This is a genomic window from Amycolatopsis sp. NPDC102389, assembly GCF_044765885.1.
Classification (GTDB): Bacteria; Actinomycetota; Actinomycetes; order Mycobacteriales; family Pseudonocardiaceae; genus Amycolatopsis.
The window spans coordinates 10,103-62,847 of sequence record NZ_JBIWKX010000013.1; the positions used below are offsets into that span (position 1 = coordinate 10,103).

General features: G+C 69.0%; 62 protein-coding genes (1 of these 62 cut by a window edge). 31 read left to right on the forward strand and 31 right to left on the reverse strand.

Going from position 1 to position 52,745, the window contains the following annotated elements; genetic code table 11:
- Positions 1–293 precede the first annotated feature (293 nt).
- On the forward strand, positions 294–779 hold the full coding sequence (locus ACIRGA_RS14160; RefSeq protein WP_400940723.1) for a pyridoxamine 5'-phosphate oxidase family protein: 486 nt from the start codon (positions 294–296) through the stop codon (positions 777–779).
- On the opposite strand, the gene ACIRGA_RS14165 is transcribed toward ACIRGA_RS14160, so the two are convergent.
- From ACIRGA_RS14165 to ACIRGA_RS14180, 4 genes are all read right to left on the reverse strand, one after another.
- Positions 766–1,122 carry a MerR family transcriptional regulator gene (locus ACIRGA_RS14165; protein ID WP_400940725.1) on the reverse strand — a complete coding sequence of 119 codons (357 nt, stop codon included), beginning with the start codon at positions 1,120–1,122 and terminating at the stop codon, positions 766–768. The genes ACIRGA_RS14160 and ACIRGA_RS14165 overlap by 14 nt on opposite strands.
- On the reverse strand, positions 1,119–2,567 hold the full coding sequence (locus ACIRGA_RS14170; RefSeq protein WP_400940728.1) for a DHA2 family efflux MFS transporter permease subunit: 1,449 nt from the start codon (positions 2,565–2,567) through the stop codon (positions 1,119–1,121). The genes ACIRGA_RS14165 and ACIRGA_RS14170 overlap by 4 nt, the downstream gene beginning before the upstream one ends.
- Positions 2,564–3,148, reverse strand: coding sequence for an NADPH-dependent FMN reductase (locus ACIRGA_RS14175; RefSeq protein WP_400940731.1), 585 nt, complete (start codon positions 3,146–3,148; stop codon positions 2,564–2,566). The genes ACIRGA_RS14170 and ACIRGA_RS14175 overlap by 4 nt, the downstream gene beginning before the upstream one ends.
- A 97-nt stretch (positions 3,149–3,245) precedes the next feature.
- On the reverse strand, positions 3,246–3,740 hold the full coding sequence (locus tag ACIRGA_RS14180; protein WP_400940733.1) for a hypothetical protein: 495 nt from the start codon (positions 3,738–3,740) through the stop codon (positions 3,246–3,248).
- Between the two features lie 63 nt (positions 3,741–3,803).
- Between ACIRGA_RS14180 and ACIRGA_RS14185 the strand changes: the two genes are divergently transcribed.
- The 4 genes from ACIRGA_RS14185 to ACIRGA_RS14200 are packed head-to-tail and all read left to right on the forward strand — an operon-like array spanning position 3,804 to position 5,432.
- Complete coding sequence (locus ACIRGA_RS14185; RefSeq protein ID WP_400940736.1) at positions 3,804–4,058, forward strand: VOC family protein; 255 nt, start codon at positions 3,804–3,806, stop codon at positions 4,056–4,058.
- Complete coding sequence (locus ACIRGA_RS14190) at positions 4,058–4,375, forward strand: metalloregulator ArsR/SmtB family transcription factor (protein ID WP_400940739.1); 318 nt, start codon at positions 4,058–4,060, stop codon at positions 4,373–4,375. Before ACIRGA_RS14185 ends, ACIRGA_RS14190 begins: the two co-directional genes overlap by 1 nt.
- Positions 4,372–4,809, forward strand: a complete 438-nt coding sequence (locus ACIRGA_RS14195; protein WP_400941084.1) for an SRPBCC domain-containing protein — start codon at positions 4,372–4,374, stop codon at positions 4,807–4,809. Before ACIRGA_RS14190 ends, ACIRGA_RS14195 begins: the two co-directional genes overlap by 4 nt.
- A gap of 50 nt (positions 4,810–4,859) precedes the next feature.
- On the forward strand, positions 4,860–5,432 hold the full coding sequence (locus ACIRGA_RS14200) for a TetR/AcrR family transcriptional regulator (protein ID WP_395878783.1): 573 nt from the start codon (positions 4,860–4,862) through the stop codon (positions 5,430–5,432).
- Here the strand turns inward: ACIRGA_RS14200 and ACIRGA_RS14205 are convergent.
- On the reverse strand, positions 5,423–6,181 hold the full coding sequence (locus ACIRGA_RS14205; protein WP_400940743.1) for an SGNH/GDSL hydrolase family protein: 759 nt from the start codon (positions 6,179–6,181) through the stop codon (positions 5,423–5,425). The two genes, ACIRGA_RS14200 and ACIRGA_RS14205, sit on opposite strands and share 10 nt — an antisense overlap.
- Positions 6,182–6,301: 120 nt before the next feature.
- Between ACIRGA_RS14205 and ACIRGA_RS14210 the strand changes: the two genes are divergently transcribed.
- The 4 genes from ACIRGA_RS14210 (at position 6,302) to ACIRGA_RS14225 (ending at position 10,301) form a co-directional block, all read left to right on the forward strand.
- On the forward strand, positions 6,302–7,780 hold the full coding sequence (locus tag ACIRGA_RS14210; protein WP_400940745.1) for an FAD-dependent oxidoreductase: 1,479 nt from the start codon (positions 6,302–6,304) through the stop codon (positions 7,778–7,780).
- Positions 7,777–8,820: a hypothetical protein gene (locus ACIRGA_RS14215; protein WP_400940747.1), complete on the forward strand. Its 1,044-nt coding sequence runs from the start codon at positions 7,777–7,779 to the stop codon at positions 8,818–8,820. Before ACIRGA_RS14210 ends, ACIRGA_RS14215 begins: the two co-directional genes overlap by 4 nt.
- A gap of 28 nt (positions 8,821–8,848) precedes the next feature.
- Positions 8,849–9,454: a TetR/AcrR family transcriptional regulator gene (locus ACIRGA_RS14220; protein WP_400940749.1), complete on the forward strand. Its 606-nt coding sequence runs from the start codon at positions 8,849–8,851 to the stop codon at positions 9,452–9,454.
- A 124-nt stretch (positions 9,455–9,578) separates the two neighbouring features.
- On the forward strand, positions 9,579–10,301 hold the full coding sequence (locus tag ACIRGA_RS14225; protein ID WP_400940751.1) for a VanZ family protein: 723 nt from the start codon (positions 9,579–9,581) through the stop codon (positions 10,299–10,301).
- Between the two features lie 10 nt (positions 10,302–10,311).
- Here the strand turns inward: ACIRGA_RS14225 and ACIRGA_RS14230 are convergent, their stop codons facing one another.
- Complete coding sequence (locus ACIRGA_RS14230) at positions 10,312–10,767, reverse strand: glycogen operon protein GlgX (RefSeq protein ID WP_400940754.1); 456 nt, start codon at positions 10,765–10,767, stop codon at positions 10,312–10,314.
- A gap of 88 nt (positions 10,768–10,855) precedes the next feature.
- Here ACIRGA_RS14230 and ACIRGA_RS14235 point away from each other — a divergent pair, with 88 nt between their 5' ends.
- From ACIRGA_RS14235 to ACIRGA_RS14250, 4 genes are all read left to right on the forward strand, one after another.
- Entirely contained in the window at positions 10,856–11,581 is a 726-nt protein-coding gene (locus tag ACIRGA_RS14235; RefSeq protein WP_400940757.1) for a TetR family transcriptional regulator, read from the forward strand.
- A 52-nt stretch (positions 11,582–11,633) separates the two neighbouring features.
- Positions 11,634–12,875: a histidine kinase gene (locus ACIRGA_RS14240; protein ID WP_400940760.1), complete on the forward strand. Its 1,242-nt coding sequence runs from the start codon at positions 11,634–11,636 to the stop codon at positions 12,873–12,875.
- The gene (locus ACIRGA_RS14245) at positions 12,872–13,534 is read left to right on the forward strand and encodes a response regulator (protein WP_400940763.1); all 663 of its coding nucleotides are present in this window, start codon (positions 12,872–12,874) and stop codon (positions 13,532–13,534) included. The genes ACIRGA_RS14240 and ACIRGA_RS14245 overlap by 4 nt, the downstream gene beginning before the upstream one ends.
- A gap of 102 nt (positions 13,535–13,636) precedes the next feature.
- Entirely contained in the window at positions 13,637–14,833 is a 1,197-nt protein-coding gene (locus tag ACIRGA_RS14250; protein ID WP_400940765.1) for a glycosyltransferase 87 family protein, read from the forward strand.
- On the opposite strand, the gene ACIRGA_RS14255 is transcribed toward ACIRGA_RS14250, so the two are convergent.
- From ACIRGA_RS14255 to ACIRGA_RS14290, 8 genes are read right to left on the reverse strand one after another with little or no spacing between them, the layout of a single operon-like run.
- Entirely contained in the window at positions 14,767–15,027 is a 261-nt protein-coding gene (locus ACIRGA_RS14255; RefSeq protein ID WP_400940768.1) for a hypothetical protein, read from the reverse strand. The genes ACIRGA_RS14250 and ACIRGA_RS14255 overlap by 67 nt on opposite strands.
- Before the next feature lie 5 nt (positions 15,028–15,032).
- Positions 15,033–16,382, reverse strand: coding sequence for a TRAP transporter large permease subunit (locus ACIRGA_RS14260; RefSeq protein WP_400940771.1), 1,350 nt, complete (start codon positions 16,380–16,382; stop codon positions 15,033–15,035).
- Positions 16,379–17,077 carry a molybdate ABC transporter substrate-binding protein gene (locus ACIRGA_RS14265; protein WP_400940774.1) on the reverse strand — a complete coding sequence of 233 codons (699 nt, stop codon included), beginning with the start codon at positions 17,075–17,077 and terminating at the stop codon, positions 16,379–16,381. The genes ACIRGA_RS14260 and ACIRGA_RS14265 overlap by 4 nt, the downstream gene beginning before the upstream one ends.
- Positions 17,074–17,721, reverse strand: a complete 648-nt coding sequence (otnC, locus tag ACIRGA_RS14270) for a 3-oxo-tetronate 4-phosphate decarboxylase (protein ID WP_400940777.1) — start codon at positions 17,719–17,721, stop codon at positions 17,074–17,076. Before otnC ends, ACIRGA_RS14265 begins: the two co-directional genes overlap by 4 nt.
- Positions 17,718–18,953, reverse strand: coding sequence for a 3-oxo-tetronate kinase (gene otnK, locus ACIRGA_RS14275; protein WP_400940780.1), 1,236 nt, complete (start codon positions 18,951–18,953; stop codon positions 17,718–17,720). Before otnK ends, otnC begins: the two co-directional genes overlap by 4 nt.
- On the reverse strand, positions 18,950–19,558 hold the full coding sequence (locus ACIRGA_RS14280; RefSeq protein WP_400940783.1) for a hypothetical protein: 609 nt from the start codon (positions 19,556–19,558) through the stop codon (positions 18,950–18,952). The genes otnK and ACIRGA_RS14280 overlap by 4 nt, the downstream gene beginning before the upstream one ends.
- Complete coding sequence (locus ACIRGA_RS14285; protein WP_400940785.1) at positions 19,555–20,352, reverse strand: hydroxypyruvate isomerase family protein; 798 nt, start codon at positions 20,350–20,352, stop codon at positions 19,555–19,557. The genes ACIRGA_RS14280 and ACIRGA_RS14285 overlap by 4 nt, the downstream gene beginning before the upstream one ends.
- Positions 20,349–21,320 (reverse strand): phosphoglycerate dehydrogenase, encoded by a 972-nt coding sequence (locus ACIRGA_RS14290; RefSeq protein WP_400940787.1) that lies wholly within the window; start codon positions 21,318–21,320, stop codon positions 20,349–20,351. Before ACIRGA_RS14290 ends, ACIRGA_RS14285 begins: the two co-directional genes overlap by 4 nt.
- 126 nt (positions 21,321–21,446) lie before the next feature.
- On the opposite strand from ACIRGA_RS14290, the gene ACIRGA_RS14295 reads away from it, so the two are divergent.
- A complete protein-coding gene (locus ACIRGA_RS14295; RefSeq protein ID WP_400940789.1) occupies positions 21,447–22,154 on the forward strand; it encodes a GntR family transcriptional regulator in 708 nt (235 codons plus the stop codon).
- Between the two features lie 51 nt (positions 22,155–22,205).
- Here ACIRGA_RS14295 and ACIRGA_RS14300 read toward each other — a convergent pair whose 3' ends face one another.
- Positions 22,206–23,288: an epoxide hydrolase family protein gene (locus ACIRGA_RS14300; RefSeq protein WP_400940791.1), complete on the reverse strand. Its 1,083-nt coding sequence runs from the start codon at positions 23,286–23,288 to the stop codon at positions 22,206–22,208.
- Between the two features lie 94 nt (positions 23,289–23,382).
- On the opposite strand from ACIRGA_RS14300, the gene ACIRGA_RS14305 reads away from it, so the two are divergent.
- Positions 23,383–23,856 (forward strand): MarR family winged helix-turn-helix transcriptional regulator, encoded by a 474-nt coding sequence (locus ACIRGA_RS14305; protein WP_400940794.1) that lies wholly within the window; start codon positions 23,383–23,385, stop codon positions 23,854–23,856.
- 767 nt (positions 23,857–24,623) lie between these two features.
- On the opposite strand, the gene ACIRGA_RS14310 is transcribed toward ACIRGA_RS14305, so the two are convergent.
- Both ACIRGA_RS14310 and ACIRGA_RS14315 read right to left on the reverse strand, forming a co-directional pair.
- Positions 24,624–25,502: a LysR family transcriptional regulator gene (locus tag ACIRGA_RS14310; RefSeq protein ID WP_400940796.1), complete on the reverse strand. Its 879-nt coding sequence runs from the start codon at positions 25,500–25,502 to the stop codon at positions 24,624–24,626.
- A 51-nt stretch (positions 25,503–25,553) separates the two neighbouring features.
- Entirely contained in the window at positions 25,554–26,309 is a 756-nt protein-coding gene (locus ACIRGA_RS14315) for an SDR family oxidoreductase (RefSeq protein WP_400940800.1), read from the reverse strand.
- A 151-nt stretch (positions 26,310–26,460) separates the two neighbouring features.
- Between ACIRGA_RS14315 and ACIRGA_RS14320 the strand changes: the two genes are divergently transcribed.
- Positions 26,461–27,681 carry a hypothetical protein gene (locus ACIRGA_RS14320; RefSeq protein WP_400940802.1) on the forward strand — a complete coding sequence of 407 codons (1,221 nt, stop codon included), beginning with the start codon at positions 26,461–26,463 and terminating at the stop codon, positions 27,679–27,681.
- Here ACIRGA_RS14320 and ACIRGA_RS14325 read toward each other — a convergent pair.
- Positions 27,678–28,190, reverse strand: a complete 513-nt coding sequence (locus tag ACIRGA_RS14325) for a CGNR zinc finger domain-containing protein (RefSeq protein WP_400940804.1) — start codon at positions 28,188–28,190, stop codon at positions 27,678–27,680. The genes ACIRGA_RS14320 and ACIRGA_RS14325 overlap by 4 nt on opposite strands.
- Before the next feature lie 25 nt (positions 28,191–28,215).
- Between ACIRGA_RS14325 and ACIRGA_RS14330 the strand changes: the two genes are divergently transcribed.
- Positions 28,216–28,404 (forward strand): hypothetical protein, encoded by a 189-nt coding sequence (locus tag ACIRGA_RS14330; RefSeq protein ID WP_400940806.1) that lies wholly within the window; start codon positions 28,216–28,218, stop codon positions 28,402–28,404.
- Positions 28,405–28,457: 53 nt separating this feature from the next.
- On the opposite strand, the gene ACIRGA_RS14335 is transcribed toward ACIRGA_RS14330, so the two are convergent.
- Positions 28,458–28,883 carry a nucleoside deaminase gene (locus tag ACIRGA_RS14335; protein WP_400940808.1) on the reverse strand — a complete coding sequence of 142 codons (426 nt, stop codon included), beginning with the start codon at positions 28,881–28,883 and terminating at the stop codon, positions 28,458–28,460.
- Positions 28,880–29,749, reverse strand: a complete 870-nt coding sequence (locus ACIRGA_RS14340; protein ID WP_400940811.1) for an LLM class flavin-dependent oxidoreductase — start codon at positions 29,747–29,749, stop codon at positions 28,880–28,882. The genes ACIRGA_RS14335 and ACIRGA_RS14340 overlap by 4 nt, the downstream gene beginning before the upstream one ends.
- A gap of 92 nt (positions 29,750–29,841) precedes the next feature.
- On the opposite strand from ACIRGA_RS14340, the gene ACIRGA_RS14345 reads away from it, so the two are divergent.
- Complete coding sequence (locus tag ACIRGA_RS14345) at positions 29,842–30,288, forward strand: Lrp/AsnC family transcriptional regulator (protein WP_400940813.1); 447 nt, start codon at positions 29,842–29,844, stop codon at positions 30,286–30,288.
- Between the two features lie 25 nt (positions 30,289–30,313).
- On the opposite strand, the gene ACIRGA_RS14350 is transcribed toward ACIRGA_RS14345, so the two are convergent.
- Positions 30,314–30,700, reverse strand: a complete 387-nt coding sequence (locus ACIRGA_RS14350; protein WP_400940816.1) for a VOC family protein — start codon at positions 30,698–30,700, stop codon at positions 30,314–30,316.
- 67 nt (positions 30,701–30,767) lie between these two features.
- Entirely contained in the window at positions 30,768–32,195 is a 1,428-nt protein-coding gene (gene rox, locus ACIRGA_RS14355; RefSeq protein ID WP_400940819.1) for a rifampin monooxygenase, read from the reverse strand.
- Positions 32,196–32,447: 252 nt separating this feature from the next.
- Here rox and ACIRGA_RS14360 point away from each other — a divergent pair, with 252 nt between their 5' ends.
- Positions 32,448–33,122 (forward strand): TetR/AcrR family transcriptional regulator, encoded by a 675-nt coding sequence (locus ACIRGA_RS14360; protein WP_400940820.1) that lies wholly within the window; start codon positions 32,448–32,450, stop codon positions 33,120–33,122.
- A complete protein-coding gene (locus ACIRGA_RS14365; RefSeq protein ID WP_400940823.1) occupies positions 33,119–34,252 on the forward strand; it encodes an FAD-dependent oxidoreductase in 1,134 nt (377 codons plus the stop codon). The genes ACIRGA_RS14360 and ACIRGA_RS14365 overlap by 4 nt, the downstream gene beginning before the upstream one ends.
- Here ACIRGA_RS14365 and ACIRGA_RS14370 read toward each other — a convergent pair.
- A complete protein-coding gene (locus ACIRGA_RS14370; RefSeq protein ID WP_400940825.1) occupies positions 34,243–34,869 on the reverse strand; it encodes a CGNR zinc finger domain-containing protein in 627 nt (208 codons plus the stop codon). The genes ACIRGA_RS14365 and ACIRGA_RS14370 overlap by 10 nt on opposite strands.
- An 89-nt stretch (positions 34,870–34,958) precedes the next feature.
- On the opposite strand from ACIRGA_RS14370, the gene ACIRGA_RS14375 reads away from it, so the two are divergent.
- The 5 genes from ACIRGA_RS14375 (at position 34,959) to ACIRGA_RS14395 (ending at position 38,793) form a co-directional block, all read left to right on the forward strand.
- Complete coding sequence (locus ACIRGA_RS14375; RefSeq protein WP_400940828.1) at positions 34,959–35,726, forward strand: MBL fold metallo-hydrolase; 768 nt, start codon at positions 34,959–34,961, stop codon at positions 35,724–35,726.
- A gap of 68 nt (positions 35,727–35,794) precedes the next feature.
- Positions 35,795–36,538: a dienelactone hydrolase family protein gene (locus tag ACIRGA_RS14380; protein ID WP_400941087.1), complete on the forward strand. Its 744-nt coding sequence runs from the start codon at positions 35,795–35,797 to the stop codon at positions 36,536–36,538.
- Between the two features lie 64 nt (positions 36,539–36,602).
- Positions 36,603–37,424, forward strand: a complete 822-nt coding sequence (locus ACIRGA_RS14385) for a helix-turn-helix domain-containing protein (RefSeq protein ID WP_400941090.1) — start codon at positions 36,603–36,605, stop codon at positions 37,422–37,424.
- Positions 37,425–37,489: 65 nt separating this feature from the next.
- Positions 37,490–38,074: a dihydrofolate reductase family protein gene (locus ACIRGA_RS14390; protein ID WP_400940831.1), complete on the forward strand. Its 585-nt coding sequence runs from the start codon at positions 37,490–37,492 to the stop codon at positions 38,072–38,074.
- An 8-nt stretch (positions 38,075–38,082) separates the two neighbouring features.
- Positions 38,083–38,793 (forward strand): class I SAM-dependent methyltransferase, encoded by a 711-nt coding sequence (locus ACIRGA_RS14395; RefSeq protein ID WP_400940833.1) that lies wholly within the window; start codon positions 38,083–38,085, stop codon positions 38,791–38,793.
- Between the two features lie 301 nt (positions 38,794–39,094).
- Here ACIRGA_RS14395 and ACIRGA_RS14400 read toward each other — a convergent pair whose 3' ends face one another.
- Positions 39,095–39,976: an SDR family oxidoreductase gene (locus ACIRGA_RS14400; protein WP_400940835.1), complete on the reverse strand. Its 882-nt coding sequence runs from the start codon at positions 39,974–39,976 to the stop codon at positions 39,095–39,097.
- Positions 39,977–40,060: 84 nt separating this feature from the next.
- On the opposite strand from ACIRGA_RS14400, the gene ACIRGA_RS14405 reads away from it, so the two are divergent.
- The gene (locus tag ACIRGA_RS14405) at positions 40,061–40,639 is read left to right on the forward strand and encodes a TetR/AcrR family transcriptional regulator (RefSeq protein WP_400940837.1); all 579 of its coding nucleotides are present in this window, start codon (positions 40,061–40,063) and stop codon (positions 40,637–40,639) included.
- A gap of 11 nt (positions 40,640–40,650) precedes the next feature.
- On the opposite strand, the gene ACIRGA_RS14410 is transcribed toward ACIRGA_RS14405, so the two are convergent.
- Positions 40,651–41,883, reverse strand: a complete 1,233-nt coding sequence (locus ACIRGA_RS14410) for a tyrosine-type recombinase/integrase (RefSeq protein WP_400940839.1) — start codon at positions 41,881–41,883, stop codon at positions 40,651–40,653.
- A 333-nt stretch (positions 41,884–42,216) separates the two neighbouring features.
- On the opposite strand from ACIRGA_RS14410, the gene ACIRGA_RS14415 reads away from it, so the two are divergent.
- Both ACIRGA_RS14415 and ACIRGA_RS14420 read left to right on the forward strand, forming a co-directional pair.
- Positions 42,217–43,347, forward strand: a complete 1,131-nt coding sequence (locus tag ACIRGA_RS14415) for a response regulator receiver protein (RefSeq protein ID WP_400940843.1) — start codon at positions 42,217–42,219, stop codon at positions 43,345–43,347.
- Positions 43,348–43,376: 29 nt separating this feature from the next.
- Positions 43,377–43,850: a hypothetical protein gene (locus ACIRGA_RS14420; protein WP_400940846.1), complete on the forward strand. Its 474-nt coding sequence runs from the start codon at positions 43,377–43,379 to the stop codon at positions 43,848–43,850.
- On the opposite strand, the gene ACIRGA_RS14425 is transcribed toward ACIRGA_RS14420, so the two are convergent.
- From ACIRGA_RS14425 to ACIRGA_RS14435, 3 genes are all read right to left on the reverse strand, one after another.
- Positions 43,847–44,680, reverse strand: coding sequence for a hypothetical protein (locus tag ACIRGA_RS14425; RefSeq protein WP_400940848.1), 834 nt, complete (start codon positions 44,678–44,680; stop codon positions 43,847–43,849). The two genes, ACIRGA_RS14420 and ACIRGA_RS14425, sit on opposite strands and share 4 nt — an antisense overlap.
- 81 nt (positions 44,681–44,761) lie before the next feature.
- Positions 44,762–46,411 (reverse strand): WXG100 family type VII secretion target, encoded by a 1,650-nt coding sequence (locus ACIRGA_RS14430; protein ID WP_400940850.1) that lies wholly within the window; start codon positions 46,409–46,411, stop codon positions 44,762–44,764.
- 79 nt (positions 46,412–46,490) lie between these two features.
- Positions 46,491–47,270 carry an SDR family NAD(P)-dependent oxidoreductase gene (locus tag ACIRGA_RS14435; protein WP_400940853.1) on the reverse strand — a complete coding sequence of 260 codons (780 nt, stop codon included), beginning with the start codon at positions 47,268–47,270 and terminating at the stop codon, positions 46,491–46,493.
- Positions 47,271–47,355: 85 nt separating this feature from the next.
- On the opposite strand from ACIRGA_RS14435, the gene ACIRGA_RS14440 reads away from it, so the two are divergent.
- Complete coding sequence (locus ACIRGA_RS14440; RefSeq protein ID WP_400940855.1) at positions 47,356–48,207, forward strand: helix-turn-helix transcriptional regulator; 852 nt, start codon at positions 47,356–47,358, stop codon at positions 48,205–48,207.
- On the opposite strand, the gene ACIRGA_RS14445 is transcribed toward ACIRGA_RS14440, so the two are convergent.
- Positions 48,120–49,388 (reverse strand): PucR family transcriptional regulator, encoded by a 1,269-nt coding sequence (locus ACIRGA_RS14445; protein ID WP_400940856.1) that lies wholly within the window; start codon positions 49,386–49,388, stop codon positions 48,120–48,122. The two genes, ACIRGA_RS14440 and ACIRGA_RS14445, sit on opposite strands and share 88 nt — an antisense overlap.
- Positions 49,389–49,534: 146 nt before the next feature.
- On the opposite strand from ACIRGA_RS14445, the gene ACIRGA_RS14450 reads away from it, so the two are divergent.
- Positions 49,535–50,365, forward strand: coding sequence for an SGNH/GDSL hydrolase family protein (locus ACIRGA_RS14450; protein ID WP_400941092.1), 831 nt, complete (start codon positions 49,535–49,537; stop codon positions 50,363–50,365).
- Between the two features lie 114 nt (positions 50,366–50,479).
- Here the strand turns inward: ACIRGA_RS14450 and ACIRGA_RS14455 are convergent, their stop codons facing one another.
- Complete coding sequence (locus tag ACIRGA_RS14455) at positions 50,480–51,619, reverse strand: S8 family peptidase (RefSeq protein ID WP_400940858.1); 1,140 nt, start codon at positions 51,617–51,619, stop codon at positions 50,480–50,482.
- 302 nt (positions 51,620–51,921) lie between these two features.
- Here ACIRGA_RS14455 and ACIRGA_RS14460 point away from each other — a divergent pair, with 302 nt between their 5' ends.
- Positions 51,922–52,725, forward strand: coding sequence for a pentapeptide repeat-containing protein (locus ACIRGA_RS14460; protein WP_400940860.1), 804 nt, complete (start codon positions 51,922–51,924; stop codon positions 52,723–52,725).
- Positions 52,726–52,729: 4 nt separating this feature from the next.
- On the opposite strand, the gene ACIRGA_RS14465 is transcribed toward ACIRGA_RS14460, so the two are convergent.
- Positions 52,730–52,745: the final stretch of a hypothetical protein gene (locus ACIRGA_RS14465; RefSeq protein ID WP_400940862.1), read on the reverse strand. The gene runs 182 nt beyond the window's last position; the window shows 16 of its 198 coding nt (coding positions 183–198); its start codon lies off the right edge, out of view; it ends in the stop codon at positions 52,730–52,732.

The window sequence follows — 52,745 nt, forward strand, 5'->3', positions numbered from 1 at the left end:
CGTTTCGGGTTAGAACCCGAAACGCCACTCACGACCCACCCGCACCGACCATGCCACGTTTGCCTTACCCCTCGGTAACCCTCATTGCCACTCACGACCCCAGGCGAAATCGCACATATAGGACATTCAGTTACCCAAGAATGTCCTTTGTGGACGCTCGAAGCGCGAATCGCCAGAAGTGGCGCTGGCCACCAGTTATACGACTCTGCCTGGGCCTGGCGTCTCGCGCAGTGAAGGCCTCTCCCCGGCGCCGAACTGGACCTCGACCGCGGTCGAGAGTGCAGGGTGAAGTCATGGACCGATCGATTCTCGCGGTACGGGATTTCCTCGACGAGCCGCGCCTGCCCGCCAGTGTCGCCACCACCACCGGCCGCGGGAACCCGGCGTTGGCGATGATGTGGTTCGTGGCGGAGGAGCGCAGGTTGTGGTTCCACACCCCGGTGCCGGACGGCTTGCCGTCACCGTTCCTGGCCGCGGCTCGCGACAATCGTGAGGTCGCGGTCATGGTCGCGACCTTCGATCCGCCCGATGACGTCCGGCAGGTGCGGATGACCGGCCCCGCGAGGCTGGAGGGCAAGGACCTGCCGCGGATCCGTCGTATCTACGAGCGCTACATCTCCGGCTGGTCGCCGGACTGGGCAGAACATGCCGCGTCGCCGGACGCGCGGTTGTGGTCGATGTCCCCGGACCGGGGTATGGCCGTGGCCTACCCCGGTCTGGAGAACCGCCCGGTGTTCCGCTGGGCGAACGCGGCGGACGGGCCGTTCAGTTCCGGATGAAATCGAGCGTCCGGTACTCGTCGACCACGGCGGCGAGTTCGGCGATCCGCGCCTGTCCGGCGTCGACGAGCCGTTGCCCGGCGCGTGACCATTGCTCGAGATCGGGGGACATCCGCGGGATCTCGGCCAGGATCTCCGCGCTTTCGGCGAGGCTGAGCCCGACGCGCTGGGCGGCGACCGCGAGCCGGATGCGGCAGATCGCGTCGACCGTGAACCGGCGTGCGTTGCCCGCGGTGCGTTCGGCGGAGATGATGCGGTAGCGCTCGTAGTACCGGACGGCGTTGGCCGAAACCCCGGCCCTGCTCGCGACCTCGCTGATGGTCAGCCGGGCATCCGTCGTCATGCTGCGCTCCGTACCGTGATGGGTTCCGCCGTCGGGGCCGGGTTGGTCCGCAGCCTGACCACCAGGGCCAGCACCATGACCGCGAGGACACCGGCGAGGGTCACACGATACGCGTCCACGACGTCCCCGATGAGCGCCGAACCCGCCGCCGGATCGCTCAACGCGGCGAGCCCTCGGCCCGCGGTGGCGGCCGCGATCAGCCCGGTGAACGCCGCGCTCACCGCCGCTGTACCGACCGCGCTCGCGATGGTGCTGGCCAAGGGGAGGATCGCGGAACCGGACGCCAGGTCCGGGCCGCGCAGGTTCCGGCCGGCACTCACGATGGTGGGCATCATGATCGCTCCGGTGCCCGCTCCCTGGAGTACTCCCAAAATCGCCAGGACCGGGTACGGCGTGTCCGGTGCGAGGACGAGCACGGTCAGAGCGGTCGAGACGACGGCCAGGCCGAGCCCAGTCCCGACGACGATCCGCGGCCCGAAGCGTTCCAGGAGGCGGGCGGCCAGCTGGATGCTGATGCCCATCCCGATCGTGCCCGGCACCATCATCACCGCGCTGATCAGGGCCGAGTCGCCGCGGATCACCTGAACATAGGCCGGCATCAGCAGCATCGAGCCGAAGTACGGTCCGGCGTACAGGACGAGGACCGCGGCGTTGCGCCCGAAGGTCCGGTCGCGCAGGAGCCGGACGTTCAGCAGCGGCGCGTGATGCCGCCACGATCGGCGCGTGAACACGGCCACGAATGCCAGTCCGGCGGCGACGATCGCCGCCCGGATCTCCAGGCCGATCGTCTCTTCGCTGAATCCGTACGCCACCGCGACCACACCGGGGACCAGCAGCAGGGCACCGGCGAAATCGATCGGAGTGCGTTCCGCCGAAGAGGTGTCGGCGGGCACCCAGCGCAGCACGCCCACGACGGCGAGCAAGGCGGGCGGAACGGTGATGAAGAACAACGCCCGCCACGACAGGCTTTCCAGCAGGAGTCCGCCGAGCATGGGGCCCAGGATCGGACCGATCAGCAGCGGAAGGCCGGTGATCGTGGTCATCCGGCTGCGGCGTTCCGGGGCCACCGCGCCGAAACCGATGGTCATCCCCAGTGGATTGATGAGACCGCCGGCGAGGCCTTGCAGCGCCCGCGCGGCGATCAGCCAGCCCAGATCACCGGCGGCTCCGGCGGCCGCGGACGCCGCCGCGAACACGAGCAGCGCGGCCAGGTACACCCGGCGCGCTCCCCATCGTTGCGCGAAGGTCGCCGCCAGCGGCATCGCCGCGACCATGCCGAGCGCGTAGGCGGTCGCGATCCACTGGATCGTGGTGAGCGACGCGGAGAAGGTGGTCATGAACCGCGGTAGCGCGACGGCGACGATCGTGGTGTCGAGAACGGCCATCAGCCCGCCGAGCGCGATCACCGCGGCGATGCGCAGTTCCCGTCCGGTCAGGCGGTTCATGCCGCACTCGCCTGAACCGCGACGCGTCCGGCGCGCAGGGTGCGGGCCCACCAGCCCAGTTCGGTCATCGTCGCGACCAGCGCGCCGCGCTCGCCTTCGGTGCCCTCGTAGCCGTTCGGGCCGAGGCGGGTCCACGGAGCGTTCAGCAGAACCGCGTCGCGGATCGTGGTGGCCCTCAGCTCGGGGAAGATCAGCCGCAGTTGCTCGATCGCCCGGATGCCACCCGATCCCGCGCCGTAGCCGACGAACGCGACGGGCTTGTACGCCCATTCGCTGAAGTGCCAGTCGATCGCGTTCTTCAGCGCCGCGGGGAAGCTGTGGTTGTACTCCGGGGTGACGACCAGGTAGGCGTCGGCCGCGTGCAGCCTGTCGCTGATCACCGTCTCGGTGCCGCCGGGCCGTGTTCCCTGAAGCGGGAGATCGATGTCGGCGAGGTCGATCGGATCGACCTCCAGCCCGTCGATCGCGGCGAGTTCGGCCAGCAGCCAGCCGGTGATGGCGTCGGCGAAGCGTTCGTGCCGGACGCTGCCGATGATCACGGCGAGGCGGATGGGGGACTGCGTGGTGGTTTCTGTGCTCATGCCGACGACGCTAAAAGTTCGTCCATAGGCGAACTCAAGCCGTTGCGGCGCTGGTCACGAACCCTGGGCCTCTATCAATGTCGAGGTTGTAGGGCGCTCAGGTGAAGGCTTCTGCCGCGGCGCGGACACGAAGTTCCTCGAGTTCCTCGATCTGCCGTCGTGCCCGATCGATGAGGTCGTCGAGCCGTCCGGTGTCGAGACGGGGATCGGTCTCGGCGCGCACCCGCAAGGTCCGCCAGCCCGCCGCCTTGCCCTCGACTCCGAGACGCATCAGTTCGAGTTCCTCGAGTGAACTCAAGGGTGATCGTGAAACGAGCCGCCCGTTCAGCTTGAGCCGGCCCGCTTTCTCGCCGGCCCAAGCCATCGCGGTCTTGTAATGACGGACCGGGACCCGCAGCGCGGTCATGCACGCCAGCAGGGCGGCGCGGTCGTCGGCGATCTCTTCGGCGAGCCTGCTCAGCACCGCTTCTCCGCGTCGACCTCGCTCGGCCGCTGCAAGCCGTTTGGCGAGTTCGGTACCGGCGGTCGCACCCGCCAGATGATCGTTGAGGTAGATGCCGAGCAGGGCGGAGTCGGGGGAGGTGTCGGCCATGACCGACGCATACCCCGCCCTCGCCGGTTGACACGTAGGAAATCGCCTACGTATTGTCGCGGGATGAACATCGACCGCATCCAGTTCCTCACCGTGCCGGTCTCCGATCTGGCCAAGGCGCGGGACTTCTACCTCGGCAAGCTCGGCTTCGACCTGCTCGTCGACGTCAGCGCCGACATCGCGGAGCTTCGCGCCCAGGGCGTCGAGGTCCCCGACGCGGAAGAGATGCCCTGGGGTCGGGTGACGTCCCTGAAGGATCCCGACGGCAACGCGATGGGGCTGCTCGAAGCTTCGGGCTACGGGAACTGGCCGCGCTAGTGCCGGTCAACGACGACGTCTTCGCCGCGCTCGCGAACCCGGCCCGCCGTGAAGTCCTGGGCATCCTCCTCGACGGCCCGCGGGCGGCGGGGGAGATCGCCGAACGTTTCGACATGCGGCGGCCCAGCCTGTCCGAACACCTTCGGGTGCTGCGGGAGGCCGGGCTGGTCAGGGAAGAGCGGAAGGGCCGCAACCGCGTCTACTCTCTCGAAGCCGCTCCGCTGCAAGAGGTCTCCGACTGGCTTTCGCCCTACGAGCGCTACTGGCGGGACAAGCTCGGCAACCTGCGCGACCTGCTGGACGAGGAGGAGTTCTGAACGACGAGGACCCGACGGCCGTTCATGTCGACCAGTTCCTGGCGCATCCGCCGCGCAAGGTGTGGCGCGCGCTGACCGAACCGCGGCTGCTGGAACGCTGGCTCCGGATGCCGAACGACATCAAACCCGTTGTGGGACACCGGTTCGAACTGATCGCGGACCCCGTGCCGGCCGCCGGGTTCGAAGGCGGCCCGGTCGCCTGCGAGGTGCTGGCCGTGGAGCCGGAACGGTTGCTGAGCATCAGCTGGGGTCCAGAGTGGACGGTCACCTGGCGGCTCGTGCCGGAAGGCCGGGGGACCAGGCTGTTCCTCAGCCACGAGGGCTTCGATCCCGACGACGAGTTCCAGCGGATGTCGCGCCGGATCATGGGCGGTGGCTGGCGCACCGGCGTCCCGAAGGCTCTGGCGCGCGTATTGGACGAGATGCCCGGCTAGACGAGCGAGCCGACGGATCCGCTCTCGACAACGGGTCTAGGATCCCCGCTGTGACGGACGAGAAACCGCTCCGAGCCGATGCCCGCCGTAACCGCACACGGGTGTTGGAGGCCGCGGAGCGCGTCTTCACGGCCAAAGGCACCAGTGCGCCGACCGAGGAAGTCGCCCGCGAAGCAGGCGTCGGCGTCGGCACGGTGTTCCGGCACTTTCCGACGAAAGAAGCGCTGCTGGAAGCGGTGCTCTTCGCTCGCCTCCACCGCTTCGTCGACGAAGCGGAGGCCACGGTGGCCGCCGACTCACCCGATCCGGGCGCCGCGTTCTTCGGCTTCCTGACCGGCTGGATCGAGATGTCCGGCGCCAAGAACGCCTACTTCGAAGCCCTGTCGGCGGCCGGCGTCAGCGTGCCGTCAGCCGGATCGGTCATCGGCGTCCGGCTGAAGGACGCGCTCGGCGTGCTGCTCCGCCGGGCACAGGACACGGGCGACGTCCGCAAGGACCTCGGCGTCGACGAGCTGATCGCGGTGATCATCGGAACCGCGAAGGCGGCGGAGCATGCCGGGCCCGAGTTCCGGGCCCGGACGATCTGCATCCTCTTCGACGGGCTGCGGCCGCGTCAGGTGTAGGGGTCCATCGTCGGCCGCTTCGGCTTGAGCGCGTCGCCCGACGACTCGCCACGCAACCTGCGTTTGATCCACGGGACAGCGTGTTCCTTGCCCCACTGGAGATTCTCGGTTCGCCGCGCCCGCGGGCTCAGCGACGGCCGCGGCCCGAGAGCGGCGGGCGTCAGCCGGTGCGGCTCGCCGAGCGCGTCGAGGACGGCGATGGCGATCTCGTTGTGCCCCAACGAGTTCAGATGCAGGCGGTCCGGAGCCCACAGACGCCGGTCCCGCAACTGGCGCATCGCCCACATGTCCACCAGCAGTGCCCCATGGCGCGCGGCGATACCGCGGACGTGCTCGTTGTAGATCGCGACGCGGCCCCGGATCGTGCGGAACAACGCGTCTTCGACCCCGTCGACACCGGTGAACAGGATGACCCGCGCCCCGGCGGCGACCACCTTGCCGACCGCGACGTCGTAATCCTCGACCAGGGCGTCGATGTCGACCTTCGGCCGCATCAGGTCGTTGCCGCCGGCGTAGAGCGTCACGAGATCCGGGTTCAGCGCGAGCGCCGGGTCGAGCTGTTCCGTCAGGACCTGCCCGAGGAGCTTGCCGCGAATCGCGAGGTTGGCGTAGCGGAAGTCCTGGTGGTTGGCCGCGAGCGCGCCCGCGACACGGTCTGCCCAGCCGCGGACGCCGTTGGGGGACGACGGGTCCTCGTCGCCGACACCCTCGGTGAAGGAGTCACCAAGTGTGACTAAGCGCTTGTTCATACCTGGATGTTACTGAAGCGATCGTGAGTAGCCGGACCAACCCTTGACAGTCTTCGACGCCGTTCATACATTCATACAGCCAATGTCAATCTGTATGAATGACGCTGGGAGTTGGTCCGCATGCGACTCGGCAAGACCGCCGTCGTCCTCGGTGGCAGCGCCGCCGGCCTCTGCACCGCGGGAGCGCTCGCCCCGTATTTCGACGAAGTACTGGTACTCGAACGCGACGAGCTGCCGTCCGAGGCCGAACATCGGCGCGGGGTCCCGCAGAGCAAGCATCCGCATTTCCTGCTGAACTCGGGCCGCCGCGCGATCGGCGCGCTGTTCCCCGGCTTCGAGGACGACCTCATCGCCGCCGGCGGACTGCATCTGATGCCGTCCATGGACGCCGCGTATCTCGACGGAAAGGGCTGGTCGGCGCGGAAACGCAGCGCGATGACGATGATCTACGGCTCGCGGATCCTCATCGAACGCGTGTTGCGCGACAAGGTCCGAGGTCTGCCGAACGTCGTGATCCGCGAGGGCGTCGCGGTCAGCGGGCTGACGACGCGGGATGGGGCCGTCACGGGCGTCGGCTTCCCCACCCAGGACGGCGACGAACACCTCGACGCCGATTTCGTGGTGGACGCGATGGGCCGCGGTTCCTCTGTCAGCGCTTGGCTGGTGGCGGCGGGCTGGCCCGAGCCGGAAGTGCGGACCCTCGACGCCAAAGTCACCTACACCTCGCGTTGGTACGAGCTGCCGTCAGCCGAGGAACGGCCCCCGTCCTGGTGGTGGCGGCATCTGGTGATCATGCCGACGCCCGACAAGGGCGCGCATCCGGACGAGCACGAGTTCCTGGTCAACTTCTTCCCGATCGAGGACAACCGGGTCATCGCGTGCATGGGCTCGTGGGGCCTCGAGATGCCGCGTACCACCGCGGCGTTCGTCGAGTCGGCCCGCCGGGTGCGGGCGCCGCTGTTCGCGGCCGCGATGGACCGGTCGACCCCGACCTCCGAGGTACATCTGACCCGCTCGACCGGCAACAAATGGCGCCGCTACGACCGGCTCCGCACCCCGCCGGAGCGCTTGGCGTTCGTCGGCGACTCGATCTGCGCGTTCAACCCGTTTTACGCGCAGGGCATCAGTTCCGCCGCGGGTTCGGCATTGTTGCTGCGCGAGCAGCTCTCTCGCACCGAGCGTCTCGACCCGGAGTTCGCCGCACGATTCCTCGCGGCACAACGAAAGCTGCTCAACGTGCCGTGGAGCCTGGCGATGGCGAGGGATCAGGGTTACGCCTGCGCGGTGGGCACCGAAAAGGCGCCTGAGTGGAAGCGACGGCTGCTCGAGGCCGTGTCCGGCCCGGCGTTCAGGCTCATCGTCGGTGCCGCCCGCGAAGACGACGTCGTCGACGAGCACTTCGCGAAGGTGTTCAACCTCGACGAGTCACTGCGCGACATGATGACGAACCCGCGGGTGATCGCGGGGCTCCTGCGCTACCGGATCCGGGCCGCGCTGGGACGGCACCGGATCCCGTTCGACTTCGACGCTCGTGCCGAACCGCCGGTCACCGACTACTCGCCGAAGGGCGGCGCCGCCGAAGCGGCGGTCTCCCGATGAGCGCGGTGTGCGGGCCGGACGCGGAAGCCGTCACTCGCGGGCTCGGCTTCGACTGCCATGACGTGTCCCCGTGGCTCTCGATCCGCCCGCCGTGGGCGGCGGCTCACTGGACGATGCCGCTGCTGGAACTGCTCGTCCTCGGCGGAGCCGTGTTCGCGCTGGTGCACGCCGTCCGACGGTATCGCCAGGGTGACTCGACAAATCTGGCGCTGTGGTGCGCTTCGCTGGTCTATCTCTTCGTCATCGAACCGCCGCTGTACTTCCCGGAGTGGTTCGGCCTCGAGCGCCAGTACGGTTTCATCTTCGCCCACAACCGGTTCACCGTGCAGTTCATGTGGGATCGGCTGCCGCTCTACATCGTGGCGTTCTACCCGATGATCAGCCAGCTCGCCTACGAACTCGTCCGCTCGCTCGGGATCTTCCGTGCCCGTGGCGCGCTGATCGGGTCGGTGGCCGTCGCCTTCGCCTGTCAGGTCTTCTACGAGGTCTTCGATCATCTCGGCCCGCGGTCGACCTGGTGGGCGTGGAACGGGAACAACCGGATCGTGAATCACCCGGCGTTCGATTCGGTGCCCATGACCAGCATGCTGCTCTTCGCGTCCGTTTCGATGGGCGCCATGACCTATCTGGTCGTGCGGTTGGCGGGTGGAGCGCGGCGAGGGTGGTCGTTGGTGGCACGGATCGTGGTGGCCGGTGTCCTCACCCCGCCGAGCATGGCGATCGCCGGGCTCCCGTCGAGCGTCTTCAGCGGGAACGTGACCGCGCAGGCCTGGGTTCTCGGCGTCGAGCTGGCCCTGCTGTGGCTGGCGGGCAGCTGGATCTTCATCCGGCACGGACGTTCCGAAGAGACTTTGCCGCCCTTCGCCCGGTTCTATCCCGCTGTCTACCTGGGCGGGATGGCCGTGTTCTGGGTGAGCGCCGTCATCGAAAACGGCGTCTCGGCGGGGAGCGGCCTCTACGTACTGGCCTGCTTCGTGGCCGCCGGGCTGATGCTGACCGCGCTGTACCAGGTGCGCCGTGCGGCACCTGCCACCGTCTGAGATTCTCCGTTCGGGGAAGATGAGGCGTATGGGGCACCACGGATGGCGGGGCAACCCGCCCGGAACCGAGCGCGAGGCGCGTCGCCGGATCGTCGAGGCGGCGACGGCGTGCATCGACCGGGTCGGCCTCGCCAAGACGAGCCTCTCGGACGTCGCCGCGGAAGCGGGCGTGACCCGGCAGACCGTCTATCGCTACTTCCCGAGCCTCGCGGACATCCTCAGCGCGGTCGCGCTGGACCGGGTCGAGGAGTTCGCCGGGCGGATGGAACGGCATCTGGCCACCTTCGCCGACCCCGCCGAAGTCGCCGTGGAATCGGTGGTGTTCGGGGTCCGGGCCGTCCCCGACGAGCCCTACCTGGGACTGCTCTTGAAAGCGGGCGAGGCCGACGTCTTCACCGTCGCGGTCACTTCGTCGCAGTCGTTCGCGCTCGGCGCGCGGATCCTCCGGAACGTGCCGGTCGACTGGGCGGCGGTGGGCGTCACGACCGACGAGGACTTCGAGGGGCTCGCCGAAATGCTGATGCGGCTGTTCCTGTCGTTCCTGCAGTACCCCTCGACGCCGGCTCACACCGACGAGCGATTGCGGTCCTTGGTCCGCCGCTGGGTCGGCCCGGCGCTGACCGCACGGCCGTGACAATCGAAGTCCGTGAAGTATCAACGCGGATGGTAGTAATTCACCGACAATAGCCGGGCTTCTTGTCTGGCCTTCACGATGCTGCCACCCTCGCCGAAGACGATCATCGGCGAAAGGGGAGTGCATGGGCTGGTGGTGGCAGGCATTCTTCGACGCCGCACCGTGGTCGCTGCTCGTCGCCGCGGCCGGTGCGGTCGTCGCCGAATTCGTCGCGCGCCTCGGTGGAAAACGGCGCGGTCCTTTCGCGGTCGCCCTGGATTTCGCTTTGCTGGCAGCGCTTTTCGCCGTACTTCTGGTCGTTTTCGTACCGGCGCCGACGGCGGCACGCGGTTCGTCGGTGAGTCTTCACCTGCTGGCCGATGTCCTGCCCGTCTTCAGCGATCGTCCCGAACTCGCCGTGTTCCAGTTGGCGGGCAACGTCTTCCTGCTGACGCCGCTCGCGATCCTGGCGCCGATGCGCTTCGGCTGGGCGAAGCCCGTGTCACGGGTCGTCCTGTCGGCGTTCCTGGTGTCCGTGTCGATCGAATGTCTTCAGGTCTGGCAGGACGCCGGACGCGTGGGTTCAGTGGACGACGTCCTGTGCAACACGGCGGGAGCCGCGCTCGCGGCCTGGTGCGCAAGCCGGTGGCGTGGCCGGGCGGCGGGCAGTGTTCGCGTGTGGCACCGATCGGGGATCGAGGTTCGGCGTTCCGGTGTGGTGAACGCGCGCCGCGGGCAACGGCTGATCGGCTGTGTGACCTTGAGCGACCTGCCGCCGCTGGCCGAAGGCGCGACCCTGGAGATCACACTGTCCGAATCGGACGGTGGAGCCCTCCTCGTTTCCGCGCGGGCGTCGGTGGCGGCGTGAACCGCGAGCGCTACCTCGGCCGGACGGCGGCGAGGACGGCGTCCAGGCTGGGAAGCCACCGCTGCCGGGGATCCGGCGCGGAAAGCCATTCCGCATGGGCTTCGGCGCGTCCGGAGTCGGCGGGCAAGGGGAGCAATGAGCCCCAGGCGAGCACTTCGACGTGCTGCGGCAGGGAGATCCGAGGGGGAATCAGGCCGTCGGTCTCCGCGAGGATGGCCACGCGCGGGCCCTGCTGGGTCAGCACCGCCATGGCGGGACCTCCGCAGCCGGTGTCGGCGAGCCGGGTGAGGATCTGGGCGCCGTTGATCTTGGGCAGGGTCACCGCGCAGATCCCGCCTTCCAGCACCAGGAACGGCTGCGGTCCCCGCCATTTCAGCGACCAGCCGAAGAGACGGCCGTAGAAGGCGTCACCACGGGGGCGGATCGAGCGTGACTCGACCGGAAGCACTTGGTGGTCCAGCGACATCGTCGGCGCCTTCCGAGCGGAGGGTGGGGGACTCCGCACAGCCTAACGGCACTCAGTGCCACTAGCAAGTGGCTGCTACCGTCCCGCTATGACCGATTCGCCGCGCCGGGCGCCGGTGACCCGAGCCGGCGCCACTCCCGCGGGCAGGCGCCGGCTGCGTCGAGCGCTCGCGGCGGCGGCCGTGGACCTGTTCGTGGCCAAGGGGTACGAGGCCACCACGGTGGACGAGATCGCGGCCGCCGCGGGGGTGGGCCGCCGGACGTTCTTCCGGTACTTCGACGCCAAGGACGACGTGCTCTTCGCCAACCACGACGAGATCGTGGCCGAGATGGAGGAGACGTTCGCCGCCGCGGACCCGGATCGCGACCCGGTGGAGGTGGCTTGTTCCGCCGTCGGGCTGGTCCTCGACTCCTATGCCGCGGAACTCGACGTTTCGCTCAAGCGGTTCACCCTGACGCGAACGGTGCCTTCCCTGCGGGACAAGGAAGTCGCGACCGTCGACCGCTATCAGCGTGTGCTCGCGCGCTACCTGCGGGCGCGCTTCACGGAGCAGGGCGACGAGACGGCGAGCCTGCGGGCGGCGGTGGCGGCCGCGGCGATCGCGGCCGCCAACAACCATGTGCTGCGGCGCTGGCTGCGCAGTGGCGGGCAGGACGACATCGCCGCCAGTGCGGCGGAGGCCTTCGCGCTGGTGATCGATGCGTTCAGGGTGCGGGACACCGCTGCCGAAACGACGGTGGTGGCGGTGATGACGACGGCGACGCCGCTGCACGACGTCATCGCCAAGGTCAACGCCGCCTTGAACGAGCCGTAGCCTGTTCTGGCACTCAGTGCCATGAGTCGATCCGAAGGTAGGGTGACGCCTGATGGTCACCCGACAGCGCCTGCGGGCGTGGTGGAATGCCCTGCGCTACACGGCATTCGCCGGAACCGACGCCCCGCCGAAACGCTCGGCGGGGTTGCGCTGGCTGCGCGCGCTGGCGATCGTCGGATGCGGACTCTGGGCGGGCTTCGTCACGTTCTCGACCGTCTCGGTCTCGCCGCCCGCGAAGACGTTCAACGTGCTCGTCACCGTGCTGCCCTGCCTGATCGCGGTGCGTTCGCCGCTATGGGGCTGGCGCGCGCTGATCGTCGGCGTCGTGAGCACCCCGCTGACCTTGCCAGGGATCGCCGCCTCCTGGGGCTGGCCGTGGGCACCGGGCCTCGCGCTCACGGCGGCGCTCGTCTTCTACCTGGTGGGGGAGAGCAACGATCAGGCGGAACTGACCTGGGCGGGGCTGATCTCGTTCGGTGCCGCCACGCCCTTCCTGGGTGATTGGCGTGACGCGGCGCTGCTCGTGCTGCTGGGCGGGATCGCGTTCTTCCTCGGCAACACGGTCCGGCAGCGCAGGCTCGCCGAAGAAGAACGGGCGGCACAACAGGAACGCAGGCTCGCCGAGGAGACCCGCGCGGCCCTGCTGGAAGAACGTGCGGGCATCGCGCGGGAACTGCACGACGTGGTCGCGCACCATATGTCGGTGCTCGCGGTGCGCGCGGACTCGGCACGGTTCCGGTTCGCCGATCCGGCCAAGGCCGACCGTGAAGCCGAGATCTGGCGGGAGTTCGCCGACCTCGCCGGAACCGCTCGCGAGGGGCTGACCGAGCTGCGCCGGCTGCTCGGCGTGCTTCGGTCCGAGGATCACGCCCTGCCGACTTCGCCGCAGCCGGGGCTGGGCAAGGTGGTCGAGCTCGTGGAAGGGGTGAGGGCCGCCGGCACCGCGTGTGAACTCAACCTGCGGGGAGACCTCGACGCCGTCCCGGTCGGGGTCGCGTTGTCGGTGTTCCGGATCGTGCAGGAAGCACTCAGCAACGCGATCCAGCACGCTCCCGGGACGTCGATCTCCGTCGAACTCGCGGCCGGGCCTGGTTCCGTCCGGCTGCTCATCGAGAACGGACCCGGCGACGGTCCGAAAAGGACGGAACGGACCGGCGGCGGACACGGTCTGGTGGGGATGCGGGAGCGGGCGGCTATGCTCGCGGCCGATCTTGAGGCAGGGGAGCGGCCGGACGGCGGTTTCCTTGTCGTGCTGACCGTTCCGCTCGATCGTGAGGGGTATCCGCAACCGTGATCTCGGTGGTCATCGCCGACGATCAGACCATGGTCAGGCAGAGTTTCCGCGCGGTGCTCGACGCGCAGCCCGACATGCGGGTGGTGGGGGAGGCCGTGGACGGGACCGCCGCCGTCGCACTGTGCGCCGACCTCGCGCCGGACGTCGTGCTGATGGACGTGCGGATGCCCGAACTCGACGGCATCGAGGCGACCCGGCGGATCGTGGCGGGGCGGCAAGAGGTCCGCGTGCTGATCCTCACCACCTTCGACATCGACGAATACGTGTTCGGCGGGCTGCGGGCGGGCGCCAGCGGCTTCCTGCTGAAGGACTCCCCGCTGGACGACCTCGTCACCGCGGTCAGGGTGGTGTCCGCGGGCAACGCGTTGTTCGCGCCGACGATCACCAGGCGATTGATCGGTGAGTTCACCCGCACCCACGCCCCGGCGCACTCGGGGCGTGACCTTGTGGCCGAGCTGACCGCACGTGAGACGGAAGTGCTCCGGCTGGTCGCCCGAGGTCTCTCCAACGCCGAGATCGCCGAAGCGCTGGTGATCGCGGAACAGACGGCGAAATCCCATGTCAGCAGGGTTTTCGCCAAACTCGGTGTGCGGGATCGCGCCCAAGCGGTCATGGTCGCGTACGAGGCGGGGCTCGTCGTGCCGGGAACCACGCCCTGATACCGGGGTAGGGGAACGCGCGAAACCCGGTACCGGGGTAGCGGCGCCAAGACGGTTCCCCAGGGCGATGTCTCCCGGCGGGATTCCGGAGATCGTTTCCTCATGGATCGGTCACGAGGGCGGCGCGTCGACCCGGCACTGATGGTCGTCGGCGGAGCGATGACCGTCTTCGCCTTGGTGGCGCTCGTCCGGTGGATGCGGGAGCTGCCGCTCGGCGTCGATTCGGCGGTCTATCGCGCGGGTGGATTCGCCGTGGTGGAAGGGGAAAGTCTCTACTCACCACTGCGGGCGCTCCCCGAATGGGCACCGGAGCTCCCGTTCACCTATCCGCCGTTCGCCGCGCTGCTCTTCACCTCGCTGACCGCGCTGCCCACCCAGCTGTGCTGGGGTCTGCTCGCGCTGGCGTCCGCGCCGTCGCTCTATTTCGCGCTCCGGCCGTTCGCCGATCGGGCTCACCTGCCGCTTCTGCTGCTCGGCGCGTTCGCGCTCCAGCCGGTGTGGCAGACCGTCGGCCTCGGCCAGGTCAACCTCGTCCTGATGGCCGCCGTGGTGACGGACATGGTCCTCCTGCGTGAGTCGCGCTGGCGCGGGATCACGATCGGGATCGTCGCGGCCGTCAAACTGATCCCGCTGATCTTCATCGTCCATCTCCTGGTGGTGCGGCGTACCGCCGACGCGGCACGCGCGCTCGCGGCCTTTCTCGGCGCGACGGCGTTCGCGACGGCCGTCCTGCCGGTCGACTCCGTTCGCTTCTGGACCTCGGCGATCTTCAACGACCATTTCGCCGAGATGAAGGGCTGGGTGGGAAACCAGTCGTGGCAGGGATTCGTCGCGCGGACCGTCCCGGAAGGACGGACGACCACCGTGGTGATCGTGGGCTTCGGTGCGGCGTTCGCGGCGTTGTCGATATGGCTTGTGCGGCGGCTCGACCGAGCGGGTGACGACCGAGCCGCACTGCTGGTCACGGCAGGATGCTCCCTGCTGATCAGCCCGATCTCGTGGACCCACCACTGGGTGTGGGTGGTGCCCGCGATCGGCTGCCTGGCGGCCGGGGGACGCCGCGTGCTGGCGCTGGTGATCGCCGTCCTGTTCACCGGGTGGACGGTCGCCGTCGTCCCGGGCGGCGGGGGAGCGGAGCGCGACTGGAACCTCGCGGAGGCCTTGATCGGCAACGGCTACCTGATCGCCCTCCTCGTCGCGGGACTCACCCGCCTACCCCGACGTATAACGCTCTATACGTCGGGGCGACGTACGTCATTCCTCGACGTCAGGCGCGTTCTCCCGGCCTCCTTCGTGTAGAGCAAAAGAAACGCGAGGATGCCCGCGATCCCAGCGACGACACAGACGTGGTCGGCGACATCGGTGCCGAACAGCGTCACGATCGGCCCGGAACCGGCGACGATGCCGAGCGCTTGCCCGGCGACGACCACGAAGCCGCCGACGAGGAACGCGAACAGGCAGACACGGGTCGCGGCCAGCAGAATCCGGTACACGGCGATCACGCTCCAGGAAGCCACAGCAGGCCGACGGCCATCAGCACGCCGAACAGCAGGGTGGGCAACAGGTAGTAGAGGACGACCGGGACGAAGATCCGTACCGGGTTGATCTCGGCGATGCCCGCCGCGACGTAGAGCGGCGCGGCGCCGGGCGGCGAGCATCCCTCCGACGACGCCCACACGAGGATCGCCGCGAAGGCGACGTGCGGCGGGATGCCGGCGGCGGTGAGCGCGGCGAACGCCACGGGCCCCACGGCGGCGACCGTGGACGTCGTGTTGAGCGGTCCGGCGACGAGCACGATGACGACGCCGACCACGATGGCCGCCACCAGCGGCGAGACCCCGGTGAGGCCTTCGAGGTAGGGCTTGAGCTGATCGTCGAGGCCGAGCGTCTTCAACACGTTCGACGCGGCGAAGGCGGAGATCATCGTGACTCCGACCAGGCCGAGTTTGGGGCCGACCGCGCCGAAGAGATCCCACCACTGCGCCCGGCCCTTCGGCAGCAGCTTCCGCTCGACGAGCAGGCCGACCAGCAGCATGACGATCGGCAGCCAGATCAGGAGCGGGATGGCGTCGGAAGCGTCGACGCCGATGCGGGCCGAGATGAAATCCGCGGTCGGCGGGGCGGTGAGCAGGATCGGGACGGCGATCGAGCCGAGGACGACCAGTGACGGCCAGCCGACCTTGAACGACGCGCGCAGCGGGTGGATGTCCTGTGGCTCCATCGCCTGCACGCCACGGCGTTTGACGATGACGTAGGCCATGATCAGCCGCATCCCCACCATCCAGGCGCCGGTGACGAAGATCGTCGCGACGATGTCGCCCGCGCTGAGCACCGGCAGCACGGTCGGGGCGGCCAGGAGGATGAAAAAGGCGCCGCTGAAGGGAAAGGTGGCGCCGACACCGGCGTTCCCGGACAGGACGAGGGCCGCGGTCTCACCGCTCGCCTTGGACCTTTTCATCCAGGGGATGGTGATCGATCCGACCGTGGCGACGATCGCGGCACCGTTGTGGGCGACCGCGCCGAAAAGCCCGGAAGCGACGGTCGCGGCGTAGGCCGACCCGCCTCGGCGGCGGCCGAGGAAGGAGCTGAGGATGTCGACCATCCGCTGCACCAGGCCGGTCCTGGTGAGCAGCTCGCTGACGAAGACGAACGCCAGCGCGGCGAAGGTGATCTCGGACTTGAGCCCGTCGACCAGGCTTTCCCAGGCGACGGCGAAGAAGTCCGTGCCCGCGAAGGCCGCGGTGACGAGAAAGCCGACGACCATCGCTTCGCCGATGTTGCGTTTGAAGACCGCGTTCCACACGACGATGGCGGCGATGAACGCGACCAGCGCCAGGATCGCGTTCACGCTTGAGTCCTTGGTGTGGTCTCGGTGACGAGGCCGGCGTCACGGTAGGCGGCCTTGGCTTCCGGTCCGAAAAGGAAGCGCAGCAGGTCCGCTGCTTCCGGCGGGGCCGAGCGGCCGAGCGCGGCAGAGAGTTCGCTGTAGTGCTGGGCTCCGTCGGGGAGCGGGCCGACGATCCGGGCCTGCGGGACGAACTTCAGTTCGCTGAGCTGCTGGACCGCGAGGTCGGCGCGGCCATCGACGACGGCGAGCGCGGTGAAGCCCTTCTCCACCACCGTGGCACGTGCGTTCACCTCGTCGGCGATGCCCAGGTCTTCCAGCAGCCGGGCGAAGTAGATCCCGCTCGCGCCGCTGCGGGAGTAGGCGACGGATCGAGCCGACGTGAGAGCCGTCCGCAGGGCGTCCACCGTGCCGATGTCGGGATCGTCGAGCTCCGGTGCCGTGGCGATGCCGATACCGCTTTTCGCGAGGACGACGCGGGAATCGGGGGTGAGCGCGCCGGCGGCTTCCAACCCGGCGAACGCGGTGGACACGGCGATCACGACGTCGGGCTCGGCGCCCTCCCTGATCTTCTCGACCAGGATGGTGGTGGGGTCGAACGTAACGTCGACGTCGACGGCGTGCTTCGCCTTGAACGCGCTCAGCAGTACGTCGTCCAGTGCCTTCTTGACGGAGAGCGCGCTGAAGAGGCTGATCATGGGGTGTCCTTTCGGGCGGGTGGGGAGTGGAGGGCGTCGCGCTGACGATCGGTCAGCGGCCGGGTGGAACGGCCTCGCAGGAGCAGGAAGATCTCCGCGGTGTGCTCGAGTTCTTCGAGGGTGTCCAAGGCGGTGTCGAGGTTCGTCCCGGCGACCACCGGGCCGTGGTTGGCGAGCAACAGCGCCGGATGGCCCGCGGCGGCGCGGGCGATCGGTTCGGTGACGCCGGGATCCCCTGGCGGGTGGTAGGGGAGCAGCGGGAGACGGCCGACCCGCATCGCGAAGTACGCGGTCAGCGGCGGAATGGCGTCATTTGGGTCGAGGCCGTCCAGACACGAGACGGCGGCGGAATGCGTCGAGTGGGTGTGCACGACGGCGTTGTCGGATGGCCGCTCCCGCAGGACGGTCGCGTGGAAGAAGGCCTCCTTCGACGGCGGTGGTCCGGCGAGGTGGTTTCCGTCGGCGTCGACGACCGACAGATCTCCGGGGCGCACGGTGCCGAGACAGGCCCCGGTCGGCGTGACCAGGATCTGTTCGCCGTAGCGCAGCGAGATGTTGCCCGTACGGCCGTGGGTGAGTCCGCGGTCGTACAGCGACCTGGCCGCGGCGATGACGCGTTCGCGCTGGAGCCGGTCGGTGCTCATGAGGCGGACGCCGTCGCGAGCAGGTCCGGATCGCCGAAGTTGCCGGATTTGAGCAACAGGGCCGGCTGACGGTCCTCGACGGGGTGGATCCACGGCACGCCGGGGGCGGCTTCGGCTCCGATGACGCCGCCGCGGACGCCGAGCGCGGTGACCACCGCGCCGGAGGTCTCGCCGCCGGCGGCCACGAGCCTGCGCACACCGCGCTCGACGAGACCGACGGCGATGAGCCCGGTCGCCTTCTCCAGGATCGCGGCGGCCCGCGTGACACCCAGTTCTTGTTGTGTACGTCGAAGATCCGCCGGGCTCGACGAGGAGTAGACGAGCGGTCCGGGTTCGGTCTGGGCGTCGTACCAGGTGAGTGCTTCCGCCGCGAGCGCGTCCGGATCCGGCGTGGCCACCGGGTCGAGCCGGTGCGCGGGACGTCCGAGCCGGTGCAGGACGGCGACCTGCTCCAGCGTTCGCGCCGAGCAGCTGCCCGACAGTACGGCTGCGGGGCCGGTCGGGGCGGGCGGCTCGGTCGAGGGAGGCATCGTGGAGGCTCGCGCGGCGGCGAGACCGGCCGCGAGCCCCGCCGCGCCGGCGACGAGTGGTGAGCCGGCCGCGACCCGGCCCAGCAGCCGCAGATCCTCTTCGGTGAGCGCGTCGACGAGTACGTAGCCGCTCGTGCCGCTGACCGCTTCACGTACGGCGGTCTCGCCGCGCCGGACGATGTCGTGCTTGACGAGCGCGACCGGTGTGGTGGTCTGCGCTCGCAGCAGCCGAGGTAGATGTGAGTCGGTCATCGGCGTCGCGGGATGGTCGCGCATGGGCGATTCGGCCAACAGGGTGTCCCCGACGAAGAGGTGGCCCTGGTACTGCGTTCGCCCGTGCTCCGGTGAGCTGGGCGTCATCAGGACGCTTCCGGATGACAGGGCCTGCGAGAGCGCGTCGAGAACCGGGCCGATGTTGCCGCGTGGCGTCGAGTCAAAAGTGGAGCAGTACTTGAAGTAGATCTGCCCGGCGCTCCGATTCCGCAGCCACCGCAACGCATCCAAGGACGTCGAGACCGCTTCCGCCGCCGGGGCCGCGCGGCTCTTGAGGGCGATCACGATCGCGTCGTGCGGCGGTGTCACCTCGCTTTCGGGCGGGACACCGAAGAACAGGACGGTGCGCAGCCCGCCTCGGCGGAAGGCGACGGCGACGTCGGTCGCGCCCGTGAAGTCGTCGGCGATCGCGCCGAGCACGCCGGTCATTCCCCGATCACCGCCTTCAGTCTCGCAGCGGCGCTGCGGGGCCCGGACACGACCGGTACGCCGAGCGCGGCGGCCAGCTCGTCCGCCGCCGGGGCGAGCGAGTACTGGGCGAGCAGGACGAGGTCCCAGCCGTCGGCTCGTGCCCGGCAGGTCTCGACGAGCTTGTCCGGCGCGAGAAGTCCGCCGACCTCGACGGGGATTCCTTTCTCGCGTGCCGCCTGTTCGAAGCGTTCCGTCGAGTCGCTCAGCGCCGCCGCCAGTGAGGCGACCACGAGGATCCTGGTGCGGCCGCTGGAAAGCGCGTCGTCGAAGGCCGCCTCGTCCGGGGCGAGGAGCGGGACCGGTGCGTCGACCTGTTTCGTGACCTCGCCGTAGAGCGAGCACGTGAGCAGGACACCGTCGGCGCCGCCGGAGACCGCGTAGCCGATGAGACGGCGCATCCGATCGTCCAAGGCGGGGGTGCGGCCGTTCTCGCCGACGTCGGCCAGCAGCCGGTCGTCGAGGATGTTCCACGGGCGAGCCCGCGGGAAACCCTTCTCCAGGGCGGACACGGCGGGTGGGATCGCGGCCGGGGTGGCGCTGATCAACGCGATGCGGGGGTTCATCGGATCTGCTCCTTGATCCAGCTCAGACCTGCTTCGGTGCCGTTGGCCGGCTTGTACTCGCAGCCGATCCAGCCGTCGTAGCCCTCGGATCGGAGGGTCTCGAAGACGTCGGTCCAGGGGATGCCGCCGGTACCGGGCTCGGCCCGGCCGGGGGAGTCGGCGAGCTGCAGATGGGCTGTCCGGGGCAGGAATTCCCGGAGCGCCGCGACGACGTCCTTCTCGTCGATGGAGGCGTGATAGACGTCGAAGAGCAGGCGCACGTGAGGCTCGCCGATCGCGTCGCACACCGCGGCCGCGTGTGCCTGGTCGTCGAGGACGAAGCCCGGCGCGTCTTGTTTGTTCTGTGCCTCCAGCAGCAGCCGGACGCCGCTGCCTCGCGCCTGGTCGGCGGCCCACGCGATGTTCGCGACGTACTGCGCGAAGGCGCGGTCACGGGAGACACCGTCGGGCCGGATCCCGGCGGGCAGGTGCAGGAACGCGCTGTTCAGGCTCACGGCGTACTCGAGGCCCAGCTCCACTCCCGCGCGGAACTCGGCGGTGCGTCCTGGCAGGCACGCGTAGCCGAGCCGCTCGGGGGAGCCGGGTTCGCCGGTCGGGGAGTTGATCAGGATCTGGGTCAGGCCGGCGTCGGCGAGCCGCCGGACGAGCGTGGCGGCGGGGAAGGAGTACGGCGAGGCGTACTCGACGGCGGTGAAGCCCGCCGCCGCTGCCGCGTCGAAGCGCTGTTCGAAGGGGAGTTCCGTGAACAGCCACTTGAGGTTGGCGTCGAGGCGGAGTCCATTGTGGAGGATCATCGGCGGTACCCGGGGTTCGCGACGTTGCCGGGGGTGCGTCCTTGGAGGACGTCGATCACCTGCTGGACGGCCATCATGCTGGAGCGGGATCTGGCCTGTTCGGTCGCGGCCCCGATATGGGCGGTGATCACGACGTTGTCGAGCCCGCGCAGCCTGCTGTCGAGTGGCAAGGGCTCCTCCGTGAGCACGTCCAGGGCAGCGCCCGCCAGCGCGCCGTTCTCCAAGGCGTCGGCGAGGGCGTCCTCGTCCACCACTTCGCCGCGCGCGGTGTTGATCAGGAAAGCCCCGGGCTTGACCTTCCGCAGTGCGGACGCGTCGATCAGGTGACGGGTGGAGTCGTCGAGGAAGATGTGCAGGCTGAGGAAGTCGGCCTCCGCCAGGACTTCGTCGAAGGTGCGGGCTTCGACGCCGGTCTCCGCGAGGAAGTCGAGGTCCGGGTACGGATCGTGGGCGACGACCCGCATCCCGAGCGCCAGCGCCAGACGGGCCACCGTCTTGCCGATCGATCCCAGCCCGATCAGGCCCAGCACGGCGCCGTCGAGCTCCCGTCCGCTGCGCTGCTCCCAGCGGCCCGCCTGGACGCTCGCGATGTTCTGGGGAATGAGGCGGGCGCAGTTGAGCATGAGCGCGAGGACGTGCTCGGCGACCGATCGGCGGTTCGCGCCGGGGGTGTAGGTGACGGCCACGCCGGCACGGGTCGCCGCGTCGAGGTCGATGTTGTCGTAACCGGCTCCGCAGCGGCCGAACACCTTGAGCCGCGTGGCGCCTTCGATGACTTCGGCGGTGAAGGCGTCGGTGCCCGCGACGATCCCGTCGGCGTCGCGGACGAGGTCGGCCAGGGGAGTGGCGGTGGCCTCGCGCTGCGCGGGGGTGGTGAAGACGGTGTCGAAACCCGCGTCCGAGAGCAGCTTGTCGACCTCGCCGCCGGGCTTCAGATACGAGGTCGTGACGAGTACGCGCATGGTCATCCGGTTCGTTTCTCCTGTTCGGGGCGGCCTGATGCAAATACTATAGGATTCATGTCAATACTATAGTCAGGCAAGATCAAGCGTCCCGGCCGCGCGGGATATCGTGATGCGACTAAGGAGGGACACATGGCTTCCCCGCGGAAGTCCGGACGGCAGCCGCTCGCCGACCGGATGTACGAGGTGCTGCTGGGCCAGTTCACCGACGGCCGATGGTCCGCGGGCGAACCGGTCAACATCGGTGCGCTGTCACGAGAACTCGACGTCAGCCAGACCCCGCTCCGGGAAGCGCTGGCACGGCTGGAGCACACCGGGCTCGTCCGTCGCGAGGCGCTCAAGGGTTACCGGGTCGCTCCGCTGCTCACCGAGTTCGAGCTGATCAAGCTGATGGACGCCCGCCTGGTCCTCGAACCCGCACTCGCCTACGAAGCCGCCCGCCGGACGACGCCCGAGTTTCTCGACGAGGTCCTGGAGAGCGTCGACGACCTCGCTCGGGCGGCCACATCGCCCGCTACGGCGGCCTTCAGTGCCTATTGGACGATCGACGAGCGGTTCCATCTGCTCATCGCCGCCCAGGCGGACAACCCGTTCCTGGAGAAGGCCTACCGGTCGCTCGGCGGCCAGGTGCAGAGGTTCCGGTTCTTCGCGAAGCTCGGTTCGGCCAGGGGGGCGCCCGGGCTCGCGGCGGAGGAGCATCGCGCCGTCTACCACGCGCTGGTGGCGGGGGAGGCCGATGAAGCGGCGGCCGCCATGCGGCGGCATATCGAGAACGCGAAGCAGCGCGTTTTGGAAGACCGGAGGTCGGTCGAGGCGGCCGACCTCCCGGTTGGTCGTTGAATCTCTTGAATGTATAACGACCTATACGACCGGGTAAAGTTCAAACCCTAGCTACTCGATAAGGCCAAGGAAAAACTCTCGGACGTCCGCCGAGAGCAGATCCGGAACCTCCATGGCCGCGAAGTGGCCGCCACGGTCGAATTCCGACCAGTGCCTGATGTCGAACAACCGCTCGGCGAGTGGGCGCACCGACCGCGTGATGTCATGCGGGAGCACGGCGACGCCGAGCGGTACGCGGCAGCGGGCGTCCACCTTTCCGGCGTCGTGGTGGAGCCGCGCGGACGAGGCCGCGGTGGCGGTCAGCCAGTACAGCGAGATGTCGGTGAGCATCCGGTCGTCGTCGACCGGCGTGCGCGGGTCCGTCCACTGCGCGAAGCGCTCGGCGATCCACGCCAGCTGGCCAACCGGCGAGTCGGTCAACGCGTAGCCGATGGTCTGCGGGGTGGCGACCTGCAAGGCCTGGTACGGCGGACGACTCGCCATGAGCTGCTTGACCTTCTCGAGGCGCGCTTCGTCCTCTTCGGACAGTTCGATGGCGGCGTCGGGATCCGGCCGGGTCGGCAGGTAGTTCACATGAACGCCGACGACGTGCTCCGGTGCCACCGCGCCGAGCGCTGTCGAGATACCTGAGCCGAAGTCGCCGCCTTGGGCTCCGTAGCGCTCGTAGCCGAGGCGGCGCATCAGCTCGGCCCAGGCCCGGGCGATCCGCTCGACGCTCCAGCCGCGTTCCTGGGTCGGGCCCGAGAAGCCGTAGCCGGGAATCGAGGGGATCACCAGGTGGAAATCGCGCGCCAGTGGCTCGATCATGCCCAGGAACTCCAAGAACGAGCCGGGCCACCCGTGGGTGAGGACCAGCGCGAGTGCGTCCGGGTTCTCCGACCGGACGTGTACGAAATGGATGTTCTGGCCTTCGATCTCGGTGGTGAAGTGTGGCAGCTTGTTGAGTTCGGCTTCCTGGGCGCGCCAGTCGTAGCCGGTCCGCCAGTATTCGGCGAGTTCTCTGAGCCGGGTGAGCGGGAATCCATAGTCCGAGCCCGCGTGGGCGACCTCGTTGGGCCAGCGGGTGCGGGCCAGCCGGTCGGCGAGGTCGTCGAGGTCGGCCTGGGGGATGTCGATGCGGAAGGGCTTGATCACAGCGGATCTCCTCGATTCGTTGGGGCGCTAAACGTTTGGTAACCCAACGATACCGGAATCGTTCGGGCGCCCAACGATTCGTTAGACTCGTCACATGGACGACCCCTCGCAGGAACCGCGTGGCGGCTGGCGAAAGCTGCCCAGCTGGCTGCTCACCCAGACCGCGAACCACGCGCATCGCCTGGTGGCCGACGGGTTCTCCGCGGTCGACGCCCGCGGCTACCACTACCGCGTGCTGGCGACGCTGGACGAGTTCGGGCCGGCCAGCCAGGCGGCACTGGGCCGCCGGAGCGGCATACACGTGAGCGAGATGGTCGCGACGATCAACGAGCTGGCCGAGCGCGAACTGGTCGAGCGTGCCCCGGATCCGGCTGATCGGCGGCGCAACGTCGTCTCGCTGACCACGGCGGGCAAGCGACAGCTGCGGCGGCTGGAGAAACAGCTGGCCGAACGTCAGGGCGAACTGCTGGCACCGCTGTCGTCCGACGAGCGGAAGCGGTTCACCGAATTGCTGTCGAAGCTGTTGGATCACCACGACCGGCGAAGCGGCGAGGGCATTGAGGGGTGAGCCCGATGGTGTTTCAGGTAGCCCGGCCTGCTCTGCCGTGAAGGCCTCCTTGAGGGACCCAGAGTCCCTCAAGGAGGCCTTCACGTACCTACACGCGACGAGGGCGCCGGAACATCGCGGGTCGGGGTCATGAGTGGCGGTTCGGGGTTCTATTGAGGGGTAAGTCAAACGTGGCGTGGGCCCTCTCCGCTGACGTCCAAGCGTCGCTGAGTGTCCACGAGAGACAGTGTCCGTCTACGCGGTGTCCGGTTTATGTCTATATGTACGATCCTGGCCGGGGTCGTGAGTGATAATGAGGGTTAGAACCCTCTTTGCCACTCACGACTCCCTCGCGGAACCGTGCAGACTACCCAAACCGGACACTGGCAGCCCGAAGGGCGTCCTTTATGGACATTCACCGCGCGATCGGCCCTCGTCGGTCAGCGCGGACCCAGGCCGCAAAGAGTGCGCGGCACGCCATATTCGACTTACCCCTCAATAACCCGAATCGCCACTCATGAGGTGCGGACGACACGACGCGCGGCCGGGTCCCACCGCGAGTCGTCTGCCTGAACACGCGTGTCGTCGATCCCAACACGTGTGTCGTCCATCCAGTCACGCGAAAACGCCACCGGCACATCGGCAGTAGGTATCTAACACACGGTTGGCTCCAACCCGAAACGCCAGTCACGACCCCCGCGCAGAACTGCTCACCGGTGCGCCAAACGGACATCCGGTCGCCACAAACTGTCCGATGTAGACGACCACGGCACCTTTGCCCCTTCGGCTCAAGAGAACCCCTGGGCGGAAGCCAGAAACGCCTGCCGGGCGTCGGAAGTGCTGTGCTGTGGCCAAAGAGCTTGCAGCGGTACGTGCACGGCCTGCCGTAGTTCCTTGACGCGGACGGCGCCGCCCGCCGCCGGGCCGGGTGGCGCGGTCACGAAGGCGACGCCTTCGGTGTCGAGGACGGCGGTGACCGGTGGTGTTCCCTGGATCGGGTTGCGCCGGACGCGTGGTTCGAATCCCGCGTCGCGGCAGAGGTTGACGAGCAGATCGGTGTATCCGGACCGGCCGGGGTGGCCCCAGACGGTGATCTCTTCGCCGTCGAGGTCGCTCAGTTCGAGGTCGTCGCGGTCGGCGAGCCGGTGACCGGCGGCGACGGCGACGTTGAGCCGCTGCCGGATCAGGGTGGTGCCGACCAGGCCGTGTACGAGAGTCAGCGCGCGGCCGAGGCCGAGGTCCAGTTGCCCGCCGAGCAGTTGCGCGATCAGTTCGTCGGGGTAGCGCTGGTTGACGTCGATGACGAGCCCGGGGTCGGGCTGGTGTTTGCGCAGCAGGGCGGTGACCTCGTCGCCGGTGACGGCGGGGGTGTGGCCGACGCGGAGCCGTTCCGGTTCGCTCCGGCCAATGCGCCGGGCACGCTGGACGGCCGAGTCGGCGATGCCGTGCAGGAGGTGGGCGTCGGCGATCAGGGCCTGCCCGGCGGGGAGGACGGTGACCCCGGTGGCGCTCCGCTCGAGGAGGGGGACGCCGACTTCCCGCTCGAGCGTGCGCACCGAGGTCGACAGCGCCTGCTGGCTCAGGTGCAGCCGGGTCGCCGCGCGGGTGAAGCTGCCTTCTTCGGCGACGGCGATGAGGTGGTTCAGCTTGTACAGGTCCAGGCCCACCCCGGGGTTCCCCTTCGTGTCCGGTCTACGGCGTCTTGGCCAGCGTAAGGGTCAGCGGGTGGTGTAGCCGCCGTTCGGGAACATCGTCTGGCCGGTGAACCAGCCGCCGTCGGTGGCCAGGAAGCGGATGATCGGCACGATGTCCTCGATCTTCGTCAGCCGGCCGCCCATAGCCTGGGACTTGTGGAATTCGACCCGCTCGGGGGTTTCCTGCGGGTAGAAGAACGGGGTGTCCATCGGGCCGGGTGCGACGACGTTGACCGAGATGCCGCGGTCGGCGAACTCCTTGGCGGCCGCCCTGGTGAACTGCTCCAGCGGGGCTTTGCCGCCGGCGTAGGTGGAGTAGCCGTCGGTGAAGGCCGCCAGCAGTGAGGTGCCGAGGCTGATGATCTTGCCGTTGTCGGAGAGGCGCCGTCCGGCTTCCTGGATGAAGAAGTAGGCGGCTTTCGCGTTGACCGCGAACATGCGGTCGTAGTCCTCTTCGGTGGTTTCGAGGATCGGCTTGCGCAGCACCATGCCGGTGGTGTTGACCGCGATGTCGGCGCCGCCGAAGGTGTCGACGGCGGTGTCGAAGAGGCGGCGGACGTCGGCGACCTTGGTCAGGTCGCCTTGGACGGCGACGGCTTCGGATCCGGTGCCGCGGACGGCCTCGACGGTCTTCTCGGCGTCGGCCGCGGAGCCGTCGCCGTGGTAGTGGACGACGACCTTGGCGCCGGCCTCGCCGAGTGTGGTGGACAGGAGTCCGCCGAGGTTCTTCGCGCCGCCGGCGATGATCGCCACTGTTCCGTTCAGGTTCTGTTCGCTCATGATCTCGACCGTAGGAGCCGGGGGCGGGCGCGGGGAAACACAAGATCGAGGTGGGGTCACAACCCTGGTTTGTGGGCTTTCCCACCTGCGCGGAGCCGGGAATCTTCGGGATCGAACGGCGAGATGACTTCACATTGTGGACACTCTGATCGTGCTCCGAGAAGTCGACGACCTTGATCAACCCGCTGCTCCCGAGAAGGCGCCCGTGCAGGGGCGTCCGGCGCGTGTGTTCGAGAGAGTCCTCGACAGACTGGCCTGGTCGCCTTACCCGAGGGCGATCGTGCTGTATCTGGTGATCCGCACGGCGAGTGTCCAGTTGCTCGATCTGCTGGCCGCCCGGCGCGGTGTCACCTTGACCGATCGGCTGACCGCGTGGGACGGGCAGTGGTATCTGCGGCTGGCGGTGCACGGGTACGCGGATCTGCCGGGGACGCTGGACGCGGCGCGGCAGCCGTATCCGGACGCGCCGATGGCGTTCTTCCCGTTGTATCCGAAGCTCGTCGGTGCGGTGATGTGGCTCGGGCCCGATGTCGTGACGGCGGCGTTGACGGTGTCGGTGCTGGCCGGTCTGGTGCTGGCGTGCGGGCTGGTCCGGATCGGGCGGGCGGTGTCGCCGGATCGGGGTGACCGGACCGGGTTGGTGCTGGTGGCGTTGTGGGCCGGGGCGCCGATGGCGATCGTGTTCTCGATGGCTTACACGGAGGCGGTGTTCTGCGCGTTCGCCGTGTGGGCGCTGGTGGGTGTGCTGGAACGGCGCTGGTTGCTGGCGGGCTTGTGTGCTTTCGCGGCGGGTTTGTCGAGGTCGACGGCGGTGGTGCTGGTCGCGGTGGTCGTCGTGGCGGCGTTGATCGTGGTGTTCCGGCGTGGTGAGAAGCGCTGGTGGGCGCTGTCGGGCGCGGTGATCGCTCCGTTGGGGGTGGCGGGGTATCTGGGGTTCGTCGCGTACCGGACGGGGAGTTGGACCGGCTGGCAGGACATCGAGTTGCGGGGCTGGAACACCGAGTTCGATTTCGGGGCGGAGACCGTGGATTCGGTGGTGGCGCGGTTGACCGGGGACGAGTCGGTGTTCAGCACGCTGACGGTGTTGCTGCTGCTGGGCGCGGTGGCGTTGGTGCTGGTGGCGGCGTTCACGCGGGTGCCGTGGCCGTTGACGCTCTACGGGGCCGGGGTGTTGTTGCTGGCCATCGGCACGCGGGGGCTGCCGGACGCGAAGATCCGGTTCATCCTGCCGGCTTTTCCGGTGCTGGTCCCGATCGCGATCGGGTTGTCGAAGCGGCGGACGGTGACGGCGGTGGCGGCCGCGGTGGCGTGGGTGGTGCTGGGTGCGTGGTTCTCGGCGCATGCCCTGACGGCGTGGCGGTACGCGATCTAGCTCGCTTGCCGGGTCCGGTGGTCGGCGACGTGGACCCTGGTCGCGCAGCGGGTCGAGCAGAACCGGCGGCGGCCGTTGCGGGAGATGTCGACGTAGACCGTTTCGCAGCCTTCGCGTGAGCAGACGCCGAAGCGGTCCGGGGCGTCGCAGACGAGGTGCGCGAGTCCGCCGGCGGTGTAGGCCTTGACCCGGGGTGCGGTGCCCGCCTGTGCGTCGACGTAGTGCAGGTGGGGTGCTTTGCCGTCGTGGGTGGAGATGTAGGGCTTGGACGCGGAGTCGTGGAGCAGGGCGTTGACCAGGTCGACGCGGGTGGCCGGGTCGGCTTCGAAGACGCGCCGGAGTCGCTTGGTCCAGGCGATGATCTCGGTCGCTTCGTGGTCCTGTACGGCGGCGACGGTCATGCGGTCCCGGAAGATCGCGGTGAGCGTGGCCGGGTCGGCGGCGTCGCCCAGATTGACCAGTTCGGCGGCGATCTGCGCGGCCGCCCCGCCGTAAGGGTTGAAGTGCATTGACTCATTACAGCACGATCGGGGTATGGAAGCGAACAAGTGCCCGCGGTGTGCCTGGCCGCTGGCCGAACTGCCTGGAAGCGCGACGAAATCCCAGCGGGTCTCCCAGGGGAGGCTGGAGTACGTCCGGTGTCTGTGCGGGAGCTGGCTCGCGCGGGTGGACGGTGTCGTGATCGGGGCGACGAAGTCCCAGCTGGGCTCGGCTCGACTCTGACGGTGAAGGGGCCTTCGCCGCGTGAGACGCAGCGAAGGGCCCCTTCACCCCGCTCAGGTGTAGTAGCCCTCGACGGGGACGCGGGCCTCGTCGTACAGCGCCGGACCCTCCAGGCGAACGGGCGGTGCGGTGGCCGGCGGTTTGAGCGCGGTGACCTGTTCGCCGGAGAGGGCGAACACGACCCGTCCCAGGCCGGAGCGTTCGACGGCGCCCTGGCACATCCCGCAGGGCTGGCAGCTGGTGTACATCGTGGTCGCCGCGGCGACGGCGGGTTCGAGTTCGCGTGCGGCCCACACGGCGAGCTTCAGCTCCGGGTGCAGGCTGATGTCCGATCGCGACACCGTGGTGTTGTGGTCCTCGGCCAGCACCGCCCCGTCGGGGCCGACGAGCAGCGAGCCGAAGGGCGGGTCGCCGTCCTCGCGGGACTTCGCGGCCAGCTCGATGGCGCGGCGGAGGAACTTCTCGTCTTCGTCCGTCATGGTCGGTCCTGTTCGGTTCGGTAGTGGCCCAGTTCCCAGTGTGCTGCCACGGTCGCCAAGGCCTGCCAGGCGGTTTCCGGGCGGAGGGTCTCGTCGGGGTCGCCGGAGAACGGGTCGAGGACGACCGTCTCGGCGCCGAGGTGGCGAAGCCGGTCGAGGTCGTCGACGATCTGCTCGATCGTGCCTTCCCCGGCGGCGCGTTCGGGTGTGGTGACCGGGCGTTCGGTGATGTTCAGCAGGATCCGCGGCGTGAACGCGGGCACCGGCCGGTCGTGCGCGTCGGCGATGGTCTTGACCCTGGTGAGCGCTTCGGTGAGCCAGGGCAGCGTCGCCCGCAGCGGATGCCACGCGTCCCCTATCCGGACGGCGCGGCGGATCCCGGCGTCGCTGTTGCCGCCGACCCAGATCGGGATGTCGCCGGCGCGGTAGTCGGCGTCGTCGGCCCAGGCCTTCCGGACGGCGTCGAGATGGTCGTCGGTCAGCCGTCCCCGTTTCTCGAACGGGACGCCGAGTGCTTCGAACTCCTGGCGGGCCCAGCCGGACGCGACGCCGAGCACCAGCCGTCCGCCGCTGAGCTGGTTCAGATTCGCGGCCATGCGGGCGATCAGCAGTGGATGCCGGTACGGGACGATGAGCACGGTGGTGCCCAGCCGGATCCGGTTCGTCACGCCGGCGAGCCACGACAGCGTCGTGAACGGTTCGTAGAACGGCGCCGGGTACTGCTCGGCGACGTCGGGGGTGATGGCGACGTGGTCGGACACCATGAGCAGGTCGTAGCCGAGGCCTTCGACCGTGGTGGCCCAGCCGCGCAGGATCCCGGGGTCGGTCCCCGGTCCGAAGTTCGGGACGTTGACACCTATTCGCACAGGTCAAGGCTATCGACGGGGCGGAAACCCGGGAAGGGATCTTTCCCGGTGTATGACGGTTTCCGCCGTGGATCTGCCGGTATTCTCACTGGATGGCCGAGACTCTCGACGCGACGGACTGGGCGATCCTGGTCGAGCTCCAGAAGGACGGACGCCTTCCGCTCACCGAGCTGGGGAAGCGGGTCAGCTTGAGCGCGTCGGCGACGACGGAACGGGTCAAGCGGCTGGAGTCGGCCGGGGTGATCACCGGTTACCGCGCGGAGATCGACCTGGAGAAGGCCGGGTACGTGGTGCTCGCGGTGGTGCGGTTGAAGTACCCGGGCAGCAAGCACGCGCCGTTGCACAAGCTCCTCGCCGAGCGGACCGAGATCCTCGAATGTCTCCGCACGACCGGTGACGACTGCTATTCGCTGAAGATCGCGGCTCCGTCGATGGGGCGGCTGGAGGAGATCGTCAACGAGCTCGCGCTGTTCGGGAGCACGAACACCAACATCGTCTACAACCAGACGTTGCCCTACCGGGGGCCGCAGGGCCCGTGACCGCACCGGCCACGGGCCCTCTGGATCAGCGGCTCGCGGTCTCCCACAGACCGACGACGTTGCCTTCCGTGTCCTTGAAGTAGGCGGAGAAGCCCATGTCGCCGACCGCGGTCCGGCCGACGAGCATCGAACCGCCCTGCTTCTCGATGACCGCGAGCGTGTCGTCGACGCTGTCGACCTCGAGCACGATCACCGGGCCGGACGCGGGGCTGGATTCCTTCGCCAGCATCCCGCCGTTGATGTACCCCGGCTCCGCGGGCATGCCGGTCTCGGCGGTCGGCCCGGAAGCGACCATCGTGTAGTCCATCCCGGGCATCGTGTCGGCCTTCCAGCCGAAGACCTCCCGGTAGAAGCCGCGTGCGCGCTCGCCGTCCTCGAACGGAATCTCGAAGTGCACGACCCGTCCGGTCATGATGATCAACTCCTGTCGTGGCATCGGATCGGAACGCCACCAGCCAATAACCGCAGGCTTCGGCGCGCTAGAGGACTTCGCCCTCTCCGAACCAGCGGCGCACCGCCTCGAGCAGCTCCTCCTGGTCCTCGCCCGCCCACGCCACGTGACCGTCCGGCCGCAACAGCACGGCCGGTACAGCCAGTTCCTCGCTGACGTCGACGACGTGGTCGACGCGGCCCGCCCAGCCCCGCACCGAGAGCGAGCCGGTCTGGTCGAGCAGCAGGCCGCGGCCGCCGCGGGTCAGGCCGTAGAGGTGTCCCTGCTTGAGTTCCAGGTCGCGCATGCGGCGGCCGAGGAGTTCGTGTCCCTCGCCGAAGTCGTAGCGGATCGCGGTCGCGGTGATCTTCTCGGTCAGGAACCGGCTGACGTCCTCGAACTCCATCAGTTCCGCCAGCAGCCGCCGGACCGCCTGCGAACCCGGGTCGAGCGACATCAGCTGCATCTGCGCGCGGGTGTTGTCCAAGACCGCGGCGGCGACCGGATGCCGTTCGGCGTGGTAGGTGTCCAGCAGATCCTCCGGCGCCCAGCCGTTGACCGCCCCCGCGAGTTTCCAGCCGAGGTTGAAAGCGTCCTGGACGCCGAGGTTGAGCCCCTGTCCGCCGACCGGCGGGTGGATGTGCGCCGCGTCGCCCGCGAGGAATGCGCGTCCGGCCCGGTAGCGCTCGGCCAGCCGTGTGGCGTCGCCGAAGCGGGAGAGCCAGCGCGGCGAGTGCACGCCGAAGTCGCTTCCGGCGACCGCTTTGAGCTGTCGTTTGATCTCGTCGAAGGTCGGCGGGACCCGCGGGTCTTCGGCCAGGCCTTCGGCGGGCACGCCGACCCGGTACACGCCGTCGCCGATGGGGGAGAGGCCGAACCGCAGCTGGGTCTTGCGGACCTCGGTCATCACGGCGAGCACCGTTTCCCAGTCCTCGGTCAGTTCCATCTCGCCCAGCAGTGTCTCGGCGGTGGCGGGCTCGCCGGGGAAGTCGATCCCGAGGAGTTTGCGCACCGCGCTCCGGCCGCCGTCGCAGCCGACGAGGTAGCGCGAGCGCAGGCTCGTCCCGTCGGCCAGCTCGACGTCCACGCCGTCCTCGTCCTGGCTCAGGCCGACCAGTTCGCAGCCGCGGCGGATCTCGACGCCCACTTCGGCGGCGTGGTCGATCAGCAGGCGGTCGGTGACGGTCTGGGGAATGCCGAGGATGTAGGCGTGCGCGCTGTCCAGCGCCGGCGGCGGTTTGATGATGCCCGCGAAGGAGCCACCGACCGGATACTTCTTGCCGTTTTCGAGGAATCGCTCCAGCAGACCTCGCTGGTCCATCACCTCGATACTGCGCGCGTGCAGGCCCATGGAGCGGACGACCTTGGTCTGTTCCAGGTCCTTCTCCAGGACGACCACGTGGACGCTGTGCAGCCGCAGTTCGGCGCCCAGCATCATGCCGGTCGGTCCGCCGCCGGCGATGATCACGTCGATCAAGAGTTCCCCCGATTGTCGAGCTCGTGTCGTACGGCGGGGGATTCTGCGGCATGACCGGGGTCTTGCCGCAAGCCCCCAGGTGCGTTATACGTTAGAAGTGGCAGGGAGAGTCGATCTCTCTGCCGTCGTCATTTCAGTCCCCGGTGGCGGGACAAACCCCCGTTAGAGGCAACAGGTGCGATCACTGTGACCTGCGTCGAACATGTTCGCTACGAACTTGTTCGGAACGAACATGTTCGTTAAGCTGTGGCCATGGCGCCTGAGAAGAGTCGCCGGGAGCGCCCGGCCAAACCCGCGTTGACCCGCGACGGCATCGTCGCCGCCGCCGTCGCGATCCTGCGCGAGGAAGGTCTGCGCAAGGTCACGATGCGCCGGCTGGCGCAGGAACTCGACACCGGTGCGGCCTCGCTCTACGTCTACGTCCGCAACACCGCGGAGCTGCACGCGGCGATCCTGGACGAACTCCTCGGCACCATCGCCCCGCCGTCATCCGAAGGCGGCTGGCGTGACCGGCTCGAAGGTCTGCTCACGGCCTACACCGCGATGCTGCTGGAGTACCCCGGCCTCGCCTTGTCCGCACTGGTCGCCCGTCCGAGCGGTGAGAACTACCTCGGCCTGGTCGAGAACCTGCTCGCCCTGCTCGCCGAGGGCGACGTGCCCGCCGAACGGCGCGCCTGGGGGATCGACATCCTCCTGCAGCACGCGACATCGACCGCGGCCGAGCACGCCGAGCAGGAATCCCCGGACGACTGGGACGCCTTGGCCCGCGCCGTACGGGACGCCGACGAGACCACCCATCCCCAGATCGCCGCGCACGCGGCCGACCTGCTCACCGGGCGGCCCGCGCAGCGGATGTCGTGGGGATTGCAGGTGCTGATCACCGGCATCACGCAGACCAGCCTGCCACCCGAAAGGAACCCCACATGACCACGCATCACCCCATCGCGATCATCGGCGCCGGCCTCGGCGGACTCACCCTGGCCCGCGTCCTGCACGTCAACGGCATCACGGCCGCGGTCTTCGATCTCGACACGTCCCCCTCCGCCCGCACACAGGGCGGCATGCTCGACATCCACGAGGACTCCGGACAGGCGGCACTGCGGGCCGCCGGTCTCCACGACGAATTCCGCGCGCTCGTGCACCCCGGCGGCGAGGCCCTGCGCATCCTCGACCGGCACGCGGTCGTGCACCTCGACGAGACCGACGACGGCGACGGCGGCCGTCCCGAGGTCTCCCGAGGCGACCTGCGCGAGCTGCTGCTCGGCTCCCTGCCCGAGGGAACCGTGCGCTGGGGCGCCAAAACCACCGGTGCGCGTTCGCTCGCCGACGGCGGGCACGAAGTCACCTTGGCCGACGGCACGTCGTTCACCACGGACCTGCTGATCGGCGCCGACGGAGCGTGGTCCAAAGTCCGCCCACTGGTCTCCGACGCCGAACCGGCCTACGAAGGCATCTCCTTCGTCGAAGCGCACCTGCACGACGCCAAGGAACGCCACCCCGTGAGCGCCGCGCTCGCCGGCGACGGCATGTTCTTCGCGCTCGATGCGGGCAAAGGGTTTCTGGGGCACCTCGACACCACCGGCAGCCTTCACGTCTACATTGCGCTGAAGACCGCCGAGGACTGGGTCTCCACCATCGACTTCGCCGACACCGCCGCCGCGAAAGCCGCCGTACTGGACCACTTCGACGGCTGGGACGCCGGTCTGCGCGCGCTGATCATCGACGCCGACGATGAATTGACCCCACGACCGATCCACGCGCTGCCGATCGGACACCGCTGGGACCGGGTTCCCGGTGTCACCCTCCTCGGGGACGCCGCCCACCTGATGTCGCCGTTCGCCGGCGAGGGCGCCAACCTCGCGATGCTCGACGGCGCCGAACTCGGCCTCGCCCTCGCCGCCCATCCCGGCGACGTCGAGGCCGCACTCAAGGCCTACGAGACGGAACTCTTCCCGCGCAGCGAGGCCTCGGCGGCGGAATCCGCCGAAAGTCTCTTCCTCTGCTTCGCCGAAGATTCCCCGAAGCCGTTGCTGGAGCGGTTCGCGTCCTATCGCTGAGCCGAGCCCGCCGGCTGGGAGCGCCGGGCGTAGGCGCGGGCGGCGCGGGCCCGGTCACCACAGCGCACGGAACACCACTGACGGCGTCCGTTGCGCAGGAAGAACCGGGTGCACGGCGGAGACCCACAAGCGGCGATCCGCTCCGCGTCCGGCCCGGTCACCAGGTCCGCGGCGTTGGCGGCGAGTGTCGCCAACGCGTGTTCGACGATCTGCGTGATCGGATGCGACGCGGTCCGGTACAGCCCCCGGTCCGGGTCCCAGCGCAGGAGTTCGGCGGTGGGTGCCTTGCACAGCGCCTCGTTGACGGCGTTCAGGGCGCTCTGTGGCGCCGGGGCCGAGCAAGACCGCGACGCGAGGAGCACCCGCACCTGCTCACGCAACGAGCGGACCAGGCTCGCGCACAGCTCCTGCAGGCCGGCGTCGACCGGGGCGAGGCCCTGTTCGGCGAGCCAGTCCGTCGCGGCGGCCGGAGTGCCGAGGTAGTCGGTGATCTGGCCGCCGGGCAGGGCGATCGTGGTGTTGGCGAGCGCCAGCGCGACGTACTGCTCGGCGCCCGGGGCGGGAGGAAGGGCAGCGGTATCGTCCACGTTCTCATGGTAGGCGCTGGGTTCATCCATGAGAACCCTCACGGAAGTAGTTGCACTCTTCCGTGAGAACTGACTAATGTGACTCACGGAAAGAACAATACCTATCCGTGAGGTGGATGATGGACCAGATCAGCGACCAGCTCTCCGTCCAGGTCTTCGGCGGGCCGACCGCACTGATCGACTACGGCGGCGTGCGGCTCCTGACCGACCCGACGTTCGACGAGCCCGGCCACTACGAGAGGCCCAACGGCAGACCCGGCCTCACCAAGACCGCGCCGGCTTCGGGGAACCCCGCGGACCTCGGCCGCGTCGACGCCGTCCTGCTCTCCCACGACGAGCACCCCGACAACCTCGACCACTCCGGCCGGAAACTGCTGGCGGACGTGCCCTTGACGCTCACCACGCCCAGTGGCGCCGGACGGCTCGGCGGTACCGCGAAAGGGCTGGAGACCTGGGAGACGGTCGAACTCGACCGGCCCGGCGGGGGAGTCGTGACCGTGACCGCCGCGCCCGCGCTCCACGGACCGGAAGGCGCGGAGAAGGTCACCGGTGACGTCGTCGGCTTCGTGCTCACCGGCGAGGGGCTGCCGACGGTCTACGTCAGCGGCGACAACGCCTCGCTCGACGTCGTCCGGCAGGTCGCCGACCGGTTCGGCCCGATCGACACCGCCGTGCTCTTCGCCGGAGCCCCGCGCCTGAAGCCCGTCTTCGACGGTGCCCTGCTCGTCCTCGACAGCGCACTCGCCGCCGAGGCGACGCGAATCCTCGGCGCCCGCACGGTCGTCCCCGTGCACATCGACAGCTGGGACCACTTCACCGAAGGCCGCGAGGAGCTGGTGGCCGCGTTCACCTCGGCAGGGCTGGCCGAGCGGCTGCGGCTGAACTGAAACCGGTCGATGCGCGGCGCTTGATCCTCTACGTTCGGAGCCACACCGACGAGAAAGAGAGCGCCGCCATTCCCACCACCACACCGAGCATTCCCACCCCCGACGGACGGTCCGACGCCTTCGCCGCCTTCCCCGACACCGGAACGCATCCGGGTGTCCTCCTGTACCCGGACGCGCTCGGGCTGCGCCCCGTCCTGCGGGACATGGCCCGCGAACTGGCCGATCACGGCTACTACGTGTTGGTGCCCAACATCTTCTACCGGCACAGCGCGGTACCCGTGTTCGACCTTCCCGAGCACATCACCGCCGAGGAACGCCCCGCGTTGTTCGGTCAGATCATGCCTCTCGTCGAGGCGCACACCACCGAACGCGCCCTGAGCGACGCCGGCGCCTACCTCGACTTCCTCACCGCTCAGCCCGAGGTCAGCGCCGGACCGGTCGCCACCGTCGGCTACTGCATGGGCGCCGTCCTCGCGCTGCGCACCGCGACGGCCCACCCCGGCAAGGTCGCCGCCGTCGCCGGATTCCACCCCGGCGCGCTGGTCACCGACCAGCCCGACAGCCCGCACCGGCGGATCCCGGACCTCACCGCGGAAGTCCACCTCGGCCTCGCCGAGGGCGACATGACACCCGAGGCGATCACCGAGATCAGCCACGCGTTCGACGCCGCCGGTGTCGCCTACAGCTGCGAGATCTACCCCGGCACCGTCCACGGCTACACCATGTCCGACACCGACGCTTTCAACGAGGCCGGATATCGGCGTCACTGGGAACGGCTGCTCGCTGTCCTCGGGAGCACCCTGACCTCTTGAGCGACCGGCTGGACCATCCCGGCGGGCGTCCGCGATGCTGTTGGGCGTGAAGTACGTGTCCAGAGTGCCGCGGCCGCCGCTGGACGGGCTGATCGACGACCTCTATTACCTGGAGGGTGCGCCGCCGTACGCCCGGCTTACGCTGCCGCCGATGCCCGGGGCGTTCCTCATCGTCAACCTCGGACCGCCGTTCCGCATCCGCGCCGGCACCGACCTCGAGACGGCCGAGTACGCCGACGGCTGCGTGGTCACCACGCCCACCCGCGCGGTGGAGTTCGGCTACCCACCCGGGACCCGGTCCGTCGGCGTGCACTTCAAACCGTGGGGGCCGGCGCCGTTCCTGCCGATGCCCGCCGCCGAACTGTGCGACCGGCCGGTGACCCTGGAACAGGTTTGGGGCAGGGCCACCGTCGCCGGGCTGCGCGATCGGCTGGCCACGGCGGCCGGACCACACGAGATGCTGACGCTGCTCGAGGAGGAGCTGACGCGACGGCTGCGCGAGTCCGCCGGCCTGGAGCTGGTCCGCCATACGAGCGGTGTCCTCGCGGCGACCAGCGGCGCGGCGTCGATCGGCGGCCTGACCGTGGCGGCCGGAGTCAGCAGCACTCATCTGGCACAGCGGTTCAAACAGCTCGTCGGCGTCACCCCGAAGCGGCTGGCCCGCACTTACCGCCTCACCGCCACCGTGTTCGCGATCGACCCCGCCGGACCGGTCGACTGGGGTGACCTCGCGACCCGGGCCGGCTACTTCGATCAGGCCCACTTCGGCCACGAGTTCCGGGAATTCACCGGGCTCACGCCGACCCGGTACCTCGAAGTCCGGCGGCGGTTCCTGCGTGAACACCCCGATCACGCGCTGGACGGCTGGTCGCTGCCCACCGATTGATTTCTTACAAGAGCTACAGCGCGCGGCACGCTAGCTTCGGGGCACCCCGAAGCAAAGGAGAGCCCGTGGGCAAGGTGGTCATGTACGGCTCGGTGTCGGTGGACGGCTTCATCGCGGACGAGAACGACCAGCCAGGACCGCTGTTCGACTGGTTGACCGGCGGTGACGTCCCCCTGGACGAGAGCGGAGCGCTACAGGTATCGCGGACGTCCTACGACTACATCCGGCCGTATTGGGACCAGATCGGGGTGACGATCGCCGGCCGCCACGTCTTCGACATGACGGACGGCTGGGACGGGAAGCCGCCGGGCGGGATCGACCACGTGGTCGTCGTGACACACCGGCCGCGGCCCGAGGACTGGGACCCCGAGGCCCCATTTCACTTCGTCGACGGCGTCAAGGCCGCGATGGCCAAGGCGCAGGAGCTCGCGGGGGACCGCGTGGTGGAGGTCGCCGCCGGCGACGTCGGTGGCCAGATGCTCGCCGCGGGCCTGGTCGACGAGGTGCGCATGGACGTCGTGCCCGTGGTGTTCGGATCCGGCAAGCGCTACTTCGGGTCGGTCCACGCGCAGCACCTGTTGGAGGACCCCGACGCGGTGATTCAGGGCGGACGGGTGCTTCACCTGCGCTATCGGGTGCGCGTGCCATAGTCGGGTATATGCCGAACACCGAAGTCGCGGAAAACGACTATGACGCCTTCGCCGAGGCGTACGCGGCCGAGAACGAGACCAGCCTGAACAACGCCTACTACACACGGCCCGCGATCCTCGATCTGGCCGGAAACGTGACCGGCAGGCGGATCCTCGACGCCGGATGCGGCGCGGGACCGCTGTTCGAGGCACTGCGCGACCGGGGCGCCATCGTGACCGGCTTCGACTCCAGCGCCAAGATGGTGGAGCTGGCCCGGAAACGCCTCGGCGACGACGCGGACCTGCGGGTCGCCGACATCGGCGACCCGCTGCCCTTTCCCGACGGCGCCTTCGATGACGTTATCGCCGCCCTCGTCCTGCACTACCTCGAAGACTGGACGGCGCCGCTGGCCGAGATCCGGCGGGTGCTGAAACCCGGCGGCAGGCTGATCATGGCCGTCAACCATCCGATCATCTTCAAGCTGATCCACCCCGAAGCCGACTACTTCAAGACCGTCAAGTGGTCCGACGAGTACACCTTCAGCGGTCAGAAAGCCGTGCTGACGTACTGGCACCGGCCACTGCACGCGATGACGGACGCCTTCACCGAGGCGGGTTTCCGGACGGCCGTCGTCAGCGAACCTCCCCCGGGGCCGGGCGCCCGCGAGCGCTTCCCCGAGGAGCTCGCGGGCAAGACCGCCTTCTTGAGTTTCCTGTTCTTCGTCCTCGAGGCCGTCTAGCGCCGTGTCCTGAAAGGTGGCATGGCGGCCCGGGGGCAGGAACGAGCTGGTCAATGAGGGTCAGCGCAGTCTGAGTGTCCACAATGGACGGTTCCTGGCCTAAAAGTGACCGGTTTGGGGACTTTGCGCATCTTTGCGCGGAGGTCGTGAGTGGCAAGTGGGGTTCTAACGACACTTATCACTCACGACCCCACTTGAAAACCGTACATATACGCACCAAGTGGACCCCAGGCTGCCCACAGACGTCCTTTGTGGACACTCAGGGGAAATGCAGACTTACAGGACACGACCTAGCGCGGCTTCAGGGCTGGATGTTCTCCAGGTCTTTCAGCAGGCTCGGGTGCCGGGGAGTCCAGCCGAGCGCTTGGCGGGTGTGGGCGCTGGAAGAAGGCTGATCGGCCGCGAAGATGACGCCGAGGGGGCCGTAGGTCTCCACCGGCACGGACTCGACGGGCAGGCCCAACCGCTCGCCGATGACCGCGGCGATGTCGCGCACCTGGTCGCCCTCGTCGTCCACGGCGTGCCAGGCGGTACCGGCTTCGGCCTTCTCCAGCGCGAGCCTGAAGAGGACCGCCGCATCGAGGGCGTGCACGGCAGGCCAGCGCTGGGTGCCGTCGCCCGGGTACCCGGACACACCGCTCTGGCGCGCTATCCCCGTCAGCACACCGGCGAACCCGCCCGCGCCCTCGTTGTGGACCGTCCTCGGCAGGCGGACGGCCGAGCTCCGGACTCCGCGTGAAGCCAGCTCCAGGACCCCGGTGACCGCGCGACCGCGACCGCCGACCGGACCGTCGGTCGGAATCGGGTCGAGCTCGATGGAGGCGCGGCCCGGCGTGGCAGGCGTCCCCGAACAGGTCACGAAGGGGCGGCCGGTGCCGACGAGCGCCTCACCGAGGGTCGCGAGGGCGGCGCTTTCCTCGGCGACCGCGCTCGCCAGGGCTTCGGGGCTGCTGAAGTCGTTGGCGAAGGCCAGATGGATCACGCCGTCGGCCTGAGCGGCGGCGGTCCGCAGGACATCGAGATCGGCCAGGCCGCCCCGGATCGGCTCGGCGCCGGCGACCGAGACGGCCTGAGCCGAGGCCTCGGAGCGGGCGAGTGCGAGGACGGTGTGACCGTTGCCGAGGAGCTCGGCGACCACGGCGGACCCGACCAGGCCGGTGCCGCCGGTGACGAAGACGTGCATGAACTCTCCTGTAAGTGACGGGACTCTTGTCTCATCACTATACCAGCGTGACGGGACAAGAGTCCCGTCACATAGAATGGGCCCATGGGTCGATGGGAGCCGGACGCACGTGAACGCCTGGTCGTGGCCGCCGTCGACCTGTTCACCGAACAGGGTTACGACGCCACGACGGTCGTGCAGATCGCCGAGCGGGCGGGCGTCACCAAGAGCACCTTCTTCCGGCACTTCCCCGACAAACGCGAACTGCTGGTCGCCGGACAGGAAACGCTGAGCCGGCTGTTGACCGAAGGGATCGCCGAGGCGCCCGCCGAGGCCAGTCCGCTCGATGCGGTCGCCGCGGGGCTCATGCGCGCGTCGACCGCGATGGGCCCGATGAGCCGGGAGATCGCTCCGCGACTGAAAGCCGCGGTCGCCGCGAGCGCCGAACTTCAGGAACGAGACGCCCTCAAGAGCGTCAGCCTCGCGGCCGCCATGACCGCCGCCCTGGTCGCCCGCGGCGTGCCCGATCCGACCGCCGCCCTCGCCAGCGAGCTCGGCGTCCTCGCCTTCAAGCGGGGATACGCCGAATGGTCCGAAGGCGACCGCGCTCCCGAGGACGACTTCGCCACCTACCTGATCAAGGCCCTCGACGAACTGCGCGCCGCAAGCGCGTCTCTCGGCTGACCGAAACCAGGTCAGGCGCCGTCGACGTGCCAAGCGTCGGCGACGAGGTCGACCGCGCTGCGCGCCGGGTCACGGGCCGCGTGATCGTAAACGCCGCTGGTGGTGTCGATACTGGCGTGCCCCACGTCGGCCTGCACGTGTTCCAGCGAGGCCCCCGCCTCGACCGCGGCGGTCACATAGAAGTGCCGCAGCGCGTGGGGATGCATCACCTCGGCGACGCCGGCCAGGTCCGGACCGCCGGCCGCGGCGATACGACGCAGGAGCTGCCAGATCGCCTGCCTGGCGAACCGGCGGCCGCCACGGGTCACCAGCAGGGGCCGATCCGAGGGCTGGGTCCGGCGGCCGACGCCGGTCACCACGGCCGTCCCCGTACCGTCGGCGCGCAGCGCAAGGTACTCCAGCAGTGCGCGCTCAGCGGGCACACTCAGATACACGATGCGGACTTTCCCGCCTTTGCCTCGCACGCGTAGCGCCCGCCGCCCCCGCGTGACGTGCACGTCGGCGTCATCGAGCCCGCACAGCTCACTGACCCGCAACCCCAGCGTGAACAACGCGACGACCGCGACCGAGCGCGCGACATCACACGCACTCGCGCCCCGCCGCGGTGTCCCCGCCGCCTGGTACAACGCCCCGACCTGCCGGGTCGTCAAGGTGACCGTCGCCGACGTGCTCGCCGCCGCCGCGGCCAGCCCCAGCCGCCTCCGATCCAGCGCCGCCGGATTCGCCGCCACCAGACCCGCGTCGGCCAGGGACGCGTACATCGTCTTCACCGTGGCGAGCATCCGGTCCCGTGTGGACGGCGCCGCCCCCGCCTCTTCCAGGGCCTGCAACCACGACTTCACCTGTGCCGAGGTCGCCATCGTCGGATCCACTCCGTTGGCCGCGCACCACCGAAACCAATGACAGGCCCGTAACCGGCCCCGGCCCGCAGGGGGAGGTCCTGTCCGGCCCGACGGCTTGGCCGCGGGCGCGCTGATGACGGCCTGGGCGTAGGCGGCCAAGGCGTCGGCCCACCGATCCTCGGTCCGGGGCCGCATCCAGGCGCCGAGGTCGGCGGAGCTCACCGGCAGCCCCAGCCCTTCCGCGTAGGTGCGGCGGGTCTGCTGGTTGCCGTATCCGGTCAACCACTCCGTGATGCCGGAAAGCAGACCGGCCGGATCCGCGACCCCCGGCCAGACTTCACTCTCTCCCAAGGGTTCGCCGGGGGAGAGGGCGGAGGAATCGAGGGCGGACAGGAGCTTCACTGTCGGCCGGTCATGTCGATCATCCGATCACCGTAGTGGTCGTGCCGGATACGCAAGAACGCAGGAACCGCGCGGGTTCGGACCGTCACCGTGACGAAACGGGGCGATCATCCGACATGGCGAACGGAGAGTGTTACCGGCGGTAACGGCAAACGCGTTTTCAGAACGGTCGTTGAGGCGCGTTTTCTGGGCTGTTCACGGCTCTTTCGGTTCTCCCAAGAGCCCGATCGGAACTTAGCTACAAAATGTACCTTCTGTAGCTAAGTTAGGTTGTAGTTACGGTTATAAATACCTAAGTTAGAGGTTTCATAACTGACAAGGTAAGGTTCGGGCATGGTCGAGAACGACGGTGCGGTCGCCGAGGAACGTGTGCCCGAGCAGGCACGATGCGGGTTTCGCAAGTGCCGCGAGCCGCTGCCGCCGCCGGGGCCGCGCGGTGGGAGGCCCTACGAGTTCTGTCCTGAGCGGACGTGGCCGGGTGGAAAAAGCTGCAAGCAGCTGGCCGCGGCGGAGCAGGCCCTGCGGGAGGCGCTGGGCGATGAGGCCGTGCCGTCCGCGGCCCTGACGGACGCAGGCCAAGCCTTCGATCAGGCCGCCGCCGCGGTGACCGGCCCTCTGCGCACGTTGAGCAACGCGCTCGACGCCGTCACCGCGCATCTGCGCGACGAGGTCGCGGCGGCTGTCGGTCAAGCCGACGCCGCCCATGCGGCCGCGGCGGAAGCCGACCGGCAACGGGACGCCGCGCTGCAGCGAGCAGCCGAGGCCGAGCAGGTGGCCGAGACCGCGACGGAAGCAGCACGAGTCGCTGAACGGGCTGAGCTCCGGGCCAGAGCGATCGCGGACGAGGCGGTCCAGGCCCGGTCCGCCGCCCAGTTGGCTCAAGCGAAAGCGGAGTCGGCCACCGCCGTGATCACGCAGCGGGCACAAGAGGTCGCCGAAGAAGCGGCCGAACAGCGGACGCGGGCCGACAAGCTGGCCGCCACGCTCTCGGCCCGGGGCGAGGAACTGGCGACACGGACCGCCGAACGAGATGCCGCGTTGACCGCGCTGGCCGAGTCGGACGAGCGTCGCAAGACATGGGAGCGGCTCGTGGACACGCAAAAGCGCGAGCTGACCGCGGAGCTGGACGCGGTCCGGGGGGAACTACGGGATCAAGACGTCCGCCATCGGGAAGCTCTCGCCGAGCAAACGGCACGCGAGACGGCCTCGCGCACGCAACTCGCGGACGTTCAAACCGAACTGACCGCCGTGCGGGGGCAACTCGCCGCGGCTCAGCTTCGGGTCACCCAATCCCAGGCGCTGCACGACCAGATCACGGCGACGCTGTCCCGTATCCGCCAACGCGCCCTCGCCGCGACAGAGGAACCGTCGGCGCCGCTTCGAAACGACCTACTGGGGATTCTCCTCGGCGACGACGCAGAAGAGACGCCGGCGTCGAGGGATCCTGACCGCCCGGCGGTGTGAGGGCGTGCGTGCCGGTACCGTCTCCCAACATGGACGTATCGGCCTTCGTGCGGCTTTTCGGCGGGGGAGACATACGCGTGAAGCTGGACTGGCAACGCGTCGCCGAAGAATGCGTCGTAGAGGAACGGTTCACCTGTTCCCGCGAGGAACTCGGGCAGTTGTGCACTGTGTGGTACGTCGACGAGTTCGGACGCGATGCCGGCTACGACTACGAAGGCGCCCGTCCGTTACGGGTGTCCGAAGTCGAGATCACCGAAGCAACCTGGCCTCCCGCTCGTGCCTCGATGATCGCCGCCCTGCGACGCGACTACGCGAGCGCGGACTCGACCGTCACCCTGACACTTCCGGCTTATCTCGTCGGTGGCGAGGTGGTGCTGCTCGACGGCAACCACCGCGCGGCCGCGGCGTACCTGGCCGAGGCCGATACTTGCCTGCGGCTCTACCTTCTCAGTGGCCCAACGGATTCCGAGGTGTTGCCCGATCTCGGACACTACTCGAGCTAGGACACGTCCTCTTCGGGGCGCCGATCGCTGACGGGATATCGAGCCTCTGCTTCGCGCATAGCGAAGTCGAATGCCAGGTTACGCAAGGCCTCGTTCTGCTCGATCTTGCGCAAGCGCAACACGGAGATCAAGATCGCGACGCAGATGAGCACCGCACAGGGCAGCGCGAGGATCTTCAGCACGACCGGAGTGCCTGACAACACGGTCGCGTCGAGAGCGAGTACGAGCACGGGCAAAAGGGTCGACACCAGGATGTTGATCTCTGTCTCGATGATGTCGACGCTGAGCGTGGGAGCGCGCCCACGAAGCCACAGCTTGCTGTAGGCGAACAGATTCAACGAATCACCGGACCGATGGCCGCCGCCCACCGGCAGGTCTCGATCGGGTGTGCCGTCTCGGCGTGACTCGTCAGGATCGAGGTGGCGCAAGATCGGGTGCAACTCGGCGAGGCGCTCGGCGAAGTCGTCCCCGAAGGAACCCCGGACTCTGGTCCACGATGCCTCGAGGGTGGGGGCGGCATTGCGGCGGGTGAACCGTTCCAGCAGCGCGGTGAGTTTGAAACCGACTTCCCTGCTCAGGTAGCCGACCACGAAGCTGGCCGCGACGGTCGCCAGGACGAGGACAAAAGTGCCTGCGCCCTTGACGTCGGCCAAGGTGTCCAAGGTGAAGGCGATGTCGGACCGGCCGCGTCTGACGAGGTGCACGCACAGAACTACCAGTTCGGTCACCAGCACGGCTCCGGGAAGGAGCACGCTCGTCAGGTAGATGGCGGCGTAGGAGCTGAGCCTGCTCGGTGCGGACTTGACGGCGAGTCCGCTGACAGGCTCCATGCGCTTCGACTCTAGCCGGGCTTGACTGGTCGGAATAGCGCCGATAGCACCAGTGAATACTCCTTGGCGACGGGATGTTCGCTACTGGATCAGATCGCCGAGCCTGTCCAGCCCTTCCTTGATCCGATCGTCGATGCGCCGGTACGCGTCCGCCCCCGTGACCAGGCTGTCCGCGACGCCACCGACCGTTTCCACCCCGGCCGTCAGCCGATCGCCCGCCGCCGTGACGTACTTGGTCAGCGTGTCGCTGAAGGCGGTGGCGGCGGGAACATCGCCGAGCAGACGAGACACCAGTTGCAGCCGCGACATCGCGCCGGCCGCGGTGCTCAACGTCGACGTCGCCCCGTCCAAAACGCCCGCGGCACCGACGAGCGAATCGGGATCGGCTTCGTACCCGGCGTCGCCGGGGGAGAGCGCGCCATCGGGGTCGAGGCCGAGTTCTTCCAGGGAGATCCTGGTGAGCTCCGGTTCGTCCCACTTCGAGCCGGGGTTCTTCTGATAGCCATACGCACCGGATTCGTGCGCCAGCACGATCTCCCCGTCGATTTCGACGGCTTCCTCGACGCCGTGCGAGTCATAGCCGTCTTCGTTACCCGGCTCGCCGCCCTCCAGCTCGATCTCTTCACGATCGTTGAAGTCGTACCACTCGGGCGTCCGGTCCTGCCGGTAGAACTTGCCGCTGTGCCCATCGGAAGAGGAGAAGATGAACTCGTCGTCGCGCACCACGACGCCCTGGACGTTGTTCGGTGTCTCGATCGGGTCCCCTGCCCTGTCCGGCTGAGGTGAGCCGTCCGGGCCGACCGGGACTTCGTAGAGCCGGTTGTTGCTGTAGTCGCCCACGAAGAGTTTGCCCTGCGCGTAGGTGACGTAGCTGTGGGCGGGCGTATCGACCACGTCCACGGCGTCGACCGGTACTCCGCTGTCCTGCGCGGCGTCGAGTTCGGCCTTGTCGTAGACGTACACGTATCCGTTGGACGACACCCAGACGTGCTTGCCGTCCGTCGCGACACCGCCGGTGTGCGTGGGCGCGCCGACCTCGCCGTTGCCGTTGAGGTAGACGTTGCCCGATTCCACTCCCGTCTCGTAGTCGACGTAGGTCAGCCTGCTCGGGGTCAGGCCAGGACCGATCGGGCTGTCGCCGGACCCGTCTCCGTCGCCGTCGTGGTACGAGCCGACCAGCAGATTCTCGCCGTCGTAGGCCAAGCCCTGGGAGGTCCACGGCTCGCCTGGGTCGACGCCGCTGATGTCGGCGTTGCCCTCGCTGTCCCAGCCCTCGCTTCCGGCGCTGTCGGTCGTGGCCGCCAGCGCGTTGAGCCTGCTTTCGTAGGTCTGCTGGGCGACGGTCAGCGCCCGGATGGTCTTCATCGCGATCTCCGGCGCTTCGAGGAGGTCGGTCAGGCCGAGCTTGCGCCAGGGTGCGATGGCGGTGTCGGCCGAGGCCCGCAGCGCGGAGTACGCCTCCGCGGCGCCATTGACGGCCGCCTCGGCGGTGTCGAGCTGGGTGTACACCTCGGCGACGGTGCGTGAGGACTGTTTCGCCTTGCCGACGAACTCCGCCGCCGCCTTGCCGCTCCATGACCGTGCCGCTCGCAGGGCGCCGTCGGAGATCCCGTCCGCGACGGTCTGCAACGACGTCTTGGCGTCGGCGATCGTGGCGCCGACCTCGGCGATACCCGCCGCGTCCCCCGATGTGAGCTTGGCGTAGAGCGGTTCGGGATCAAGGAACGGCATCGGTTCTCCTCGGGTCGTGCGCGTTCAGACGCCGGTACGCCGACACCGGTTCCCCCGCATCACCCACCCCTGTCCGGGGTCAGGCCAGCATGCCGCCGTCCACCCGCAGCACCGTCCCGGTCACGTAGGAGGCGCGGTCACTCAGCAGCCACGCCGCGGCCTGCGCGATCTCCTCGGGCTCGGCCACGCGTCCCAGCGGGGTCTGGGCGTTGAGCCGCTGCAGGATGTCCGGCGAGCTCGCGACCCACTCGGTGAACATCTCGGTCAGCGTCGTGCCGGGCGCGACGGCGTTGACGCGGATCCCTTCCGGGCCATAGGTGGCGGCGGCCGAGGCGGTGAGGCTGTTGACGCCGCGTTTCATCGCGCCGTACGCGGGCAGTTCCGGGTTGGCCATCAGGCTGCCGACGCTGGTGTTGTTGACGATGGCCCCGGTCTTCGCGGTGGCCCGGATCGCCTCGATCTCGGCGACCATCGCCAGCCACGGGCCCTTGAGGTTCACCGCGTAGATGTGGTCGAAATCAGCCTCGGTCACCTGGTCCATCGGCCCGGGCGGCACGTTGGTCGCGCCGTTGTTGAACGCGACGTCGAGCCTGCCGTGCAGCTCCACGGCGCGGTCGACGGCGGCGCGGATGCTCGACGCGTCGCCGAGGTCGCACACCACGTGATCCGCGACGCCGCCCTCCGCCCGGATCTCCTCGGCCACCGCCTTCAGCTGGGACTCGGTACGGGCGGCGAGCACGACACGGGCGCCTTCCCTCGCGAACAGCCGCGCGGCGGCGGCGCCGATACCGCGGCCGGCACCGGTGACGAAGGCGACCTTGCCGTCGAGCAGGCCCGAAACAGTCGTTGTGTTGGTCATGGCACCGAGAGTTCTCCCGCCGTCGTCGCCTATCCAGGCATCGGCGGTACCTGGCTGGCGGACCGCCATCGTCCACACTGGAGTGGTGGACAGACGACAACTGGCGGACTTCCTGCGCAGCAGGCGCGAGCGGATCGCTCCCGCCGACGTCGGCCTTCCCGCCGGGCCCCGCCGCCGCACCCCTGGCCTGCGGCGCGAGGAGGTGGCGCAGCTGGCGTTCATCTCGACCGAGTACTACACGCGGCTGGAGCAGGCTCGCGGTCCACGTCCCTCGCGTGAGGTGCTGGCCGGGCTGACCAGGGCGCTTCGGCTGTCGGACGTGGAACGCGCTCACCTGCACCATCTCGCCGGCGCGCCACCGGGACCGCCGCCCGGTCCGTCCTGGGAGGTCCGGCCGAGCATTCTCGCGCTGCTGCACCGTCTTCCGCAGGCGGCGGCGATCGTGCTGTCGGCGACCTACGAGGTGCTCGCCTGGAACGACCTCGCCGCGGCGCTGATGGAGGACTTCTCCGCGCTGCCGCGGCGGGATCGCAACCTCGTGCGCCGCGCGTTCCTCGGGCCGCGGCCGGAGGGGAGGCGGCTGTACGGGGTGTCCGATGTGGACGAGTTCGCGGCGAGCGCGGTCCGGAATCTGCGGGCCACCGCCGGCCGCTATCCCGACGATCCCGAAGTCACCGGGCTGATCCGGGAACTCCTCGACGGCAGTGAGGAATTCGCCCGGCTGTGGGCCGCGCACGACGTCTGCGCCGCGCCCACGCTGTGCAAGACGTTCCGGCATCCGGTGGTGGGCCCGGTCAGCGTGAACTGCGATGCCCTCGACATCAGCGACCGGGACCAGCAGGTGGTGATCTACACCGCCGACCCCGGCACTCCGTCGGAGGACGCGTTGCGGCTGCTGTCGGTCGTCGGGACGCAGCGGATGGACGCCCCGCTCTGAGCGTTTGTAGGTTCCCTCGATACCAGTGGGTCGATCCTCAGGGCGATCGCGAGCGCGAAGCGGCCGGCCGGATCGTCGATCGTGCCGCCGAAGAGTGTCCGCAGCTGCCGGATCCGGTACCGGACGGTCTGGACGTGGACGTGCAGCTCGACGCCGATCGCCTGCGGCTGATCAGGCCGCGCGAGCCAGGCCGCGAGGGTCGTGGTGAGCCGTTGCCTCGCCGGTTCGGGCAGGCCTGCCAAGGGCGCGAGGACGTCTTGTGAGAACTCGGCGGCGAGTTCGGGATCGGCGGTCAGCAGCAGATCGATGCGGTGATCGGTGGTGTGGACGAGGGGCCGGTCGCCGAGCGCGCCGGTGCGGGTCAGCCGCCACAACGCGCCCGCCCGGCGGGCACTGAGCGCGGCCGAGCGCAGTGGCACGATCGGGCCGACCCCGGCCTGGTCGTCGCCGAGCAGATCCCGCAACCGGCCGAGGTACCACTCGAGGCGGTCGGCGGGCATGACCACGGCGGTCAGGTCGTGGTGACGTCCGATCAGCACCCGCCCCGGCATCCGGTCCAGCAGCTGTGGCGCGACATCGGCGCTGGTGACGGCGACGACGAGCCGGTCGGGCAAGACCCACGTGGCTTGGGTCGCGGCGTCGTCGAGCATGTCCGGGGTGGTGGCCGGTTCGGCGAGCAGGAGACCCAGGAGCCGGTCGCGCCGTGCTTGCCCGGCCCGCGCCGCCTGTGAGCGTGCTTCGGCGTATCCGTCGGCGGCCGCGGCCGAGAGTTCCGCGATGAAGGCGAACAGTGCCTCACCGAGTTCGACGATCGCCTGGGTCGGCAGATCCACCGCCGGTGCGGCCGAGGTGAGCTGCCGCCAGACTCCCAGCGCCGCCGACTGGTAGAAGCCGAGCATCTCCTCGAGGCTGCGGCCGGCGGTGTGCTGGGCCCGGCCCTGCGCCCGGTAGACCTCCCGGTCGGTGGTGATGTCGGGATGGCCGATCTCGCTGAAGAAGGCGTGCAGCGCGACGTCGAGGGTGACCTGGAGGTTCGCCGCCGTCCGGTCGTCCAGCGGGGTCCGCAGCCCGGCGCGGACCTGGTCCATCGCGGCGGACGCGATCGCGGCGGTGTCGGGCTCCAGCCGGGTCAGCACCGTGGCGTCGAGCCTGCGCCAGGGCTGTGCCGACGCCTTCGTCATAGAGGGAACCTACAAAACTCCGATCAAGAACGCGCGCCTCCGTTCTAGTGGTTCTCCCCGGCACGGCGGACGCTGACCGCAGCATTCGACGACGCATGCAGGAGGCGGCAGTGACACGCTGGGGAACATTCGCCCGGATCGCCGCGGTGGCGGGCACCGCACTGACCCTCGCCGGAATCGGGACACCGGCCCTCGCCACGGAGGCGCGGCAGGTGTACGTCGCGATGGGTGACTCGTTCTCGGCGGGCTCGGTGGTCCTGCCGCAGTCCGATCTGCTCACCTGCGCCCGGTCGGCGATCAACTACGCGGGCCTGCTGGCGAAGCAGATCGACGTCGACGAACTGCGCGACGTCACCTGCGGCGGCGCGACCACGACCCATTTCACCAACCCGCAGAAGGGCATCGTCTCCGGCACCAACCCGCCGCAGTACGACGCGCTCTCGGCCGACACGACACTGGTGACCGTCGGCATCGGCGGCAACGACATCGGCTTGGTCGGGCTCGCGACGTCGTGCGTGAACCTGCTGCCGGTGGGCGCCTCGTGCAAGGCGGCCAACACCACGGGCGGGGTGGACAAGTACGCCACCAAGATCGACGCCTTCGCCGCGACCTACGGCACGGTGATCGAACAGATCCGCCAGCGCGCGCCGCGGGCCGAGATCGTCATGGTGGGCTACCCGACCGGGATCAAATCCGGCGGCTGCTGGCCGCTCGTCCCGGTCCTGCCGCAGGACGCCGACTACATCCAGGCCAATATCGACCGGCTCAACGCGCGGATGGCCGAGCAGTCCGCCGCGCACGGCGCGAAGTACGTCGACATCCGGACGCCGAGTATCGGCCACGACGCCTGCCAGCCGATCGGCGTCAAATGGATCGAAGGGCTCATCCCGTCGGTGGTGAACAACAGCTTCGCCCCGCTGCACCCGAACGCCGCCGGGCTCGCGGCCGTGGTGCCGCGGATCCGCGAGGTCCTGTAGCGCCGCGCAGCCGAGCCTCGTGAGTGGCCCTCTGTCTGTGAAGGCCTCCTTGAGGGACTCTGGGTCCCTCAAGGAGGCCTTCACGTACTTCAGCGGGTCGGGAAACGCTCGCGATCAGGCGGTCGGCGCCCAGTACAGGAGCCGGTTCGGGGAACCGGAGCCCGGGTTGGTCACCTTGCCGGTGGTGGCCGCGTTGATCAGCGCGGTGGCCACCTGCGCGGGTGTGGCGGTCTTGTTGTTCTGCAGGAAGCGGGCCGCGACGCCGACCACGTGCGGGGTCGCCATCGAGGTGCCGCTGATGGTGTTCGTCGCGGTGTCGTTGGTGTTCCACGACGACGTGATGTTCGTGCCCGGCGCGAAGATGTCCACGACGCTGCCGTAGTTGGAGAAGCTGGAGCGCGCGTCGGTGTTGGTGGACGAGCCGACGGTGATCGCCTGGGTCACGCGGGCGGGGGAGAAGCCCGACGCGTTCGCGTTGGAATTCCCGGCGGCCACGCCGTAGGTGACGCCCGCGGCGATCGACCGGCGGACGGCGTCGTCGAGGGTGGTGGAGGCACCGCCGCCGAGGCTCATGTTGGCGGCGGCCGGTTTGACGTGGTTCTTGGTGACCCAGTCGATGCCCGCGATGACCCCGGCGGTGGTGCCGCTGCCGGAGTTGTTGAGCACGCGGACGCCGTAGACGGTGGCGCCCTTGGCGATGCCGTACTGGGAACCGGCGATGGTGCCGGCGACGTGGGTGCCGTGGCCGTTGCCGTCCTGCGCGACGGCGTCGTTGTCGACGAAGTCGTAGCCGTTGCGGGCGCGGCCGCCGAAGGTCTGGTGGCTGATCCGCACGCCGGTGTCGATGACGTAGACGTTCACGCCCGCGCCGGTGCTGGTGTAGCTGTATTTCTTGTCGAGCGGGAGGTTGCGCTGGTCGACGCGGTCGAGGCCCCAGGACGGCGGGTTGGTCTGGGTCGCGTCCGCGTGGACGACCTGGTTCTGCTCGACGGACGCCACCGAGGGGTCGGCGGCGAGCCGCTTGGCCTGCCTCTCCGACAGTGTCGCGGAGAAGCCTTTGAGCGAGCTGCTGTAGACCTGCTCCACCTTCGCGCCGAAGCGGTTCGCCAGCGCGCCCACGACGCCGGTGTCCTTCAGCGTGACGATGTAGCTGTTCGGGATCGCTTCGGCGGATCCCGCGGCGAGGATCTGTCCTTCGGCGGCTTGCGCGGGAGTGGCGGTCACGCTGATCGCCACTGCGACCGCGCTCGCCATTCCGGCACGCGACAGCCAACGCGTTTGTCTCGTCTCTCGCATGTGTTCGTCCTGTCGTTCGCAGGGGACCGGCCGGTCAAGACCACAGCGGCGGAAAGCGGTCCAGCTCGACCGCATGGGACGGCACCTGCCGGATCCCACGAAGATCGAGGTTATGGAGCGTTCGACATGTCCGATATCGACTGAATGGGGCAGGACCCGACCTTCGTCTGGCGGCCATTGGCGGCGGGTGCCCTGCACGGAAAGTGCTCTCCGTACGCTGTGGCTGAACACCTTCCCGAGTTTCTGGAGCCCGAACCACCGTGCCAGACCTTTCCAGCCTGCGAGCCGACTGCGAGAACTGCTTCGGCCTGTGCTGTGTCGTCCCGGCCTTCGCGGCTTCGGCCGACTTCGCGATCACCAAACCGGCGGGCCAGGCGTGCCCGAACCTGCGCGAGGACTCCCGGTGCGGCATCCACGACAAGCTCCGCAAGAAGGGCTTCACCGGCTGCACGGTCTACGACTGCTTCGGCGCGGGCCAGAAGGTCTCCCAGGTCACCTTCGACGGTGAGGACTGGCGGAAGTCGCCGAAGACGGCGAAGACGATGTTCGCGGTCTTCCCGGTCATGCGGGATCTGCAGGAACTGCTCTACTACCTCACCGAAGCGGCCTCGCTGCCGACGTCCGCGTCGATCCGCGAAGACCTGGCCGAGATGATCGACCGGACCGAGCGGATGACGCTGGACACGCCCGGCGTGCTGCGAAAACTGGACGTCCAGCCGCATCGTGCCGCGGTGAACGGGCTTCTGCTGCGCGCGAGCGAGCTCGCCCGCGCCGCCGCGCCGGGCAAGAAGAAGGACCGGCGCGGCGCCGACCTCATCGGCGCGAAGCTCAAGGGGACGAACCTGCGCGGCGCGCTGCTGCGTGGGGCGTACCTGATCGGCGCGGACCTGAGGGGAGCCGATCTCCGGCAGGCCGATGTCACCGGGGCGGATCTGCGTGACGCCGACATCCGCGGCGCGGATTTCCGTGACGCGCTCTTCCTCCTCCAGTCGCAACTGGACGCGGCGAGGGGCGACGCCACGACGAAACTGCCGGACGCGCTTTCCCCGTCTGCGCATTGGTAAGCGTCTACCCCGTGTGGACG

Bases quoted from the DNA above. Each gene is read 5' to 3' on its own strand.
- ACIRGA_RS14160 (WP_400940723.1), top strand. From the start codon at position 294: ATGGACCGATCGATTCTCGCGGTACGGGATTTCCTCGACGAGCCGCGC.
- ACIRGA_RS14165 (WP_400940725.1), bottom strand. From the start codon at position 1,122: ATGACGACGGATGCCCGGCTGACCATCAGCGAGGTCGCGAGCAGGGCC.
- ACIRGA_RS14170 (WP_400940728.1), bottom strand. From the start codon at position 2,567: ATGAACCGCCTGACCGGACGGGAACTGCGCATCGCCGCGGTGATCGCG.
- ACIRGA_RS14175 (WP_400940731.1), bottom strand. From the start codon at position 3,148: ATGAGCACAGAAACCACCACGCAGTCCCCCATCCGCCTCGCCGTGATC.
- ACIRGA_RS14180 (WP_400940733.1), bottom strand. From the start codon at position 3,740: ATGGCCGACACCTCCCCCGACTCCGCCCTGCTCGGCATCTACCTCAAC.
- ACIRGA_RS14185 (WP_400940736.1), top strand. From the start codon at position 3,804: ATGAACATCGACCGCATCCAGTTCCTCACCGTGCCGGTCTCCGATCTG.
- ACIRGA_RS14205 (WP_400940743.1), bottom strand. From the start codon at position 6,181: ATGAACAAGCGCTTAGTCACACTTGGTGACTCCTTCACCGAGGGTGTC.
- ACIRGA_RS14210 (WP_400940745.1), top strand. From the start codon at position 6,302: ATGCGACTCGGCAAGACCGCCGTCGTCCTCGGTGGCAGCGCCGCCGGC.
- ACIRGA_RS14215 (WP_400940747.1), top strand. From the start codon at position 7,777: ATGAGCGCGGTGTGCGGGCCGGACGCGGAAGCCGTCACTCGCGGGCTC.
- ACIRGA_RS14220 (WP_400940749.1), top strand. From the start codon at position 8,849: ATGGGGCACCACGGATGGCGGGGCAACCCGCCCGGAACCGAGCGCGAG.
- ACIRGA_RS14225 (WP_400940751.1), top strand. From the start codon at position 9,579: ATGGGCTGGTGGTGGCAGGCATTCTTCGACGCCGCACCGTGGTCGCTG.
- ACIRGA_RS14230 (WP_400940754.1), bottom strand. From the start codon at position 10,767: ATGTCGCTGGACCACCAAGTGCTTCCGGTCGAGTCACGCTCGATCCGC.
- ACIRGA_RS14235 (WP_400940757.1), top strand. From the start codon at position 10,856: ATGACCGATTCGCCGCGCCGGGCGCCGGTGACCCGAGCCGGCGCCACT.
- ACIRGA_RS14240 (WP_400940760.1), top strand. From the start codon at position 11,634: ATGGTCACCCGACAGCGCCTGCGGGCGTGGTGGAATGCCCTGCGCTAC.
- ACIRGA_RS14250 (WP_400940765.1), top strand. From the start codon at position 13,637: ATGGATCGGTCACGAGGGCGGCGCGTCGACCCGGCACTGATGGTCGTC.
- ACIRGA_RS14265 (WP_400940774.1), bottom strand. From the start codon at position 17,077: ATGATCAGCCTCTTCAGCGCGCTCTCCGTCAAGAAGGCACTGGACGAC.
- otnC (WP_400940777.1), bottom strand. From the start codon at position 17,721: ATGAGCACCGACCGGCTCCAGCGCGAACGCGTCATCGCCGCGGCCAGG.
- otnK (WP_400940780.1), bottom strand. From the start codon at position 18,953: ATGACCGGCGTGCTCGGCGCGATCGCCGACGACTTCACGGGCGCGACC.
- ACIRGA_RS14280 (WP_400940783.1), bottom strand. From the start codon at position 19,558: ATGAACCCCCGCATCGCGTTGATCAGCGCCACCCCGGCCGCGATCCCA.
- ACIRGA_RS14285 (WP_400940785.1), bottom strand. From the start codon at position 20,352: ATGATCCTCCACAATGGACTCCGCCTCGACGCCAACCTCAAGTGGCTG.
- ACIRGA_RS14290 (WP_400940787.1), bottom strand. From the start codon at position 21,320: ATGACCATGCGCGTACTCGTCACGACCTCGTATCTGAAGCCCGGCGGC.
- ACIRGA_RS14295 (WP_400940789.1), top strand. From the start codon at position 21,447: ATGGCTTCCCCGCGGAAGTCCGGACGGCAGCCGCTCGCCGACCGGATG.
- ACIRGA_RS14305 (WP_400940794.1), top strand. From the start codon at position 23,383: ATGGACGACCCCTCGCAGGAACCGCGTGGCGGCTGGCGAAAGCTGCCC.
- ACIRGA_RS14315 (WP_400940800.1), bottom strand. From the start codon at position 26,309: ATGAGCGAACAGAACCTGAACGGAACAGTGGCGATCATCGCCGGCGGC.
- ACIRGA_RS14325 (WP_400940804.1), bottom strand. From the start codon at position 28,190: ATGCACTTCAACCCTTACGGCGGGGCGGCCGCGCAGATCGCCGCCGAA.
- ACIRGA_RS14330 (WP_400940806.1), top strand. From the start codon at position 28,216: ATGGAAGCGAACAAGTGCCCGCGGTGTGCCTGGCCGCTGGCCGAACTG.
- ACIRGA_RS14335 (WP_400940808.1), bottom strand. From the start codon at position 28,883: ATGACGGACGAAGACGAGAAGTTCCTCCGCCGCGCCATCGAGCTGGCC.
- ACIRGA_RS14345 (WP_400940813.1), top strand. From the start codon at position 29,842: ATGGCCGAGACTCTCGACGCGACGGACTGGGCGATCCTGGTCGAGCTC.
- ACIRGA_RS14350 (WP_400940816.1), bottom strand. From the start codon at position 30,700: ATGACCGGACGGGTCGTGCACTTCGAGATTCCGTTCGAGGACGGCGAG.
- ACIRGA_RS14360 (WP_400940820.1), top strand. From the start codon at position 32,448: ATGGCGCCTGAGAAGAGTCGCCGGGAGCGCCCGGCCAAACCCGCGTTG.
- ACIRGA_RS14365 (WP_400940823.1), top strand. From the start codon at position 33,119: ATGACCACGCATCACCCCATCGCGATCATCGGCGCCGGCCTCGGCGGA.
- ACIRGA_RS14370 (WP_400940825.1), bottom strand. From the start codon at position 34,869: ATGGATGAACCCAGCGCCTACCATGAGAACGTGGACGATACCGCTGCC.
- ACIRGA_RS14375 (WP_400940828.1), top strand. From the start codon at position 34,959: ATGGACCAGATCAGCGACCAGCTCTCCGTCCAGGTCTTCGGCGGGCCG.
- ACIRGA_RS14395 (WP_400940833.1), top strand. From the start codon at position 38,083: ATGCCGAACACCGAAGTCGCGGAAAACGACTATGACGCCTTCGCCGAG.
- ACIRGA_RS14400 (WP_400940835.1), bottom strand. From the start codon at position 39,976: ATGCACGTCTTCGTCACCGGCGGCACCGGCCTGGTCGGGTCCGCCGTG.
- ACIRGA_RS14405 (WP_400940837.1), top strand. From the start codon at position 40,061: ATGGGTCGATGGGAGCCGGACGCACGTGAACGCCTGGTCGTGGCCGCC.
- ACIRGA_RS14415 (WP_400940843.1), top strand. From the start codon at position 42,217: ATGGTCGAGAACGACGGTGCGGTCGCCGAGGAACGTGTGCCCGAGCAG.
- ACIRGA_RS14420 (WP_400940846.1), top strand. From the start codon at position 43,377: ATGGACGTATCGGCCTTCGTGCGGCTTTTCGGCGGGGGAGACATACGC.
- ACIRGA_RS14425 (WP_400940848.1), bottom strand. From the start codon at position 44,680: ATGGAGCCTGTCAGCGGACTCGCCGTCAAGTCCGCACCGAGCAGGCTC.
- ACIRGA_RS14430 (WP_400940850.1), bottom strand. From the start codon at position 46,411: ATGCCGTTCCTTGATCCCGAACCGCTCTACGCCAAGCTCACATCGGGG.
- ACIRGA_RS14435 (WP_400940853.1), bottom strand. From the start codon at position 47,270: ATGACCAACACAACGACTGTTTCGGGCCTGCTCGACGGCAAGGTCGCC.
- ACIRGA_RS14445 (WP_400940856.1), bottom strand. From the start codon at position 49,388: ATGACGAAGGCGTCGGCACAGCCCTGGCGCAGGCTCGACGCCACGGTG.
- ACIRGA_RS14455 (WP_400940858.1), bottom strand. From the start codon at position 51,619: ATGGCGAGCGCGGTCGCAGTGGCGATCAGCGTGACCGCCACTCCCGCG.